At 70.4% G+C, this 57671-nt stretch carries 44 protein-coding genes; 25 read left to right on the top strand and 19 right to left on the bottom strand.

Annotated features, from left to right (window positions below):
• The first annotated feature begins 137 nt into the window (after positions 1-137).
• From G401_RS0107750 to G401_RS0107735, 4 genes are all read left to right on the top strand, one after another.
• A complete protein-coding gene (locus tag G401_RS0107750) occupies positions 138-965 on the top strand; it encodes a hypothetical protein (protein WP_027342056.1) in 828 nt (275 codons plus the stop codon).
• 138 nt (positions 966-1103) lie between these two features.
• On the top strand, positions 1104-2156 hold the full coding sequence (locus G401_RS0107745) for a LacI family DNA-binding transcriptional regulator (RefSeq protein ID WP_034591011.1): 1053 nt from the start codon (positions 1104-1106) through the stop codon (positions 2154-2156).
• 191 nt (positions 2157-2347) lie between these two features.
• Complete coding sequence (locus tag G401_RS44165; protein WP_034591010.1) at positions 2348-4261, top strand: cellulose binding domain-containing protein; 1914 nt, start codon at positions 2348-2350, stop codon at positions 4259-4261.
• 60 nt (positions 4262-4321) lie between these two features.
• Positions 4322-5809 carry a glycoside hydrolase family 43 protein gene (locus G401_RS0107735; protein ID WP_027342054.1) on the top strand — a complete coding sequence of 496 codons (1488 nt, stop codon included), beginning with the start codon at positions 4322-4324 and terminating at the stop codon, positions 5807-5809.
• On the opposite strand, the gene G401_RS0107730 is transcribed toward G401_RS0107735, so the two are convergent.
• The 4 genes from G401_RS0107730 to G401_RS0107715 all read right to left on the bottom strand — a co-directional run bounded on the left by G401_RS0107730 (position 5791) and on the right by G401_RS0107715 (position 9301).
• Positions 5791-7170: a helix-turn-helix transcriptional regulator gene (locus G401_RS0107730; protein ID WP_027342053.1), complete on the bottom strand. Its 1380-nt coding sequence runs from the start codon at positions 7168-7170 to the stop codon at positions 5791-5793. The genes G401_RS0107735 and G401_RS0107730 overlap by 19 nt on opposite strands.
• A gap of 89 nt (positions 7171-7259) precedes the next feature.
• Entirely contained in the window at positions 7260-7757 is a 498-nt protein-coding gene (locus G401_RS0107725) for a hypothetical protein (protein WP_157545428.1), read from the bottom strand.
• Positions 7758-7799: 42 nt separating this feature from the next.
• Complete coding sequence (locus G401_RS0107720; protein WP_027342051.1) at positions 7800-8756, bottom strand: hypothetical protein; 957 nt, start codon at positions 8754-8756, stop codon at positions 7800-7802.
• Positions 8756-9301: a radical SAM family protein gene (locus G401_RS0107715; protein WP_027342050.1), complete on the bottom strand. Its 546-nt coding sequence runs from the start codon at positions 9299-9301 to the stop codon at positions 8756-8758. The genes G401_RS0107720 and G401_RS0107715 overlap by 1 nt, the downstream gene beginning before the upstream one ends.
• A 306-nt stretch (positions 9302-9607) precedes the next feature.
• Here G401_RS0107715 and G401_RS44160 point away from each other — a divergent pair, with 306 nt between their 5' ends.
• Together G401_RS44160 and G401_RS0107705 are read left to right on the top strand one after the other, a co-directional pair.
• Positions 9608-12112, top strand: coding sequence for a hypothetical protein (locus G401_RS44160; RefSeq protein WP_051366342.1), 2505 nt, complete (start codon positions 9608-9610; stop codon positions 12110-12112).
• The gene (locus G401_RS0107705; RefSeq protein WP_027342049.1) at positions 12112-13392 is read left to right on the top strand and encodes a hypothetical protein; all 1281 of its coding nucleotides are present in this window, start codon (positions 12112-12114) and stop codon (positions 13390-13392) included. The genes G401_RS44160 and G401_RS0107705 overlap by 1 nt, the downstream gene beginning before the upstream one ends.
• A gap of 16 nt (positions 13393-13408) precedes the next feature.
• On the opposite strand, the gene G401_RS0107700 is transcribed toward G401_RS0107705, so the two are convergent.
• From G401_RS0107700 to G401_RS0107690, 3 genes are all read right to left on the bottom strand, one after another.
• The gene (locus G401_RS0107700) at positions 13409-14002 is read right to left on the bottom strand and encodes a hypothetical protein (RefSeq protein ID WP_027342048.1); all 594 of its coding nucleotides are present in this window, start codon (positions 14000-14002) and stop codon (positions 13409-13411) included.
• A 142-nt stretch (positions 14003-14144) separates the two neighbouring features.
• The gene (locus G401_RS44155) at positions 14145-14918 is read right to left on the bottom strand and encodes a phosphatase PAP2 family protein (RefSeq protein WP_051366341.1); all 774 of its coding nucleotides are present in this window, start codon (positions 14916-14918) and stop codon (positions 14145-14147) included.
• Between the two features lie 60 nt (positions 14919-14978).
• Complete coding sequence (locus G401_RS0107690; protein ID WP_245601650.1) at positions 14979-15560, bottom strand: GNAT family N-acetyltransferase; 582 nt, start codon at positions 15558-15560, stop codon at positions 14979-14981.
• Between the two features lie 34 nt (positions 15561-15594).
• Here G401_RS0107690 and G401_RS0107685 point away from each other — a divergent pair, with 34 nt between their 5' ends.
• Positions 15595-16155, top strand: coding sequence for a GNAT family N-acetyltransferase (locus tag G401_RS0107685; RefSeq protein WP_027342046.1), 561 nt, complete (start codon positions 15595-15597; stop codon positions 16153-16155).
• A gap of 30 nt (positions 16156-16185) precedes the next feature.
• Here G401_RS0107685 and G401_RS0107680 read toward each other — a convergent pair whose 3' ends face one another.
• Both G401_RS0107680 and G401_RS0107675 read right to left on the bottom strand, forming a co-directional pair.
• Complete coding sequence (locus G401_RS0107680; protein WP_157545426.1) at positions 16186-18024, bottom strand: hypothetical protein; 1839 nt, start codon at positions 18022-18024, stop codon at positions 16186-16188.
• Positions 18009-18776 (bottom strand): ABC transporter ATP-binding protein, encoded by a 768-nt coding sequence (locus tag G401_RS0107675; protein WP_027342044.1) that lies wholly within the window; start codon positions 18774-18776, stop codon positions 18009-18011. The genes G401_RS0107680 and G401_RS0107675 overlap by 16 nt, the downstream gene beginning before the upstream one ends.
• 213 nt (positions 18777-18989) lie before the next feature.
• On the opposite strand from G401_RS0107675, the gene G401_RS0107670 reads away from it, so the two are divergent.
• The 5 genes from G401_RS0107670 to G401_RS0107655 all read left to right on the top strand — a co-directional run bounded on the left by G401_RS0107670 (position 18990) and on the right by G401_RS0107655 (position 22111).
• The gene (locus tag G401_RS0107670) at positions 18990-19433 is read left to right on the top strand and encodes a LysR family transcriptional regulator (RefSeq protein WP_027342043.1); all 444 of its coding nucleotides are present in this window, start codon (positions 18990-18992) and stop codon (positions 19431-19433) included.
• Positions 19337-19639 carry a LysR substrate-binding domain-containing protein gene (locus G401_RS57540; RefSeq protein ID WP_322787723.1) on the top strand — a complete coding sequence of 101 codons (303 nt, stop codon included), beginning with the start codon at positions 19337-19339 and terminating at the stop codon, positions 19637-19639. Before G401_RS0107670 ends, G401_RS57540 begins: the two co-directional genes overlap by 97 nt.
• A 189-nt stretch (positions 19640-19828) precedes the next feature.
• Positions 19829-20509 carry a hypothetical protein gene (locus G401_RS0107665; RefSeq protein WP_027342042.1) on the top strand — a complete coding sequence of 227 codons (681 nt, stop codon included), beginning with the start codon at positions 19829-19831 and terminating at the stop codon, positions 20507-20509.
• A gap of 34 nt (positions 20510-20543) precedes the next feature.
• Complete coding sequence (locus G401_RS0107660) at positions 20544-20972, top strand: ASCH domain-containing protein (RefSeq protein WP_027342041.1); 429 nt, start codon at positions 20544-20546, stop codon at positions 20970-20972.
• A gap of 56 nt (positions 20973-21028) precedes the next feature.
• Complete coding sequence (locus G401_RS0107655) at positions 21029-22111, top strand: PIN domain-containing protein (protein ID WP_027342040.1); 1083 nt, start codon at positions 21029-21031, stop codon at positions 22109-22111.
• Positions 22112-22306: 195 nt separating this feature from the next.
• Here the strand turns inward: G401_RS0107655 and G401_RS44150 are convergent, their stop codons facing one another.
• Positions 22307-23689: an N-acetylmuramoyl-L-alanine amidase gene (locus G401_RS44150; protein ID WP_051366340.1), complete on the bottom strand. Its 1383-nt coding sequence runs from the start codon at positions 23687-23689 to the stop codon at positions 22307-22309.
• Positions 23690-23924: 235 nt separating this feature from the next.
• Between G401_RS44150 and G401_RS52445 the strand changes: the two genes are divergently transcribed.
• The 4 genes from G401_RS52445 (at position 23925) to G401_RS44130 (ending at position 25953) form a co-directional block, all read left to right on the top strand.
• Entirely contained in the window at positions 23925-24320 is a 396-nt protein-coding gene (locus G401_RS52445; protein WP_051366339.1) for a hypothetical protein, read from the top strand.
• Between the two features lie 11 nt (positions 24321-24331).
• Positions 24332-24772, top strand: coding sequence for a hypothetical protein (locus G401_RS44140; protein WP_051366338.1), 441 nt, complete (start codon positions 24332-24334; stop codon positions 24770-24772).
• 97 nt (positions 24773-24869) lie between these two features.
• Entirely contained in the window at positions 24870-25316 is a 447-nt protein-coding gene (locus G401_RS44135) for a hypothetical protein (protein WP_051366337.1), read from the top strand.
• A 118-nt stretch (positions 25317-25434) separates the two neighbouring features.
• A complete protein-coding gene (locus G401_RS44130; RefSeq protein ID WP_051366336.1) occupies positions 25435-25953 on the top strand; it encodes a DUF4097 family beta strand repeat-containing protein in 519 nt (172 codons plus the stop codon).
• 9 nt (positions 25954-25962) lie between these two features.
• Here G401_RS44130 and G401_RS0107625 read toward each other — a convergent pair whose 3' ends face one another.
• From G401_RS0107625 to G401_RS44125, 3 genes are all read right to left on the bottom strand, one after another.
• Entirely contained in the window at positions 25963-29079 is a 3117-nt protein-coding gene (locus G401_RS0107625; RefSeq protein ID WP_027342039.1) for a BTAD domain-containing putative transcriptional regulator, read from the bottom strand.
• 82 nt (positions 29080-29161) lie between these two features.
• Positions 29162-29563: a hypothetical protein gene (locus tag G401_RS0107620; RefSeq protein ID WP_027342038.1), complete on the bottom strand. Its 402-nt coding sequence runs from the start codon at positions 29561-29563 to the stop codon at positions 29162-29164.
• Positions 29563-35766 (bottom strand): RHS repeat-associated core domain-containing protein, encoded by a 6204-nt coding sequence (locus G401_RS44125; RefSeq protein ID WP_084556936.1) that lies wholly within the window; start codon positions 35764-35766, stop codon positions 29563-29565. Before G401_RS44125 ends, G401_RS0107620 begins: the two co-directional genes overlap by 1 nt.
• A gap of 528 nt (positions 35767-36294) precedes the next feature.
• Here G401_RS44125 and G401_RS0107610 point away from each other — a divergent pair.
• The 3 genes from G401_RS0107610 (at position 36295) to G401_RS0107600 (ending at position 42360) form a co-directional block, all read left to right on the top strand.
• Complete coding sequence (locus tag G401_RS0107610) at positions 36295-38286, top strand: alpha-L-fucosidase (RefSeq protein WP_027342037.1); 1992 nt, start codon at positions 36295-36297, stop codon at positions 38284-38286.
• A gap of 172 nt (positions 38287-38458) precedes the next feature.
• Complete coding sequence (locus G401_RS0107605; RefSeq protein WP_027342036.1) at positions 38459-40489, top strand: family 43 glycosylhydrolase; 2031 nt, start codon at positions 38459-38461, stop codon at positions 40487-40489.
• A 32-nt stretch (positions 40490-40521) separates the two neighbouring features.
• Positions 40522-42360, top strand: coding sequence for a family 43 glycosylhydrolase (locus G401_RS0107600; RefSeq protein ID WP_051366333.1), 1839 nt, complete (start codon positions 40522-40524; stop codon positions 42358-42360).
• Between the two features lie 348 nt (positions 42361-42708).
• On the opposite strand, the gene G401_RS0107595 is transcribed toward G401_RS0107600, so the two are convergent.
• Entirely contained in the window at positions 42709-44016 is a 1308-nt protein-coding gene (locus G401_RS0107595) for a cellulose binding domain-containing protein (RefSeq protein ID WP_051366332.1), read from the bottom strand.
• Positions 44017-44286: 270 nt separating this feature from the next.
• On the opposite strand from G401_RS0107595, the gene G401_RS0107590 reads away from it, so the two are divergent.
• The 5 genes from G401_RS0107590 (at position 44287) to G401_RS0107575 (ending at position 50234) form a co-directional block, all read left to right on the top strand.
• The gene (locus G401_RS0107590) at positions 44287-45231 is read left to right on the top strand and encodes a PaaX family transcriptional regulator (RefSeq protein ID WP_027342033.1); all 945 of its coding nucleotides are present in this window, start codon (positions 44287-44289) and stop codon (positions 45229-45231) included.
• A gap of 371 nt (positions 45232-45602) precedes the next feature.
• Positions 45603-47111: an endo-1,4-beta-xylanase gene (locus G401_RS0107585; RefSeq protein ID WP_051366424.1), complete on the top strand. Its 1509-nt coding sequence runs from the start codon at positions 45603-45605 to the stop codon at positions 47109-47111.
• Positions 47112-47461: 350 nt separating this feature from the next.
• A complete protein-coding gene (locus G401_RS58255; protein WP_281174145.1) occupies positions 47462-47584 on the top strand; it encodes a hypothetical protein in 123 nt (40 codons plus the stop codon).
• A gap of 68 nt (positions 47585-47652) precedes the next feature.
• A complete protein-coding gene (locus G401_RS0107580) occupies positions 47653-49116 on the top strand; it encodes a non-reducing end alpha-L-arabinofuranosidase family hydrolase (RefSeq protein ID WP_027342031.1) in 1464 nt (487 codons plus the stop codon).
• A 113-nt stretch (positions 49117-49229) separates the two neighbouring features.
• Positions 49230-50234: a LacI family DNA-binding transcriptional regulator gene (locus tag G401_RS0107575; RefSeq protein ID WP_027342030.1), complete on the top strand. Its 1005-nt coding sequence runs from the start codon at positions 49230-49232 to the stop codon at positions 50232-50234.
• Here G401_RS0107575 and G401_RS0107570 read toward each other — a convergent pair.
• Genes G401_RS0107570 through G401_RS0107555 form a run of 4 tightly spaced genes read right to left on the bottom strand, consistent with a single transcriptional unit; the run spans position 50207 to position 55014 of the window.
• The gene (locus G401_RS0107570) at positions 50207-51931 is read right to left on the bottom strand and encodes an amylo-alpha-1,6-glucosidase (protein ID WP_027342029.1); all 1725 of its coding nucleotides are present in this window, start codon (positions 51929-51931) and stop codon (positions 50207-50209) included. The genes G401_RS0107575 and G401_RS0107570 overlap by 28 nt on opposite strands.
• Before the next feature lie 25 nt (positions 51932-51956).
• Positions 51957-52775: a carbohydrate ABC transporter permease gene (locus tag G401_RS0107565; protein WP_027342028.1), complete on the bottom strand. Its 819-nt coding sequence runs from the start codon at positions 52773-52775 to the stop codon at positions 51957-51959.
• On the bottom strand, positions 52772-53749 hold the full coding sequence (locus G401_RS0107560; RefSeq protein ID WP_027342027.1) for a carbohydrate ABC transporter permease: 978 nt from the start codon (positions 53747-53749) through the stop codon (positions 52772-52774). Before G401_RS0107560 ends, G401_RS0107565 begins: the two co-directional genes overlap by 4 nt.
• 11 nt (positions 53750-53760) lie before the next feature.
• Positions 53761-55014, bottom strand: a complete 1254-nt coding sequence (locus tag G401_RS0107555; RefSeq protein WP_027342026.1) for a sugar ABC transporter substrate-binding protein — start codon at positions 55012-55014, stop codon at positions 53761-53763.
• Positions 55015-55259: 245 nt separating this feature from the next.
• Here G401_RS0107555 and G401_RS0107550 point away from each other — a divergent pair, with 245 nt between their 5' ends.
• A complete protein-coding gene (locus G401_RS0107550; RefSeq protein ID WP_027342025.1) occupies positions 55260-56276 on the top strand; it encodes a LacI family DNA-binding transcriptional regulator in 1017 nt (338 codons plus the stop codon).
• Positions 56277-56318: 42 nt separating this feature from the next.
• Here the strand turns inward: G401_RS0107550 and G401_RS0107545 are convergent.
• The coding region (locus tag G401_RS0107545; RefSeq protein ID WP_027342024.1) for an arabinofuranosidase catalytic domain-containing protein at positions 56319-57671 on the bottom strand (1353 nt) is incomplete at its 5' end.

The raw sequence follows: 57671 nt of genomic DNA, 5'->3' as shown, positions 1-57671 counted from the left end.
CCCCGCACCGGTGCGAGGGGCGAGTCTTCCCCGCTCCCCCTCGCACCGCCCCCGGCCGTCTTCCACGAAGGAAATGCGCTGCGGCGTACAACCCGCGTGCGCCGTCCGCTTGTCTGTCGGGCACGCTATAGTGCGCCGTGGCCGACGACACACTGACCGAATCGGACGCTGCGGCGGACGGCAGCGCGACGCGTACCGAGGTCTACCTTGGACTGCTGTGGCTTGGCATCACCGTCTTCACGGCGTACGCCTCGCTGCACGGCGTACCCGGTGCGCCCGGCCCGGTCAGCTCGGCGGTCTCGGCGCTGCCGGATGTGATCAGCTCCGCGCTCGTCACGGCCGCATCGATCGGTGCGGCGGCGGCCGCCCGGCACTCCAGCGCCTTCCGCCGTCTCCTGGTCGGGCTGGCGGCCGGTGTGGCCTTCGGTGCGGTGACCGCGGTCGGCGTCCGGATCGCGTACGGGCCGACGACTTCCGTCACGATGCTCAGCATCACCGTGGCGGCGGCGTGCGTCCTCGGCGGCGGGTTCGCGATGCTGCCGGGCGGTGTGCTCGACGCTAGCCTGTGGGCGATGACGTGGGTGCTGTTCGCGGGGCTGATCCTGTCGGTCCTCAAGCCGACCCTGCTGACGATGCTCGGCGGCGGCGCGACGGCGGACAGCCGCTTCCTGCTCCTGCAGCCGGCCGTCGCGGGCCTGCTCGCCGCCATGCACTCGGTACGCTGGCAGCGGGCGGAGAATCCGGCGTTGTTCTGGTTCCTGGTCGCGGGCGCCCTGCCCGGTGTGTACCTGCTGGCAACGGAGGCCCTCGGGCACCTCGGCGGGAAGGTCCTCTCGGCGACCCCGGACAGCGTCGCGGGACAGGCGCTGTTCACGAACGCCGCCAAGCTCAAGTACGACGTGATCGTCCTCGCCGTCGGCGGAGTGCTCGCACTGCTCATCGGCGCCCGCCGCCCCCGCTCGTAACCCCGCCCACCGCCGATCGCCGGGGTGGGCGCACCACCGGCAGGCGCACCACGGGTAGCCTGCCGATCACCGTTCCGTCAAGATGGACGGCGGTACGCCGACGGACGGCGGCGCTGTGGTTCGCGGAGAGGCGGGCAGGTGGGCAACGCGTCCGACGAGTCGGCGGAGTCCGGCGAGCACCGGGGCGGCGACCCGACCCGGCCGGTCACAATCGCGTACATCGCCGAGTCCGCCGGGGTGTCGGTGCCCACGGTGTCCAAAGTGCTCAATGGTCGCTCGGGCGTGTCCGCCGACACCCGCGCGCGGGTCGAGGAGCTGGTCAACCGGCACGGCTACCGCAAGCCCTCGGCCGGCAACCGCAACAACATCGTCGAGCTCGTGTTCCGCGAGCTGGAGAGCATGTGGGCGGTGGAGATCATCCGCGGCGTGGAGCGGGTGGCCCGCCGGCACCGGGTCGGCGTCATGGTGTCCGAGTTCGGGCTGCACGACTCGGCCGGGACCGCGCTGTGGGACGACACCGTCGCGCGCCGGCCGCAGTGCGTCCTGTCGGTCGCGCAGCTGTCCGCCGCCGAGCGCGAGGAGTTGCGGGCCAAAGACATCCCGTTCGTGGTGTTCGACCCGACCCTCGACCTGCCCGACGATGTCCCGTTCGTGGGCGCGACGAACTGGGCGGGCGGCCGCGCGGCCGCGCGGCATCTCATCGACCTCGGGCACCGCCGGATCGCGATGATCAACGGCCCGGAGACCGTGCTGTGCTGCCGGGCGCGGTACGACGGCTACAGGTCCACCATGGAGGCGGCCGGCCTGCCGGTCACCGCCGACCTCGTCGTCCGCGCCGACCTGACCCGCGAGGACGGCTACGCGGCCGCGGCCGGCCTGCTGAGCGGCCCGGACCGGCCGACGGCGATCTTCACCGCCAACGACCTGCAGGCACTCGGCGTCTACCAGGCCGCCCGCGAGGCCGGGCTGCGCATCCCGGACGATCTGAGCGTGGTCGGCTTCGACGACCTGCCCGTCGTCGCCTGGGTCGACCCGCCGCTGACCACGGTGCACCAGCCGCTCACCGAAATGGCCGTAGCGGCGACGGAGCTGGCATTGGCGCTGGGGCGCGGTGAACCCGCACCGCAGATAGGGCTGGAGATCGCGACCACGCTGACCGTCCGGTCCAGCACGGCGCCGCCCCGCCGCTGAGTGCCGTCGCGATTCCGGCGTCCTGTCGGCTCGCGCACCGTCCCAGGTGGACGAATTCCGACCGCATTGACGGTGACCGATCACGGTATTAGGCTGCGCCAGAAACTTTCTCGCCCAGCACTTGGAAAGTTTCTATCCGGCGGTCGCGAAGGGTCGCCGGATCCCACGGCTCCCGCCCCCGGAGGTACTCCATGCCTACGTTCCTCGGCCGCCGGTCCGCCCGGCCGGCCGGCTCGCTCGCGGCCGCGACCCTGGCCGCCACGGTGACCGCCGCACTGGCAGTGACCGGCGCCATCGCAGTGTCCGCGCCGCCCGCCGCGGCCGCGTCGGCGGCCACGGTCACGGTCAACGCCGGCCAGACCCGAGCCGCCTTCCCCGCGACCGGTGTCGGCATGAACGTCGCCGTCTACGACGGAAACATGAACCACGCGGCCGTGCCCGGTCTGCTGAGCGCGGCCGGTGTCGGCATGATCCGCTATCCCGGCGGCAGTTACGCCGACGGCTACCACTGGCAGACCAACACCGTCGAGGGCGGCTACGTCGCCCCGAACACCGACTTCGACACCTACATGGGCACCGTACGCGCGACCGGCGCGCAGCCGATCATCATCGCGAACTACGGCTCGGGCACTCCCGACGAGGCGGCCGCCTGGGTGAAGTACGCCAACGTCACCAAGGGCTACGGCGCGAAGTACTGGGAGATCGGCAACGAGGTCTACGGCAACGGCGAGTACGGGGCGACCTGGGAGACCGATCACCACGCGAGCCACAGCGCCACCACGTACGCGACCAATCTGCTGCAGTACGCGACCGCGATGAAGGCCGCCGACCCGACCGTCAAGATCGGCGCGGTGTTGACCACGCCGACGTCGTGGCCGGACGGCATCGTCGGGCCGGGCGACACGATGGACTGGAACCACACCGTCCTGTCCATCGCCGGCACGAAGATCGATTTCGTGGTGGTCCACCACTACCCGAACAGCACCAGCCAGGCCGATCTGCTCACCAAGCCGCAGGCGGAGATCCCCGGCATGGCGAGCACGCTGCGCTCGTTGATCAGCCAGTACGCGGGCGCGAACGCCGCCAACGTCGGGATCGCGGTCACCGAGGCCAACGCGAACGCGTACAAGGACACCTCGCCCAACGGGCTGTTCGCGCCGGACGAGTACCTGACCTGGCTGGAGAACGGGGCGTTCACCCTCGACTGGTGGGACATGCACAACGGCACCGACTGCAGCAAGGTGACCACCGTGGAGGGTGTCAGCGACTACGACGACGGCGGGATGCTGTCCAGCGGGGCGTCCTGCGAACCGGCGCTCAACACTCCGTTCGCGCCCTACTACGGCACGCAGATGATCACCAAACTGGCCAGGCCCGGCGACACCCTCGTCCCGGCGACGAGTTCCACCGCCCTGATCTCGGCGCACGCCGCCAAGAAGGCCAACGGCGACGTGGACCTCATGCTCGTCAACAAGGATCCCGGCAACGACTACACCGTGAACCTGTCCTACAACGGCTTCACCCCGGCGGCGGGCGCGCCGACCGTGTACTCGTACCTCAAGAACGCGGCCACGATCAGCTCGGCGAGCACGGGCAGCGCGACCAGTCAGACCGTGCCGGCGTATTCGATCGTGGTCGTGCAACTGCATCCCGGCACCGGCGGCAGCCCGTCACCGAGCGCGTCCGCCACACGCAGCCCGTCGCCGAGCGCCTCACCGTCACGCAGCACATCACCGAGCCCGAGCGCCTCGAAGAGCCCGTCGCCGAGCCCTTCGGCGACGCCCGGCGGCTCATGCCGGGTCGGCTACAGCAAGAGTGAATGGGCCGGCGGCGTGGTCGCGAACGTGACCGTCACCAACACCGGCAGCACGCCGGTCAACGGCTGGACGCTGGCGTTCGGCTTCCCCGGCGACACGCAGATCGGCAGCGTCTGGAACGCCACGGTGACCCAGACGGGCTCGGCGGTCCGCGCGGTCAACCTGTCCTACAACACCACCATCGCGCCGGGCGGGAACGTGTCGTTCGGCTTCCAGGGCACCTGGACGGGCAACGACGCCAACCCGGCCGCGTACACGCTCAACGGATCGGCCTGCACGCTCGGCTGACCCCACGGCGGCGGTGCCCGCAGCCGGGCACCGCCGCTCACCGCACCTCGAAAGGACTCCGTGACCAGCCTGACCAACCCCGTCATCCCGGGCTTCCACCCCGACCCCACCATCTGCCGCGTCGGCGACGACTACTACCTCGCCTGCTCCAGCTTCGAATACTTCCCCGGCGTACCGGTGTTCCACAGCCGCGACCTCGTGCACTGGACGCAGATCGGCAACGCCCTCGACCGCCCCGGCCAGCTTCGCCTGCCCCCGGGCACGCCGTCCTCCGGCGGCGTCTACGCCCCCACCCTGCGCCATCACGACGGCCGCTTCTGGCTCATCGTCACCAACGTGCAAGGCGACGGGAACCTGCTGGTCACCACCACCGACCCGGCCGGCCCCTGGTCCGATCCCGTTCTCCTGCCCGGCGTACGCGGCATCGACCCCGACCTGGCCTGGGACGCCGACGGGACCTGCTTCTGCACGTACGCGGGCGTCTGGCAGGTACGCATCGACCCGCACACCGGGCGGACGCTGGAGACGCCCCGCCGGATCTGGTCCGGCACGCCCGGTGCGCAGGCACCCGAAGCGCCGCACCTGTACCGGATCGGCGACTACTGGTACCTCCTCATCGCCGAGGGCGGGACCGAGCGCGGACACGCCGTCTCCATCGCCCGCGGCCCTACGCCGAGCGGGCCGTTCGAGCCGTGCCCGGCCAACCCGATCCTCACCCATCGCGGCACGCACCACCCCGTCCAGAACACCGGCCACGGCGACCTCGTCCAGGCCCCCGACGGTTCGTGGCACCTGGTCCTGCTCGGCGTCCGGCCCCAGGGCGGCACCCCCGGCTGGCACGTCCTCGGCCGGGAGACCTTCCTGACCCGCGTACGCTGGGCCGAGGGGTGGCCGGTCGTCGACGAGGTGCCGCTCGACCTGCCCGCACCCGGATGGCCGCTGCAGCCGCCGGCGCCGGTCGCCACGCGGGACGACTTCGACCTCGCCGAGCTGGGTCCGCAATGGATTTCGCTGCGGTGCCGGCCGCCGGAGAGTTCGACGACCACGCACCGGCCCGGTTGGCTCAGCCTGTCGGCGCGGGGCCCGTCGCTCGACGGGCTCGACGCCACCTTCACCGGCCGCCGTCAGCAGCACGTGCGATGCCGCGCACGCGCCCGGGTCGACGCCGCCGACGGCCACGGCGGACTGGCCGTACGCCTCGACGACCGCCATCACTATGCGATCGGCCACGCCGCCGGCCAGGTGAGCGTGTCGGCCCGGATCGGCCCGCTGCGTACCGTGGTGGCCGTGCGGTCCGTGCCACCGGGACCGGTCGTGCTGCGCATCGAGGTCGGCGACGCCGACGGGCCGGCGGACGCGCGTACCGGCCCCGACAGCGTGGCGCTCGGCGTCGAGGAACCGGACGGGACGTTCACCGCGCTGGCCACGCTCGACGGGCGCTATCTGTCCACCGAGGTCGCGGGCGGCTTCACCGGCCGCGTCCTCGGCATGTACGCCCTGACCGGCACCGTCCACTTCGACTGGTTCGACTACGAGCCGGCGGCCTGAGCGCGGGGCTGCGCGAGCGTACCCGTGAGTTCTGCCCGGTTGTGGATCCCGAGCTTGCGGTACGCGTTGCCGAGGTGGAACTCGACGGTCTTGGCGGAGATGCCGAGGAGTTCGGCGGCCTGGGAGTTGCTGAGGCCGCCGGCGACGGTCTGGACGACGCGGGCCTCGGCGGGGGTGAGCGGGGTGGCACGCGGGGCCGGGGCGACGCCGGCGATGCGGTCGAGCTCGGCGGTGACCCGCGCGAGGAGCCCGGCGGCGCCCATGGCCGCGTAGCCGGCGGAAGCGTGCTCCAGTACCCGGATCGCGTCGGCGCGGCGGCCGAGGCGGGCGTGCTGGGCGCCGAGCAGCCAGGCCAGGCGGGCGCGCGACAGGCGCTCGACGGGCCGGTTCAGCCCGGCGAACGCCGCTTCGAGGGTGGCCATCGCGGCGGTGTCGGCGGGGGCGGCGATCCACGCGCGCCAGGCGGGCAGCGCCGGGGCACCGGGCCAGCCGAGCGGCGGATCCGGCATCTGGTCGAGCAGCGCGGCGGCGTCGCCGGGGCGGCCGTGCAGGGCGTAGTGGGTGGCCAGTTCCCAGCGGTGTTCGAAGACGAGCCCGGAGGTGACGCCGACGAAGGTCGCGACGAGGTATTCGAGGGCGCCCGCCCACGCGTCCTGGTCGCCGGAGGCGAGGTGCAGCGCGGCCGCGCATTCGGTGATGTGGAAGGCGACCCAGCTCGATCCGGCCCGGGCGGCCAGATCCCGGGCGCGGGCCAGGCAGTCCGCGGCCGCGTCGAGGTCCCCGCACAGCGCCTCGATCTTGGCCAGCCACGAGGTCGCCTCGGCCTCGATGTCCAGCCGCTGCGCCGCGCGGGCCAGCTCCACGGCGGTACGCAGTCCGGCGCGCCCGCGCAGAAGGTTGCCGCTCCACGCGTCGGCGAGGCCGAGGAGTGCCACCAGCCGCGCCTTGCGGGCGGGATCGCCGTCGAGGTCGGCGATGAACTGGGCGAAGCCCGGCCGGACCAGGTGCGGGCGCATCGCCGTCACGGTGCACATGACGGCGCATTCGAGGTGCAGCGGATCGGAGTGCAGGCGGTGCTGGTCGGCCAGGCGGACGGCGGCGTCGAGGTGCGCGAGCGCGCGCGGCTGCTGCGTACGCGATCCGACCACGCCGGCGACGGTGTGATAGAGCACCTCGACCGCCGGGCGCGGCGGATCGGAGCGCAGGGCGTCGAGCCGCTGTACGAGCGGTGTCAGCGTCGCCGCGTCGGCGGTGCGCGACAGTTCGAGGAATGCCTCGGCGATCAGCCGGGCGGCGGCCACCGGGTCCGTGGTGCTCCGCGCGGCGGCGAGCAGACGGTCGGCCTCGACATCGCGGGACACGCCGCACAGCGTAGAGGCGGCCCGCCACAAGGGTCGCGCGGGGAGGTCCCGGCCTCGCCGGACCGGGACCTCGGTGGTGTTCGGGCCGGTCAGGCGTACCGGGACGGCAGCGCGTAGGGGTGCGCGACCGCGGCGGGCCGGGTGCCGAGGGCGGTGCGGCGTACGAACGCGATGACCTCCCAGCCCTTCGCGGGTACCGAGCCGCGGACCGGGTAGCCGACCTGCCACGCCGTGCCGGTGGCGGCGGCCAGTCCCCGGCGCAGTTCGGCGGCGACCCCGTTGACGAGCACGATTCCGTTGCCCTGCACCGCCCGCAGCACGTCGGCGACGGCGAGGGTGCCGTCGGCGGCGCTCCGGTACGCGCCCACCGGGGCGAGGATGCGGTAGCCGTAGACGACTTCCAGGCCGGGCTTCTCGCAGCCGAGGCCCGCCACGGCGAGGAGCGGTCCGGCGGGAGCGCCGGCGGCGGACTTCACCGCGGCGGCCTTCACTCCGGCCGCCGAGGCCGGTCCGGCCGGCAGGCCGACGACCACGCCGGCCGCGGCGACCGCCGTGGTCAGCAGGGTCCGTCGAGACAGCACATGCACGATGTCCTTCCTTTCACGAGTCTTGCCGCGGAGGTTCCGCGGTCACCGGAGGGTGAGCAGCGCGCGGGCCAGGCTCGCGGCGATGGGATAGTCGAGTTCGAGGTCGAGGAACAGGAACTGGCCGGACGGGTTCACCTCGAAGAAGTGCGGTGTGCCGTCCTCGTCCACGCGCAGGTCGACCGACCCGGTACGCAGCCCGAGGACGCCCATCAGCTCGGCGAGCCGCCGGGCGAGCCGCGGATCGACGGTGGTGCGCGCGTACCCGACGTTGCAGTCGGCCCGCCAGTCGACCAGCCGGTCGGTGTCGCTTTCGACCGTGGCCGCGAACATGTCGCCGTCGACGATCGTGATGCGCAGGTCCCGGCCGCGCTCGACGCATTCCTGCAGGATCACCGGTGCCTGGCGCAGCGCGTCCTGCCGGCCTTCGACCGTGTCGATGACCCGGGTCTCCCCGAGCTGGTGCGACGGCGGGGTCAGCGGTTTGAAGATGGTACGCCGGCCGTCCCGGGCGTTGGCCGCGATGAAGTCGGCCGCCCGGGACGGATCGTTGGTCACCAGCGTCCGCGGGATCGTCAGCCCGACCTGCCGGGCCGCCGCGAGCTGGACGACCTTGAGCCCCGCCCGGTCCTCGGCCGCCGGGTCGTTGACGATCTGCAGCGCCACCGCGCGGAGGTAGCCGTAGAACGCGGCGTCCCACTCGGCGCTGATGAACCGCCGGAACTCCCGGTTGCGGACGTGGTCGGCGGCGACCGCCTTGCGGGGCCGGCGCCACCACACCGAGGTGGCGGCGTCGGCGACCGGTCCGGCCGTCGGCATCGACGGGCCGTCCCCGGAGTCGAGGTCGAAGGCGAGCACCTGGGCGGTGTCGCGCGGATCGGCGATCACGCACGGATACCCGAGCAGGTCCACCTCCCGCTGCACGGCGAGGGCGTGCAGGTCCCCGTCCGACGCGACGATCGTGACCGACTTCGGCTCGGCCGGGCCGCCGGCCGCCCGCATCAGTCGTCCTCCATCCGGATCGGGTCCGAGTCGGACTTGTTCGGGTCGCTGCCACTGGTGGCGCTCGACGCGTACGAGTAGGTCGTGGTCTCGGCGGCCGGCCCGACGGGCACGGGGATGCCGAGCTGGCGCAGCTTCTCCAGGACGTCCTTGAACCGTTCCAGCGTCTTGTCGGTGTAGGCGGCGTGGTCGAGGATCTCCCCGGGAGCGTCGAGGACGAGCGGCGCGATGTCGTCGCGTACCTCGGGCAGGAGCAGCAGGCGGCGGCGGGCCTCGGCGACCGCGGTCGTGCTGACCACGAGCCGGGTCGAACCGACCGCGCCGATGGCCGAATCACCGATGCCCAGTATCGCCTCGACGGGCAGCCGCAGGACGATGCCGCCGGTCAGGATGAAGATCTCGTCGGTGTTGCCGGCCTGCAGGGTGCCGACGAGCTCGATCGTCTCCTGCGGCAGGCCGCCGTCGGGAACCTCCGGCCACACGAACTTCTCGGGTACGCCCTTTTCCACCAGATACTTCTGGACGTCGGTCTGATCCGTCGCCATGAATACGCTCCTCTGCCGTTCGGGCGCCTGATCAACGCCCGGAGTGCCGCCAGGCTAGGAGCGCTTCGGCCGGTGCGACCGGTGCAGTCGGCCTTCCTGCACATCCGGGGGGACCACCCCGGGAGCCTGGGCGGCGGTGAGCAGGCAGGTTGCCGTGGACCCCTGGGCCTTCCCTAGGACGGCGACCTAGGGAAGGCATCCCGCGGCGACCCGAGTACATCGACTAAGGCGAGTATCGGCACGGCGAGGCGCCCGGCTGTGTCAGCCTGAAAGGTGCCGTCGTTTCCGTACGCGAAGGGACGAGCCATGCCCGGCTGGTACGTACACATGCAGGCCGCACAGGACGTGACCGAACGTCTGCGGGCCGGTTCGATCCCGGCGAACCTTCCCGTCACCGCCGTCGAGGCCCAGGATCTGGGCGAGATCTGCCACCGCTGGCGCAACTATCTCGCGATCGGCTCCCTGGGACCGGATCTGTTCTACATGCTGCCCGACTTCGCCAACACGCGCGGCTGCGTCATCCGGCAGGTCGTGCAGTGGGTCCTGGACGTCTGGGCGGAGGTCGACGCGGAGTTCGTCGCCAAATGGGAACGCTGGGTCACGCCGACGAGCACCAACTCGGCGCAGCTCGCCTCGCAGCTGACCGGCGGGCTGTCCAGCCAGCTCGGGCAGATCCTCACCGAACTCAGCTCGGCGATCACCTCGGCGTTCGAGGGGCTGCTGGTCGAGATGGGCGACTGGTTCGGCGTACTGACGTCGGGGCCGCCGCAGGGGTTCAGCGAGGACGCCTTCTACTGGGCCGACATCTTCCACTACCGGCGCACGTACCAGTTCGCGTTCGTGCTGTACCAGCAGGCGGCACAGGCGTACGCGGCCGCCGCCTCCGACGGCGACCGCAGCGACGCCGAGGCGCGGATGGCGTTCGCCGTGGGCTGGATGACCCATTGCGGCACCGATGTCACCGGGCACCCGTTCACCAACGCGAAGTCGGGCGGCCCGTACCGCGACCACTGGCAGCGCCACCATCTCGTCGAGGCGCACATCGACAGCCAGAACTACGTCGCGCGCTACTCCGGCCCCTGCTACGGCGAGCCCGGAACGAGTGCCCTGCACTTCCGGGTGGCGTTCCGGCGCCGGCCGGACGCGCCCTACTCCGGCCGCGACGACGGCCCCGCCTACGACTACTTCACGGGGTTCCCGGCGTACGACACCTCGGACGGGCCGACCCCGGCGGCCGAACGCCAGGCCCTGTTCGACCTGGACTCCGGCGGCCTGCCCGAGCACCTGACCGACGCCCTGCTGGCCGCGATGGCCCTCGTGCATCCGGACGGGCCGAAGATCCTCACCCAGGATCCCCAGTACTCCGGAACCGATCCCGCCGGTACGCCCGACGGCCGCCCCAACGCCGATGCCATGGCCCAGATGTGGGACATCGTGTACGCGTACCTCAAACTGTCCTCTCGCGACGGTCTGAGCCCGCGCCGGCCGCAGCCGCCGGACGTGTTCACCGACCACTCGTTCCCGACGCCGCCGGGAGGCGGTGGCTACGGCGTCGACGACGACCCGGCACGCGGCGCGGACGTGGACGACGACGATTCGTTCTCGTTGCTGGACCTGCTGCTGGCGATCCTCGCCTGGGCGGTCTACATCGCCGAGGTGGTGGTCTGGCTCGTCACCGTCCTGCCGGGACTGATCCTCGACGTGTTCACGTTCCCGGCGCGCGAGGTCTTCTACTACGTGTTCGTCGTGCCGGCCTGGAACCTGTACATGCTCGCCCGCCGGGCCCTGGTCATGTCGGGATTCCTGGTGCCCAAGCCAGAGGAGACCGACCCGGGCCTGACCGTCCTGGGCACCGCGTCGGGCGTCTTCTCGGTCGGCTCGGCGCTCGACGACCCGGCCGGCGCCGGCAGCCCGCAGAACACGATCACCGAGCCGTCCGGCCGGCAGACGTCGACGTCGGCGTTCGGGCTGGATCTGGCGTACCCGCGCAACGTGGTGCGTGATCATCCCGCCGACGTCCACGACGTCGATCTGACCGAGGCGCTGGGCCTCACGGCACCCCTGCGGTACGCCGGCGACGCGGGCAAGGAGTTCAAGGCCAGCGAATGGCTGTCGCCGTGGCGGTATCCGCTGAGGAACCAGGCGGGCGCCTTCGTGGCACAGGAGGGCGCCGCCACGCACGTCGGCCCCTACGTCGCCGGGCAGGACAGCACCGTCCTGCTGAGCACGATGGCGGGCGACGGCGCGGCCCGCTACCGGCTGGAGAAGGCCGCCAGTGCGCAGGAGACGTTCAACGAACTGCAGCAGCTCCTGCCGCAGAACCTGCACCTGGGCGCACCGGTCGACTACGGCACGTATCTCGTGTCGCGGATGCTGGCGGAGAAGGACGACGCGGAGTTCGGCGTACCGGACTTCAACCTGGACGCCGACCGCGGCTACGCCTGGCACTGCTGGGACTGGCAGCGCCACAATCTCGGCCGCGATCCGGCGAACCCGGGCCGGCGGGGCGTGTGGGAGTGCGGGCCTTCGCTGGATCCGACGCCACAGGCCGCGTTCATCTACGCCCAGCCCTGTACGCCGCCGCACTTCTTCCACGCCGACACCGACAACCCGGCGCAGAGTGCCGGCGGGGTGGTCCTCGACAGCCAGTTCTACGACCCGCGCCGCGACCTCAAGGTGCGCTATCTGAAGCGGGCCGTGGCGCCGCCGCCGGAACGCTTCGGCGAGGACCCGTGCGGCCCGGCCGAACCGCCGCACCGCCCCGTCGACGGCGGGGAATGGCCGCACTCCACGTTCGAGGGAGAACGCTGATGGTTCCGGTCACCGACGATCAGCTCGACCGTGGCGACACACCGCCGGACCCGGTCGGCGTCACCCCGCCGCGGCCGCCCGACCCGGACCCCGACCCGGGCTTCCAGCCCGATCCGCAGGCCGCCGACAAGTTACGCGCGAAGATGCGCGCCATCAGCCGGGAACACCGGCCGAAACGCGAGGACGTCCTGCCGTACCTGCTCATCCGGGCCACCTCGCCGGGCGATCGCGGCCGGCGCCCGATCTGGCCGCCGACGGTCTGCTGGGAATCGCCCGACCTGCTGCTCGTCGACGCCGCGTACACGGGGCCGTTCGACCCCGCCCGGCTCGTCGCCGCACCGGTCGCCGGACGCGACTACCGCGTCTTCGTCCGCGTGTGGAATCTCGGCCTGTTCCCCGCCACCGGCGTCCACGTGCGCGCCTGGGCCATCGCGGCGGGCTTCTTCGGCGCGTTCGACGCCGGCGACCCGTACTACGAGCAGCACCAGATCGGCGGCGCCTGGGTGGATCTCAGCGACCGGCGCAGCCCCGACTGCACCCAGGTCGTCGAACTGGACCAGCCCTGGCGCATCGGCACCGGCGACGCCGGGCACTCCTGCCTGCTCGCCTCCGTCACCTGCCCCGCCGACCACTTCGACGGGCCGCTGCTGGCCAACGCGTACCGGCACGTCGCCCAGCGCAACCTCGACATCGCGGCCGCCGCCGCGAACCTCCAGCCGCTCCTGCTCACGCTCGCCAAACTCGTTCCCGAGGGCTTCACCGTCGAACTCACCCACGGCGGCCCGGCGGTCGCGCCGCTGCTGCAGGCCGTCACCGACGGGAGTACGCCGATCGTCGCGCCGGCGCTCGGCGAGATCCGGGCGGGCGTCGACATCGGCGCCTCCCGCCATCTGCTGACCGCCTTCACCGAGAACGGCGTGTCCGTCGTCGTGCCCAGCGACACCCTGCAGAAGGCCGTTGCCCGAACGCGTTTCGCCCGCGTACCGGTCACGGGGACCCGCGTACCGGGGCAGAACCCGCTCGCCCAGCCGGGTGGCGCCCGGCGCCTGCTCGACCAGCTCGGCCGCGACCGCTGGCCCGAACTCGGCCTGGTGACCGAGGAGCCGCTGACAGCCGCGCTGATCACCGGCATCCGGCGGCTGTTCCACGTGGAGGAACTCACCGCCGCCGCGATCGCGAAGACGCTCGGCGGCCCGGACCGGGCGCGGCACCTGCTGCGGCTGACGCTGACCACCCGGGAGGGGGAGCTGGTCGGCGGCTACTCGATCGTCGTCGGCTGAACGGCGCGTGGTGGGATCAGAGCGTACAGCTCAGCATGAAGTCGTCGACGAAGGCGGCGTCGGTGTACGCCGGCGGCAGGAAAGACACGCGCAGCACGACGTTGGTGACGGGCACGGCGAACTGGACGGTGGAGATCTGGCTCCAGGTGTTGGCCACCGGCTGCGCGACCTGGCTGACGGCGATGTAGTTCCACGTCGTGGGGTCGATGACCTCGATGTTGTACCGGTCGTTGCCGTTGGCGCGCACCCATGCGCTGAACCGGCACCACGTCGGGTGCCCGAGCGCCTTCGGCCCGACGGTGATCGTCTGTCCCACCGAGACCCAGGTCGGCTGGTCCCACAAGTGGTTCAGCTTCGCGGCATAGGATCCGCTGTGGGTGCCCACGGAGGTGCCGGCGAGATTCTGGAAGATGCCGTACTCGTTGCCGCCACCCGCCTCGAAGAAGAAGCGGTTCTCGGGCCCGTTGTTGCCGGCCCTGATCTCCATGTTGTCGGAGTACACCCAGCTCGACGCGTACGCGGGACCGGTGACGCCCATGACGACCGCTGCCGCGGCGAAGACGACAGCCGCCGCGATCCCGGCGGCGCGGCGCAGAACGCTCGTAGTCACAGATGTCTCCAGAAGTAGTCGCCGTTGATGCCCGAGGCCCGAAGGCGTCCACAATGCTGCGACACTCCAGCGGAATATGTCGATAGCTCAACAGGAACGCCTCGCCCGCGACATGGCAGTCGCTCCGACCGCCCGGAAACTTTCAAAGACGGTGCCGGTCATCGGAGACCGGACCGCTGAGAGTTCCGGCGACCGGCCGCGCGGCGAGGACGCGGTCGGCGAGCCGGCCCCACAGCGCCGCCGCGGCGATGGAGACGGCCAGCAGCGTCATGCTGCCGACGATGTCGAGCACGTAGTGGTTCGCCGTGCCGAGCACGTCCGCCGCCATGAGCAGCGGGAACGACCACGACACGAGCGCCAGGCGCGGATGCGTCCCCCGGAGCGCGGACCACAGCGCGTACGCGCACCACAGCGCCCAGCCGACGTGCAGGCTGGGCATGGCCGTGTAGTGGCTCGGGTGGGTCCACGCCGCCCGGGAAGCCTGGCCGAGGATGTCGTACCTGGCCACGAGGTCGACGGCGCCCGGCAGGGCGGACCGCGGCGGCGCCATCGGCACCGCCCAGTAGACCGGCAGGACGAGGACCGTCATCGCGACCATCGTCCGCCGGACCCGGCGGTACGCGTCGCGGTGCCGCACGAACACCCACAGCAGTACGCCGGCGACCGCCACGTAGTACAGCCGGTACAGGTACACCGCGAGCCGCCCGAGGACCGGGTTGCCGGCCAGCCACCCGTTCGCGCTCCGCTCGATGTCGATGTGGACGGCGTGTTCCGCGGACTGGAGCGCCAGCGCGTTCGCGTCGGCGGCCGCGGGATCCTTGCCGAGCGCGGCGGCGAGACGCGTGAAGAGCAGGAACCAGAGGAGCAGCAGGACCAGCTCGACGAGCGCACGTCTGCCGGCCGGCGGAGGGCTCACGCGGTCACCCTAACCGACACCCGCGGCCGCTCGGGGACGTCGCCTGACGGCCGCGCGGCTTCAGCGGCCCGGCGCCGGCTCTGCCGACGGCCGCCACTCCCTCCTGAGCAGCCCGTAAACCCACGAGTCGGAGACGTCGCCGTTCACGACGCAGTCCTCACGCAACGTCCCCTCCCGCACGAACCCGAGCTTCTCCAGCACGCGGGCGGACGCCCCGTTGCGGGTGTCGGTCTCCGACTGGACGCGATTGAGGTCCAGCGTCTCGAACGCCCACCCCAGCAGAGCGCGCGCGACCTCCGTCGCGTAGCCGTGGCCCCACGCCGCCTCCGCGTAGCAGTAGCCCAGCGCCGCGCTGCGGTAGTCCGGATTCCACCGGGTCAGACCGCACCAGCCGAGGAACACCCCGTCGGAACCGCGCTCCACCGCCACCCGCGCGCCGCTGCCGTCCTCCGCCATCCGCCGGCACGCTGCGATGAACCGATCCGCGCGTACGCGTTCGCTCCACGGCGGCGCGTCCCAGTAGCGCAGCACATGGGCATCGCTGTGCATCGCGAAGAGGTCGTCGCCGTCCGGATCGTCGAAGGGACGCAGGGTCAGGCGGGCAGTGTGCAGCGTGGGCGTGGACAGCGACATGGGCGACATGTTCCCTCCTGCGATGGGCCTCTATCCTGCCAAGATGATCACCAGTTCCGCACTGCCCGGCGGGATCGTCCTGCGCCCGCTCCGCGACGGCGACGCGCCCGCGCTGCTCGACGCGTACCTGCGCAATCGCGAGCACCTGCGGCCCTGGGACCCGGAACGGCCTGACTCCTTCTGGACCCTCGACGGCCAGCGTACGAAACTCGATTCGGTGCTCCACCAGCAGGCGGACGGCACGCTGCTGTCCTGCGCGATCCAGCGCGACGAACTGGTGGTGGGCTGCGTGACGCTCAACACGATCGTGCGCGGCCCGCTGTGCAGCGCCAACCTGGGCTACTGGGTGGATGTCGCCGAAGTCGGACGGGGACTCGCCAGCGCCGCGGTCGACGCGATCTGCCGCATCGCGGACCAGGATCTCGGCCTGCACCGGATCCAGGCGAGCACGAATCCGGCGAACGTCGCCTCGCAGCGGGTGCTGGCGAAGAACGGCTTCGAGCAGTTCGGAACGGCACGCAACTACCTGCACATCAACGGCAGGTGGCAGGACAGCCACTTCTACCAGCGCATCCTCAACGATCGGCCGCCGTCGCCCCGGTGAGCCCGCGTACCATCCGCGCCATGCGATCGGTCAGGGGCGTCCGGATATGGGGGCTTTGCGGGCGAGGACGAGTCCGCCGGTGGCGAGCGTCAGGCCCAACACGATCATGCCGGTGATGACGGGCCACTGGTACGGCGGCGGGAGGTGCAGCGGGAGGAACCAGGAGGGCGCGACGTTGTCGGTCAGCAGCATGACAGCAGGCACGATGCCTTGCGGAAACAGGGGGATCCAGCAGATCGTCAGCAGGAGCGTCGCGGCGGCTCGCATGGTCCCGATCTTGAACTCGGGGATCGGCCGGCCGGCGGCGGGCGGCCGGAATCCCCGTATCGGCTCGGCGGCCGGGCGAGCGGGTCCGGACCGCATGAGCTGCAGCAATTCCGGTCCGCGGGCGTCGAGGCGGCGTCGGGCGAGCTCGCCGAGCAGCCAGAACAGTCCGATGCCGGTGGCGAGTCCGGTCGCCACGCCGGCCCAGCTGCTCTGCTGAGCGAGCAGGACGGTGGGCAGCGCGGCGACGGACAGCAGAGCCAGGCAGAGCAGCACTTGGGTGAAGTCCGTCGGGTTCTCGATCATGTTGCCGCTGCGCTTGTGCGGATCAGGGATCGGGACGAGCCGCATCAGCGATGCCAGCACGATCAGCCCGGCGGCCGCGCCGAGCACTGCGGGCAGCAGGGCCAGCAGGAGCGGCCACAGCTCGCGATGACCGGTGACGGCGGTGAGCCCGGCTGTGAGTGCCACGGTGGGTGGCGCCACCACGGCGAGCCAGGCGAGTTGGCGGCCGCGTACGTCCGGGGCGCTGGCTGCGGGGGTGAGCAGTGTGAGCCACAGCCCTGTGCCGTCCTCACCGTAGAGCCCGGAGGACATCGCCGCCGCCGTGGCCGCGAAGAGCAATCCGGTCCACGGCAGGAAGTCGGTCGATCCGGCGGCGAGCGGAAGCCCGCAGAAGAAGACCGAGTACAGCAGGGCGAACGCGTAGAAGTGGAAACGCCGCAGATCGCGCAGCCATGTACGCAACTCCTTGACAAGTACGGCGGTCAGCGGCCCGCGTGCGGTCACCGGCATCGCAGGGGAAACCTGGCCGCCGCCTTCGGACGGGCGCGTGGTCATGCGTCGCATCAGGAGCGACGTCCAGCCGAGCAGCAGCAGTCCACACAGGACGACCAGTCCGGCCAGCGCCGCGAGCGCCCGCAGCCAGTCCGACCGGCCCGCCGCCTCGATCGCGGCCAGGCCCCAGCCGGTCGGCGAAAGCCGGAGCCCCGCCGACAAGTGGGCAGGGAAACCGGTCTGCAGAGCCGATCCGGCCGCAGGCGACAACGCCCAGCCTGAACCGGCCAACGCCATGATGGCTGCGCTGGCCGCGGCGCTCACGGCGGCTCCGGTGCGTGTCCGCATGACCTGGTTGAGAGAGGCCGTCGTCACCCGAGACAGCAAGATCACTAGCACTAGCTGAAGCACCGCCGCCGGGACCGCGACGACGACCGCGGCGGCGCCCCACCGTGCGGCGAGCACGACGAGCCCGCTGAACGCCACGAGCGAGATCAGTGGAGCGATCCCGACGAACGACGCGCCGAGCAGGCCCGCAGCCAGCCGCCGAGGATCGAGCGGGAGCAGCGCGAAGATCTCCGGCGGCAGCGCCTCCTTGCCCCCGCCGAACATCGCGGGCCCGACCATCCAGCCCAGTGCCCAGACGGCCGACGCCAGGGCCATGACATCGAATGCGGCGCTCGTCCGGTCGGGCCGTGTGACCAGGTAGAGGGTGGCGGCGGCCAGAAACAGGCCGATCATTGCGCCGCCGGCCAACTCCTCGGATCGTTTCCCGCCGAGGCCGTTACGCAGGACGGCCAGCTTCATGCGGATCAGGAGGCCAGCCACGACAGCCCTCCCGCCGCGATCTCGGGCGCCCCGATGAGGCTCATGAAGCGTTCTTCCAGGCCGATACCGCCGGTCACCGCGCTGACAGGACCGGCCGCGACGACTCGGCCCGAGCTGATCACGGCCACTCGATCGCAGAGCTGTTCCACAACCGCCATCACGTGGCTGGAGAAGATGACGGTGCCGCCGCTCGCGACGAAGCGCCGCAGGATGGTCTTGACCGTGGCGGCCGAGATCGGGTCGACCGCTTCGAGCGGCTCGTCGAGCACGACGAGCTTGGGCGCATGCAGCAGCGCCGCGGCAAGCGCGATCTTCTTGCGCATGCCGGTCGAGTATTCGATGACCAGCGTGCGCTCGGCGCCGTCCAGTTCGAGCAGGGCGAGCAACTCGGCCGCCCGGTCGGCCACCACCCGCGCATCCAGCCCGCGTAGCAGACCGAGGTAGGTCAGCATCTCCCGGCCGGTCAGCCGCTCCGGCAGCGCGACGCCGTCGGGAAGCACGCCGAGCAGGCTCTTGGCGCGCCGCGGTTCCCGCCACATGTCATGGCCGAAGATCTTCGCCGTGCCCGCGTCGGGGCGCAGCAAGCCGACCGCCATCGACAGCGCGGTCGTCTTGCCCGCCCCGTTCGGGCCGACCAGGCCGAAGAAGGAACCTTCGGGGACGCTGAGGTCGATGTGATCGACCGCGGCCTTCTTGCCGAACGACTTGTACAGACCGGAGATCGTCAATGCGTTCACGAGCCGGCGCTCCATTCCAGGGCCATGGCCGGCCGGCGGCCCGCCTGGACGATGGCTACGACGTGCGCGATGGACACGAGACCTCTCCCTACCTGTCTGGCCGGTACGCGTTCGCCCTGCGACCGGCCGGGCGCCTGCCTCACCAGCCTCGCGGCACCGCCAGCGAAGATCAACGTAGACTTCACGGCCGTACTGATAACCGCTGAGTTATCGGAGGGAGGGCGGGGCGTGGAGCTGCGGGACATCGAGATCTTTCTGACGCTGGCCGAGGAACTGCATTTCGGTCGCACCGCGGCACGGCTGCACATCTCGCAGGCGAGAGTCAGCCAGGCGATCACGGTCACCGAGTTCCACTTCAGCGATCCGTTCACGGCCCTACGCGGAGGTCAGGTCGACATCCAGCTGATGTGGCTCCCGATCCGCGAGCCCGACCTGACCCACGGGCCGTGTCTGCTCACCGAAGGGCGCGTACTCGCCGTGCCGTCCACGTCGCCGCCGGCCCGTCGCGGATCCGTGTCGATGGAAGACCTCGGTGACCACGTGGTCTTCGATGCCAGGCCGGAGATACCCGGTTACTGGTTCGAGGCGATGCTGCCCGGCACACCCCGAAGGGACGCCCGATCAGGCGTGGGCCTGCCGGCCGGACCTTTCACGAAGTCCTCGGTCTGGTAGCCGCCGGCAAGATCGTCACTCCGCTCAACGCACACGTCGCCTGGTACTACACCCACCCAGGCGTCACCTTCGTGCCCATCCAGGACGCGCCGCTCACCGAATGGGCCCTTGTCTGGCCGACCGCGACGAGCAACGACCCAGCGGTGCGCGCCTTCACCGAAGCCGCACACCAGCGCGGTTGCCGCACCATCACCGGCGGCGCATAGGCGCAGCGCCGCAGCCATCTCAGATCGCTCGCCACCGCCAGTAGCGGTACGCCCACTGCCGTGACCGGCGAGCGGCGGTGGTTCCCCGGCTCCGGACGACCTTCACGTTCGGGTGACGGGCGTGCGTTGACCGGGGCGTCGATAGTGGAATCCAGAGCGACCGGTGGATGCGGCGATGGAGGACACGAGATGAGCGACGAGCCACCCGGCGGCGCGACCGCTGACGACGCCGCTGCCGCACCGCCCGCACCGCCGACGGCACCTCCGCGGCAGCGTTCGACGTCGCGGATGTGGGAGGCGATCGTCGGCGTGTCGACCGCGGCGGGAGTGGTCGTCGCGCTGGTGGTGGGCCTGCCCAACCTCCTCCACCATGATCCGCCCGCTGCGGGTACGCCCACGCCCGCCGTCGCGAGCGCCTCCGCCACTCCGTCCGCGGTCGCGCCGTCCATCGAGGTGTTGTCGCCCGGGTACGCGCAGCGTGTCACCGTGACCTGTGTCGGGACCGCCTGCGCGATCGAGGTACGCGGACGTACGCACTCGGCGACGCCGGGCCTGCACGCGTACGTGCTCATCGCGCGCGAATGCTGCCTCGACGCCGCGCCCGCGTTCTACGTGCAGTGGGATTCGACGAACGCCGGACCGGACGGCGACTGGACGGCGCGCGCGTACGTGGCCAGGCCGGACGTGGAGGCCGTGTTCCGGGTGAAGGCGGTACTGACGACACAGGCGGTACGCCCGGCCGGCGGCGCCGATGACCTGATCGTGTGGTCCGACTCCATGGCGCGGAAGTTCGGGCAGGTGGCGCAGTCCGATTCCGTGACGGTGACGGTCGCCAGGGTCGTGTCGGCCTCGGCGTTCTGCACGTGCTGATCCTCTCCCCCGGCGCGGTCGTACGCTCTACGGCATGAATCTCGACGATCTTCCGCCGGCCCAGTTCGGGTTTCCCGGGCCGCTGCGGGACCAGTTGGTGGCGGCGATCCTGTCCGGTGCGAAGACCACGACGTCCGCCCTGGCGGTCGGATACGAGTACGACGACGAGCCGCTGCCCACCGCCGGCGAGCGCATGGCGGTCCTCGATTCGCAGGACCGGCGGGTCGCCGCGATCGAACTGACCGAGGTACGCGTGGTCCGGCTCGCCGACGTGGACCTGCGGCACGCCGTCGACGAGGGTGAGGGTGACGAGTCGGTGGCGCAGTGGCGGGCCGGGCACGAGCAGTTCTGGCACGGCCCCGAGGTCCGCGCGGAACTCGGCGCGGATTTCACCGTGGACGACGACACCCTCGTCGTGGCCCAGCGCTTCCGGCTGCTGGACCTCGGCCCGGACGAGCACTGACCGCGTCCCCCGCCGGGTTGCCCTGGCCGGCGGGGCGAGGGGCGTAGGCTGAGGGCGTGGATCAAGAGGATCGGATCGCCCTCTTCCTGGACTACGAGAATCTCGCGATCGGCGCGCGGGAGCATCTCGGCGGGATGACGTTCGACCTGCGGCCGATCGCGGACGCGCTCGCCGAACGGGGCCGGGTGATCGTGCGGCGCGCGTACGCGGACTGGTCGTATTTCGACGAGGACCGCCGGCTGCTGACCCGGTCGCATGTGGAGTTGATCGACATTCCGCAGCGCATGGGTGCTTCGCGGAAGAACTCGGCCGACATCAAGATGGCCGTCGACGCGCTGGAGCTGGCGTTCGAGCGGGACTACATCTCGACGTTCGTGTTCGGCACGGGCGACAGCGACTTCACCCCGCTGGTCCACAAGCTGCGCGAGCTCAACAAGCGGGTGATCGGCTTCGGCGTGGAGCGGACGACGTCGGCCATGCTGCCGCCGGCCTGCGACGAATTCCTCTACTACGACCGGCTGGAGGGCGTCGAGATCCCCCCGGCGCGTACGCGTACCACCCGGCCGGCCCGGGCGGCGGAACCGGCGGCGCCGGCACCCGCGGCGGAGCCTGAGGTCGAGGTCCACGCCGAGGAGGACACCAACGCCCGCGACATCGACTCGCTCGCCGTGAGCGTGGCGCAGACGGTCGCCGGCATGCAGGGCAGTTCCGGCGGCCCGGTCAGCGCCTCGACCCTCAAGCGAACGCTGCTGCGCAAGGACCCGACGTTCAACGAGGCGGACTACGGCTTCCGGGCGTTCGGGGAGCTGCTGCGCTATCTCGCCGAGCACAACATCGTCGAGCTGGTGTCGGGCTCAGCCCAGGGCGATCCCCAGGTCTCGCTGCCCGAGCACGGCGACCGGGAGGCGGCCTTCGGGCTGCTGCGGACGGTCGTGACGGAGCTGACGCGGACCGGGCCGGTAGCCCTGTCGGGCTTGAAGAACCAGTTGCGCCGCACGGAACCCGACTTCAGCGAGAAGAAGCTCGGCTACCGCAGTTTCCTGCAGTTCTGCAAGGCGGCGGCGACCAGCGGGACGGTCGACCTGCGGTGGGACGCCGGCGCCGACGACTACCTGCTGACCATCCCCGTACGCGCCTGACCGCGGCCAGGTCGGTTGCGCTTCCACGGAGAGGCACTCCTCGACACTTCGAGCAGCGCGAAATTGCGCGACCGCGCCATCGACCCTCCCCATCGTCACATATCAATCATTGAGGGCAGCCTACAACGCATCGACGCCGGACACAGGCGTGGAAGCCGTCCGGGGGGACGGCTTCCACGAGGTCTGCGGTGATGCTCAGCAGCGCGGGACTCCCGGGATGAAGCCGTCGCTGCCGGTGAGGACGTACGCGTCGGCCACGTACTTGTTGGTGCCGATGCGGTCCCAGATGTTGCTGGTGCCGTAGGTCCCGGTGACCGTGGTTCCGGTCGCCTGGCAGTAGACCGAGACACCCGCGCCGTTGGCCAGCGAACCGGCGACGGCGTACCCGGTGCCGGGGCCCGAGCGGATGTTGAGGGAGCCGCTGACGTTCACCGTGCCGGTACCGATGCCGGTGACGCCGTTGACCAGCTGCATGTAGTACGTCCAGTTCCAGTACTGGCCCGGGTCGGTGTGCGTCGCGCTGGGCACCTCGATGTGCCCGATGATGTGCGACCGGTCGCGCGGGATGGCGTACTTGGTGGTGAGGCTGCGGGTGAGGGCGGCCGAGGAGCGGTACATCGCGTCGGTGAACCAGCTCGGGTCGTCGATGTAGCCCTCGTGCTCGATGCCGATCGCCTGGGTGTTGTAGGTCCAGTTCCCGGCGTGCCAGGCGATGTCCTTCTCGCGGACGGACTGGGTGATCGCGCCGTCCGACGAGCGGACGACGTAGTGGGCGCTCACCTGCGCGGCCGGGTTCTGGAACCAGCTGATCGAGCCGGCGTACGAGCCCTGGGTCACGTGGATGACGATGTAGTTGATGTTGTAGTCGGTCTCCCGGTTCGCCACGGTGTAGTTGCTGGTGCTCGCGGGCGCCCAGGCCGCCGGGCCGTAGTCGGCGCTGTCCAGCGACGCGCGCGCCGTCGCCAGGGTTCCCCGCTGCGGTGCGACCGCGCGGGCGGTCACGCTCACGCCCTTCGCCGGTACGCCGAATCCCGTGGCCAGCAGGTCGTACACCGTGTCGGCGTACAGGCGGGCGACGCTGGGATCGGTGGCGCCGCCGTATCTGGCGACGGCCGCGTACCAGTTGTCGACACTGTCGCGCTGGGCGGTCTTGAGGTCGGCGGCGTAGGAGCGCAGGACCGCGGCGGCGCCGAGGATGTTGGCCGCCTGGTTGTTCTCCAATGTGGATGCCTTCAGGCCGGTCAGGCGGCTCGCCTCGGCGAGGGTGTGCACCGCCGGGTTGCCGGTCAGGTTCATCACGCCGTAGCCGCCGGCGGCGCTGGGCGTACCGGCGTGGCCGTCGAGGTGGGTCTCGGCGTACCCGATCGCGATCAGGAGGTCGCGCGGTACGCCGTAGCGCGTGGCGGCCGCGTCGAAGGCGGCGGTCAGCGAACCGGTCGACGCCGGCGTGCTGGCGACCGTCAGCGCGTCCGGGGCGACCGGCGCGGCGGCGGCGCTCGCGGGTGGCGCGGCGACGCCGGCGGCCAGGATCAGGGCGCCGAGCATGAAGGTGGCGCGGCGGGTGGGCGGCACGGTCACGGCGGTTCTCCCATCTTATCGAATGATCTCAATTGACAATGTGCGCCGAACTGTACAACCGAGCATCATCGATGTCGAGAGCCGGAGCGCATTAACATGCGGCCGTGAAACCGTTACGCCGCAATGTTAATAACGACAGCGACGCTGATTCGGCGCCACCTCCGGTTGACCTTTGCGGATCTTGTGTGCAGAATGCCACCCAAGATCGATCGAACGTCCAGATTGGAGTGATCCGTTGAAGCGATCCCTGAGGGGCGGCCTGCTCGCCGCGACCGCCGCGCTCGGCTCGGCGCTGCTGATGCCCGCGACCGCGCAGGCGGCGGGCACCCCCGACACCACCATCTACATCACCAACAGCTTCACCAACGTGGCCTCGATGGGCTTCCACGACGACGGCGACAAGTTCACGGTGTGCGACCTGTACGCCGACGGCCACGGCGTACGCGGATACCTGTACTACGCCGGTGACCTGGTGTCGTCGCTGTACAACGGCTCGGGTTCGGGCAGCTGCAAGAGCTTCACCTACGACGTCAAGGCCGCGGCCGGCGGGTACGACATGTGGGTGTGCCTGGTGGACGGTTCCGGCGACACGACCGGCAGCGACTGCTCGTACAAGCAGATCTCCGAGTAGGCGGGACCCGGATGCGCAACCGACGCACGGCGTACGCCGTCCTGGCCGTGCTCCTGACCGTCACCCCGTTCGTCGCGCCCGCCGCGGCGTCGGCGGCCGTGACGCCGGAGAAGGACTACGCCGTCGCGGGCAGCCCGCCGGCCGGTCTGCCCTGCCACACCATCGCCGGTGCCACCGCCTGCTACGAGCTCTCCGGCGACAAGTGGTGGGTCCGCGACAACGAGAACGACGGCGCGTCCGCGGTCGCCGACTGGCTGAACTACCAGAACGGCAACCTCTACCGGTCGGGCCAGTGCATCAACGCGCTGGGCCACGGCAAGTGGGGCGTCTGCAACAAGAACTACTACGAGTCCAGCCGGGTCGTGGCGCGTACGTGCGTCGTCGACTATTCCGCCGGCGGCGCCGACTGCTCGGACGCCTGGGTCGCCCAGGCCGGCTCGATCGAGGCCTGAGTCCTCCGCGCGTGGGGCCGCGGGTGCGGCCGCCCCCACGCGTCCGGCCGATCCCCCTCCGGTCCCTGGTGGACCCGACCGCAACGAAGGAGAACCCATGTTCCACCGACGCACGGCGTACGCCGCCGTGGCGATGCTCGTCGCCCTGCTGGGCCTGATCGTCGCGCCCGCACCGGCCATGGCCGCGCCGACCCCCGAGATCGACTACGCCGTCGACGTCCCGCTGGACGCCGCGGTCTACTGCTACGCCATCACCGGCGCCAAGGTGTGCTACGAGCTCGCCGGCGACAAGTGGTGGGTCCAGGACACCGCCAACGACAGCGCGTCGGCCGTCGCCGACTGGCGCAACTACATCGGCGGCACCCTGTACCGGCAGGGCAAGTGCATCAACTCGCTCGGCCACGGCAAGTGGGGCCTGTGCAACAAGAACTACTACGAGACGAGCGGGCTGACCGTGCGCGCCTGTGTCATCGACTACTCGGCGGGCGACTACACCGTCTGCTCGAACTTCGTCGAGGTGCAGACCCCCGTCGGCGAGGCGTAGACCCCGGGTGAGACAGGTGGCGGGCCCGCCCGTCACCTGCGTGCGTGACAGCCCCGGGAAAGGTCGGCGACAGCGGGCCCGGACATCCTCCGGGCAATGACTTCCCAGGAGGACCGCCATGCCGGCATTCGCCACCCCGACGCCGATCTCCGCGACGGTCGACCTCATGCTCGGCGACGTCCGCTTCGTCGCCGGCCCGCGCGCCGACACCGTCGTCGAGATCCACCCCGTCGATCCGTCACGCACGCTCGACGTCGAGGCCGCCGCGCACACCACCGTCGAGTACGCCGACGGCCGCCTGTCGGTCCGCCAGCCGCGCCTGCGCACGATGTTCGCCCGCCGCTACGGCTCGGTACGCGTACTCGTCGACCTGCCGGCCGGGTCGGACGTGTCGGCGAAGACCGCCGAGGGCGAGTGCGTCGTGCAGGGCACGGTCGGCTCGTGCCGGCTCAGCACCGCCATCGGGGACATCCGCGTGGCCCAGGCGGCCGACGTGCTGCTGCGGACCGCCGGCGGCCGGGTGATCGTCGACCACGTGACGGGACCGGCCGACATCCGCGGGAACGGCGAGATCCGCGTACGCCGCATCGACGGGGACGCGGTCATCCGCAACATCGGCGCGGGCGGCATCCGGTAGCGGCGGGGTTCACCCGGCCAGGGTGAGGTCGGCCAGCTCGTTCCAGTCCCGCTGCCGCCCCTCGCGGACGGCCGCCTCGTACGCGGTCTCGCCGAGGCGGTCGCGGGCCGTGGCGGCGATCCGGCGGGCGTCGGGCTGCGACCGGTCGGCCGTGCCGCGTACGGCGTCGCCGGCCGCGAGCAGGCGGACGGCCTGCTCGTCCTGGCCCTGCCGCTGGGCGACGTCCGCGATGCCGATGAGCACCTGCGCGATCATCGGCCGGTGTCCCAGTTGGACGGACACGGCCAGCGCCTCCGCCCGGCAGGCGCGGGCCTCGTCGAGGTCGGCGGTCAGGTAGCCGCGCAGGTCCAGGAGCGTGACGTCGATGCCGGTCCGGCTGCCGTCGCGGCTGGCGGGGATGGTCGCTAGGTACGCGTTCGCCCGGTCCGGCTCGCCGCGCCAGTAGGCCAGGTGCGCCTTCGCGAAGGCCAGTTCGGCGACCGTGGCCGGCCAGGCGAGGCCGTCGGCGTACCGGTCGGCCTCGGCCATCGCGGCGGCGCTCGCCGGTTCGTCGCCGAGCAGCCAGTACAGCTGCGCCTGCCGCGCGCGTACGCCGACGACCTCCTCGGTGGAGCCCAGCTCGGTCAGCGCCGCGACGGCCGTGTCGCCGAGTTCGCAGGCCCGGGCGAATTCGCCGCGCATGGCGAGCCGCTCGCCGAGCAGCAGTACCGCCGAGGAGATCCCCCAGCGGTCGCCGAGGGCCCGGAAGTCGGCGAGGGCGACCTCGATATCTGCGTCCACATCGGACTCGCCGCCGACGGCCAGCCGCAGCCGGCCGCGCGCCAGCCGGGCCTGGGCGCGTACCCAGGCGTCGTCGTCGTCGACCAGCGGATCGAAGGCGGACAGGAAATCCGCCGGATCGCTCAGCATCCGCTCCAGCGGCCGGACGAAGCCGAGCAGCGGGTGGCGGTACCCGCCGTGCTCGGCGTACCGGTGCGCGTCGCGGATCCACTGCTGTGCCTGGTACTGGTCGCCGCCGTAGCCGGAGGTCAGGAACATCGACACCATCGTGTACGCGAGCGCGCGGGTCTCGTCGGCCGCCTCGCCGGGCAGCGCGGCGGCCGCGATGCTCAGCTCGGTCCCCTCGGCCCGGTGACCGCTGAGGTACCAGTACCAGCCGGCCGCCGCGGCGAGCCGCATCGCGTCCTGGGCCGCCCCGGCGCTGATCGCCCCGCGCAGGGCCGCGACGATGTTGTCGTGCTCGGCTTCCAGGGTGGCCAGCCATTCCAGCTGCTCGGCCCGGCGCAGGTGCGGATCGGCCCGCTCGGCCAGCTCGGTCGCGTACGCGAGATGCGCCCGAGCGGCGGACTCCGCTTCGCCGGCTTCGGACAGGCGCTGCGACGCGTACTCCTGGATGGTGTTGAGCATGCGGAAGCGCGGCGCGCGATCGCCGTAGGTGAGCAGGAGGGACTTCTCCATCAGGGCGGTCAGCAGGTCGAGGGCGTGCTCGCCGGGCGGGCACACCGACTGCGCGGCCTCGATGCTCGCGCCGCCGGTGAAGACCGACAGGCGGCGCAGCAGCGTGCGTTCGGGCTCGCTGAGCAGGTCCCAGCTCCAGTCGACGACGGCGCGCAGGGTGCGGTGGCGGGCCAGTGCGGTGCGGCTGCCGCCGGTGAGCAGCTGGAAGCGGTCGTCGAGCCGGTCGGCCAGCTGGTCGACGGACATCGTGCGCAGGCGCGCGGCGGCGAGTTCGATGGCCAGCGGCATGCCGTCGAGGGCCCGGCAGATGCGTGCCATGGTCGCCAGCGCGTGCTCGTCGGAGCCGATGTTGCGGCGCACGGCGTCGGCGCGGTCGCGCAGCAGCCGGACAGCCGGCGACGAGCCGATCTCGGCTGGGGCGGCATTGAGGGCCGGCAGGCCGAGGGGTTCGACCTGCCACAGCGCCTCGCCGGTGATGCCGAGCGGTTCGCGGCTGGTCGCCAGGATCCGCAGCCGGCGGCACTCCCCCAGCAGCCGGTCGGCGTACGCGGAGACCTCCTCGATCATGTGCTCGCAGTTGTCGAGGACGAGCAGCATGACGCGGTCGCGGACGGCGGCGATGAACTTGCCGGCCGCGTCGCCGCCGGTGGCGCCGGGCGACTGGTCGCGCAGGCCGATCGCGGTCAGCGTGGCCTGGGCGAGGTCCGCGCCCTCGGGCAGCGGCGCGAGCTCCACCAGCCAGGCGCCGTCGGGCAGGTCGGCGAGCATCGCGCGGGCGGTCTCGGTGGCCAGCCGGGTCTTGCCGGAACCGCCCGCTCCGGTGAGGGTGACCAGCCGGTGCCGGGTGGCCAGCTCGGCGACCGCGGCGACGTCGTCCTCCTTGCCGACGAAGGTGGTCAGCTCGGCGCGCAGGTTCGTCCGGCGGTTCTCGGCCCGGCCGCCGATCTCGCCGCGCAGGACGGCCGTGTGCAGCGCCGACAGCTCGGCCGAGGGGTCGGCGCCGAGCTCGTCGGCCAGCCGCTGCGACAGCTGCTGGTAGGCGGTCATCGCCTCGGCACCCCGGCCGCCCTCGGCGAAGGCGCGCATCAGGGCCGCGACGAATCCTTCGCGCAGCGGATACCGGGCCACGAGATCGGTCAGCTCGGTGACGAGACCGGCGGCGCGGCCGAGGCGTACCTCGGCGTCGACCCGGTCGCCGAGCACCGCCAGGTGACGCTCGTCCAGGGCGACGACGACCGCGTCGAACGCGTCGCTGCCCTGCAGGCCGATGTTCTCCAGCGGCGTACCGCGCCAGAGGTTCAGGGCTTCGCGGAGCAGGTCCACGCGAACGGGGTCCTCGGCGGTACGCGCCTGCGCGACGAGGGTCTCGAACCGGCTGACGTCCACGGCGTCGGGGTCGACGGCGAGCCGGTAGCCGCCGGACTTCGCTTCGAGCGCTCCCTCGGGCAGGGCCTTGCGCAGCCGGGAGACGAGCACCTGCAGGGCGTTGGCCGCGTCGGCGGGCGGCTCCTCGCCCCAGATCCAGTCGACCAGTTTCGCCCGCTGGACGATCCGGTCGGGTTCCAGCGCGAGCGCGGCGACCAGGGCACGGGAGCGGGCGCCCGGGATGTCGACGGCGGTGCCGTCGTCGAGGCGGACGTCGAAGGGGCCGAGCAAACCGATGCGCACGGGGTGATCTTGCCGTATCCGGGGCGGATCCTCCAGAACGGGCGGCCGGGGTCGCCACCTTGGCAGACCCCGGCCCTCTTCCCTAACGCCGGCCGCGCCGGCGCATGTAGTCCTCGCCCATCCGGATCAGCCGTCCTTCGAGCCCGCCGATCGTTGCCGCCGCGGGCGGGAGTTCACCGATCCGCTCGGCGGTGAAGGCGGCCTGCTCGTCGATGGTGAGGTATTCCACCTCCGTGTCGTCGAGGTGCGCGATCCACACCCCGGGGACGATCCAGGCGCTCATCGGATCGACCTGCAACTGGATCACCCAGTGGCCGCGGTCGGCGGTGATGCGTACGCGTATGCCGGTCCCACCGACCGTGCCGGCGAAGATCTGTTCCAGGCCGCCCATGCCGCCGGCGTACTCGGACTCCAGCCGGAAGCGGAGCTCGCCGAGCCGGACCCGGAGGTCTTCGACGGCTTGTGGTGTGCCGACGTCACTCATCAGTCCCTCACCGGCTTGTTGTGCCACGGCGGGCTCATGAAGCCGGACTGGACCTCGTAGCCCCGCGACTCCATGTGCGCTACCTCTCGCAGGAAGAAGCTGCCCGCATGAGCGGGATCGGTCGGATTGTTGGACAGCCGTACGAAGCTGTTGCGCGCGATGGCCTGGTCGAGGAACCTGCTGTTCCTGATCCAGATTTCGCTGCCCATGCCGTCGCCACCGAAACGATCGGTCCGCGCCGACATCACCCGGTAGGGATCGTCGCCGACATTGAAGGTACGCGAGCCGGTCTGCTGTGCCACCCGCAAGTAGTCGGCATGGCGACCGATCGTCACCGAGTTGCTGTTGCCGACTGTGTCGGTGACCGTGCCGTGCGGGTCCACGACGAAGCGCGCTGCCTGCCGGTCCGCGACGTAGCCGTCGCTGCCCACGACGAACCGGGCGTTGTCGCCCGGCCCGGGGTGGGCCGCTCCGCCGCCGGCCGGGTCGCCCGAGCCGCCCCCGGACGATCCCCCGCCGCGCCGGGCGGGCGTCCGCGCCCCGGCCGGTCCCGACGGGGTGTCGCCCTGCTCGTAGCCGCTGACCAGCTTGCCGCCCACGTAGAGCGTGCTGGCCACGACGCCGCTGCCCATCGCGACGCCGGCCGCGGCCCCTGCCTCGGCGGCCGCCGCGGCGAGTCCCGCCGTGGCCGCCATGGTGGCGCCGCCGCCGATCGCCCCCGCGCTCGCGGAGGCCGCCGCCTGCATCATGACCGGGATCGCGGCCGGTACCGCGATGGCCACGGCGATGACCGCCACCACCGCGACCGTCACCGCGGCGACCTTGAGGATCTTTCCCCAGTTCCACTTGGTGCCCGCGGGATCCGACAGGGTGATCGGGTTGTTGTTGCTATAGGTGTACGCGTTGAGCTGCTGCGGATCGCTCGACGCGAATTCGGGGTCGACCGAGATGAACCGGCCGGTCGCCGGGTCGTACTCGCGGGCACCGAGATGGGTGAGCCCGGTGTTGTCGTTCGTGCCGCCGACGAACCCCTTGTCCATGCTCGACGGCCAGGTCCCGCTGCCGGTACGCGTGCCGCCGAACGGGTTCTCGCGCCGGACCGCGACCGCCTGCGTGACGGCGTTGACCGAGATCTCGGCGGTGCCGTGGTGGTCACCGGACAGCCAGGTCAGCCCGGCCGCGGAGCGTACGCCGATCTGCTCGCCGGCGTGCGTGTAGTACCGGGTCGCGGTCTTCACGCCGCCGCTGTCGCGCAGTTCCTGGCCCGGCAGGTACAGCGTGGTCCCCGCCGGGTCGGTACGCGTCAGCCGCGCCTCGTCCGCGTCGTACACGTACGAGGTGAGGCCGGCCACCTCGGACACCGAGTCCAGGTGGCCGTCGTTGTCCCAGGTCAGCGTCTGTCCGGCCCGGGTCTTGGTGTTGCCGGCCGCGTCGTAGGTCCAGGCGGCCGTGGTCGTGCCGGTGCTGTCGGTCGTCGACCGGGACGCCAGTTTGTGCGTACCGGGGGCGATCGTGTAGCTGGTGGTCCGGTCACCGGCCGGCGTGGCGTGCTCGATCAGCGACGTGCGGTCGCCGATCAGGTCGTAGCCGTACGACTGCCAGTACGGCGCCGGTCCGCCGAGGCCGCCGGCGGTGGGTGCCGCCGCGCAGTCCCCGGCGGCCGGGGTCCAGGCGTCCGTCATCCGGCGCAGGTAGTCGGCCCGGAAGCACTGGGTGTCCCCGGAGACGACGTCGGCGACCTTCGTGACGTTGCCCGCGTCGTCGTAGGAGTAGCGGACGTCGGCCACCGACGTCGGGGACGTCTGCTTCGCGGTCCAGATCTGCGACAGCCGCCGGGTGTCGGTCTCGTAGGTGCGGGTGACCCCGACGACGTTGCCGTTGTTGTTGCGCAGCGTGTAGCTGCCCAGCTCGCCGAACGAGGTGTACGCGGTCGTGGTGACCAGGTCGGTCTCGGCCGTGGTGCCGTAGCCGGACCGCAGCGTCGCCGCCCGCCCGAGCGCGTCGTAGCCGTACTTGAGCGTCTCCTGCTTGAGGTCGCCGGCGGCCGGAATCCGCAGCGTGGCCGGCGAACCGTCCTGGTTGTAGGTGTAGGCGTAGGTGTACGTCCCGCCGACGGTGGTGCCCGGGATCGTGTACTGGACGCTGGTCGGCTGGTAGTCGGTGGTGAGCCCCAGCGTCTCGGTCACGTACGCGTCGGTGCCCTTGTACCGGGTGGTGGAGGTGAGCTGCCCCAGGGCGAGAGTGTCGTAGGTCCACTCGGCCCGTTTCGGCCCGGTCGCGGAACCGTCCCGCACGCTCGTCTTGCGGCCCAGGGTGTCGTAGGTGTACGCGAGCGTCACGTTCCGGGCGTCGGTGGCGGTCAGCTGGTCGCCGAACACGTCGAACGTCGCGGTACTGCCGCCCTTGTCCGGATCCGATGTGGACAGGACGTTGTTGAACAGGTCGTACGTGTAGTCCCAGTGGTTCCCGGCCGGATCGGTGACCCGGGCGAGCTTGTCCTTGGCGGTGTACGCGTACGTCGTCAGGTCGTAGCCGGCCCGGTCGGCCGAACCGGCGGCCACACCCGGGTGGTACTGGCGCAGTTCGGCCGTACGCCCGTGCGCGTCGATCACCTTCGAGGTGGCCGTCTCCCCCGCGGGCGGGGTCGTGTCGATCCGGTCGCCGCCGAAGCCGGTGGTCGTACGCCACCGCTCGGTGCCGCCCGGACTGCCGCCCGGTGGGACGTTGAGCTTGCGGACCGACACCAGAACGCGCGCCGCCCCGTCGTACACGGACTCGGTGGCGACCGGGATCACGTCGGTGGAGGTGATCAGGCCGGTGCCCACCGGCAGCGTCGACAGGTACGGCTCGGACACCCGCCACACCCGCCCGGCCGTGTCGTACCAGGAGTCGACGAGGACCGCGTTCGGGCCGCCGGAGCCGTCCGCGTTCTGCGTCTGGCGCAGCCGCAGCAGGCCGTCGTACAGGCTCTGCGAGACCGCGTACCCGCCCGACGGGGTGAGCGTGCGCGTCGTCACCGCCGTCGGCGCGGTACCGGTGACCAGGTAGGAGTAGCTGAGGCTGGCCGACTGGCCGCCGGAGCGGTCCCGCCCCGGCTTCCACACCGCGGTGGTACGCCCGAGACCGTCATAGGCCCACTCGGTCCGGCGCAGGTTCTGGTCGGTCTCGACCAGGGTCGAACCCCACGCCGGGGCGACCGTCTTCGACGTCTTCCAGCCCAGCGGCAGGGTGGTGTCGACCTGCGTCACCGGTCCGCCCGCCACCGGGGTGTACGCCGTCGTCGTGACGTTCCCGCGCACGTCGGTGTCGGTGAGCACCCGCCCGTACGCGTCGTACGTACGCGTCTCGGCCAGGTACGCGGGGCTGCCGCCGTTGTACGCCTTCAGCGTCTCCAGCCGGGTCACGTTCCCGGTGACCGGCGCGGCCGCGTACGCCTGCCCGTCGTAGGAGCTGCGCGCGTCGGAGACGACGTCGGCGTCGGTGAGACCGCCCGCGTCGACCCGTGCGCAACTGGTCGCGAAGGTGCGGATCCGCTGCGGCGAGGCGACGATCCACGCCGTGGTGTTGCGGGCGTAGTCGGTGAGGACGCACTGCTCGTCCCCGGTGACCGCGTCGTCGCCGCGGTCCTCGGCCCGGGTCGGCGCCCCGTACGCGTCGAACACGGTCGTCTCGCTCGTGGTCCGGTTGCCCCGCCCGCCGTCCAGCGCGGTACGCGTATACGTGCCGGCGACGCCGACGTGGCGCGCGTACACGGTGGTGCCGTTGATCGTGCGGGTGGCCGTCGGGCCGGACTGCCACGGCGCGTACGACTCCGCCGACACCTCGGCCCCGCCGGGACCGTTGTAGGTGATCTTCTCCCGGGGCATGCCCGCGTACGCGTCCTCGTCGGTGACCGCCGGTGCCGCCCCGGCCGCCGCGAGCTGGCCGCCCATGCCGCGGAAGTACCGGTTCTCGGCCGAGGTCTGCGCGCCCGGATCGCCCTTGGTCTCGCGGACGGCGGCGTACCCGCGCCAGACCGACCAGGTCTTGTAGTCGGTGCCGACGATGCCGTCGTCGTCGGTGTAGTGCCAGGCGGGATCGCCGAGGTAGTCGTACTTCGTGATCGTGCGCGGCGAACCCGCGGTGGTCAGGTCGGTCTCGGTGACCACGCGGACCACGTACTTGTGGAAGTAGTCGAGGATCGGCGCGGTCTTGCCGTCCGGGATCCACTTCACCGGGTAGCACAGCAGGTGGTTGCCCGCGAGGTTGTTCGCGTCGGGCATCCGGCTGCCCGCGACGCAGTCCGGGTCGGAGTAGGTGACCTCGATCCGGGCGCCGAACTCGGTGTTGATGTCCTTGACCCGCCACCAGTTCATCGCGGTGTAGCCGTCGGTCGTGGTGTCGACCCGGTTGTTGAGCTGGACACCGGTGAACGTGGTGTCGGGCAGGCCCGCCGCGGTCCCGACGAGGCCGGAGTGCGAGATCCGGTCGAGCCAGAGTCCGGCGCGCGTACCGTCGCCGGGGTTCGGGAACGACTGCGACAGCGTCCACGACTCGACGTCCGCGCCACCCGTCCGCGTGGTCACCTTCGCCAGCCGCTTCGTCGTCCAGAAGGTCGGCGTGTAGTGCTGGCACGGGCTGGCCGTGCACTCCTGGTCCCACGGGACGTCCGGCCAGTGCGTACCGTCGTGGGTCGAGCAGCCCGCGAGGCAGCGGTCGGCGGTGTCGAAGACGACCTGCATCGGTGCGGTCTCGGTGCGGTCGGTACGCGTACCGTAGTCGATCCTGTTCAGGTACGCGCCGCGGTCGTAGGTCACCACGTCGGTGTCCTTGAGGTTGCGGGCGTACTTGTTGGTCTCCTTGGTGTAGACGTAACTCATCGAGTTGCCGCGGGTGTCCACGACGTGGTCGAGATTCCACCGGTACGCCTGCGTGCAGAACGAGTTCGCGAACGCGCTCGCGTGGCACGGCTCGCCCGCCTGGTTGCCCGCGACCGTGACGGTCAGCGCGGTCGCGGCGTTGTCGCCGAACCAGTACTGCGTCCCGTCCGTGGTGGTCGCCACCCAGTACTCGCCGTTGCGGGCACCGTTGGCGGCACCGGTCTTCCGCTCGATCCGCGTCCCGTCGTCGGTACGCAGATGCCAGCTGCCCGACCCGTCGACCAGCAGATCACCGGCGTGCCCGGACATCGCCAGGGTGGCGTTGTCGGTCGCCCAGCACAGGTCGCCGGTCTTCGTGGAGTTGTTGCCCCCGCTCATGTCGTCCACGCAGGCCCGGTACTTGCGCTCGATGTAACCGCTGTCCAGGTCGAACCCCTCGCCGACCCAGCTCGGCTGGTTGTTCGAGGCGGCCATCTGCCCGTCCACACTGGAGGACGAGTAGCTCAGCGCGACCGACGGCGCCGGGCCGCCCAGCGCGGGCGGCGAGCGCATCGGGTAGCTCCACGAGAAGTCGCCCGCGTTGCCGCCCGCCGTCCAGGTCCCCGACGACGACAGCGCCGTCGCGGAGTAGTCCCCGGAGCTGCCGGCGGCCCCGGCGGACAGCGCCATCAGCGCCGTCTGCTTCGTCGAGGTGAGGCCGACGGTCGCCGAGACCGTCCGGCTGCCCGCATCGTTGTCCGACCCGACCGGCCGCCCGTGGCACGCCGCGAGCTGCGGCGTCGTCAACGCGCACTCGGGCAGCTCGGTCAACCGCAGCCGCTGCGCCCAGTCCCCTCCGTACGCCCACTGGAACGCCGAGTAGTCGACGCTCACCGTGGCCGCGCCCGGCGAGGACAGGTTCGCGACCCGGAACAGCAGCGCGTCCGCCCCCGCCTTCGCCGCGGTGGCATGGTCGAACACCTGCACGCGTACGCGCGCCGCGGCGTCGGCGGTGCGGGAACCCGTTGGCGTGGCCCGCCGGATCAAGACCGGCGAACTGCCGGCACCGGCCCGGGTCGCCGACAGGCTGGTCGCGGTCAGGTCGACGTCCGCGGTCGACGCCGCCGGCCATACCGGGGCGGCACCGCGGAACGGCGTACCGGTCGCCTTCCACTCGGACCTGCGCGCCGGACCGCGTACTCCCGGGACGGGCTTCTCCTGCTGTACGCCGTGCGGCCGGAACGGCGCGGCGGCAGCGGGCGGCGCGCCCATCATCGCCGCGAGAAGTGAGGTGGAAAGGGTCGTGATCAAAGCAGCGGTCCAGCGTCTACGCCGCAGCGGACGCCCGGACACGACGACAGCCATAGATGAACAGCCTCCCAGGCACACGGGTCACATGTCGCTCGGAAGCTAGGTCGAAGCGCTTGACGGGCGCTGCAATCGCGCTGTCACGGCAGGTAGGGCGATCGCATCCAGCCATGGGCAAGCCTTGCCGCTCCACGGGGTCGAAGGGGACGGCCGGGCCCCGATCGACGCCGATCCCGCAGGTCTTCGGCGGCCCACAAGATGCCAGAGATAAGTGTTATGCGAGCCCGCCGTTGTTTGCTGCATGCAGGGCGAAGGTGCTGAGCTGGCCCGCCACGAAAGCGACTACGGCATTCCTTTTCCGCCATGCCGCGTACGCTCGGTCACGTCTTGATAGCCATCCGACATTCTGGCAGTCTCGTCCACTGTCGATGGAACATTCCACCTCCCGTCCAATTCTTTTGACGAAGCGCGGACGACGGGATGTGAACGTTCACACCGCCCACGTCGACCCGCCGTCGGTACGCCCACCGCCCCCGGCTTCCTGACGACGCGCTCTCGCATCCACCGTGGACCGGAGGTCTGTCCATGCCCGCCCAGCCGTACAGCCGACGTACCTTCCTGACCGCCCTCGGCCTTTCCGGGACGGCCCTCACCGGCGTGTCCGCCCTGCGACTCGCGGCCGCGGCCGCGGCGATTCCCGGCCCCGCGTCGTACAACGCGACCTGGTCGTCGGTCGACCAGCACCCGGCGGCGCCGGAATGGTTCCAGGACGCCAAGTTCGGGATCTACTACCACTGGGGCGCGTTCAGCGTCCCCGCGTTCGGAAACGAGTGGTACCCCCGCAACCTGTACATCGCCGGCTCCAACGAGAACAACCACCACAAGAGCGTCTACGGCGATCCCTCGGTATGGCCGTACCACAACTTCATCAACGGAGCCAACGACAAGGCCGGCAACTTCGTGCAGTTCGCACCGAAGCTCGTCTCGGCGGGCGGGCGGTTCGACCCCGGCGACTGGGCGCAGCTGTTCGTCGACGCCGGTGCGAAGTTCGCCGGCCCGGTCGCCGAACACCACGACGGCTTCTCGATGTGGAACAGCACCGTCAACGAATGGAACTCCGTGGCCCGAGGGCCGCGCCTGGACCTGCTGCGCCTGCACGCCGACGCGATCCGGGGCAAGGGCCTCAAGCTGCTCGTGGCGATGCATCACGCGTACAACTTCAACGGCTACTACGACCACGTCCCCGCCCAGTCGACGACCAGCCTGAAGAAGCTGTACGGCCAGCTGGACACGACGTCGGAGAACCAGCTGTGGTACGACAAGCTGCGCGAGGTCGTCGACGGCTACCAGCCCGACATCCTGTGGGAGGACTTCGACCTCACCCGGGTCACCGAGGCGCAGCGGCTGAACTTCCTGTCCTACTACTACAACCGGGCCGTGTCCTGGAACAAGGAAGTCGTCGCCAGCTACAAGGACGGCTACGACAACGCGGGCGAGGTGTTCGACTACGAGCGCGGCGGTCCCGCCGGGCTGCAGACCCCGTACTGGCTGACGGACGACAGCATTTCCAGCTCCAGCTGGTGCTACACCGTCGGCATCGGCTACTACCCGCTCAACGCGATGGTGCATTCGCTGATCGACCGCGTCAGCAAGAACGGCAACATGCTGCTCAACATCGCCCCGATGGCCGACGGCACCATCCCCTCCGGGCAGCGCAGCGTCCTGCTCGGCATCGGGGATCACCTCAAGCGGTTCGGTGAATCGATCTACGCCACCCGGGCCTGGACCTCGTTCGGCGAAGGCCCGACGCAGATGGGCGGCGGCTCGTTCACCACACCCCGGGCGGGTACCAGTGCCGACATCCGGTTCACCCGCGACAAGGCCAACACGGTCCTGTACGCCACGGTGCTCGGCTGGCCGGGCAGCACCTTGACCGTCACGACACTCGCCGGCGGCCGGATCGACCTGTCCAGCCTGACGCGCGTCCAGTTGCTCGGCTCGACGGCCGGCAGCTACATCGATCTGCCCACGCGGTCGCAGGACGGCTCCGGGCTGCATATCGGCATGCCCTCGGCCAACGCGCCGTTCACGGCCCTCGCGTACGTGGTCAAGCTGACGTTCTCCGGCCAGATTCCCACTCTGACCAGCGGCGGCCGGCTCCCCACCGGCTGGGTACGCCTCATGAACGTCACCAACGGTCTTGCCCTCGACAGCGGCGGCAGCGTCGCGTCGGGGTCGGCGGTCAAGGAGTGGACCTGGGACGGCAGCACCAACCTGCAATGGCAGCTCGTCGATGCCGGTGGCGGCTTCTACCGGGTGCTCAACCGCACCAACGGCATGGTCCTCGACAGCTGGGGTGCCACCGGCAACGGCGTCAACGTGCGGCAGGCCGCCTGGAACGGCGGCGTCAACCAGCAATGGCAGCTCAACAGCATGGGCAACGGCCGGTATCAGCTCGTCAACCGGGGCACCGGCACCGCCCTCGACGGCCGCGGAGCGCAGCCCTCGGGAACCGCGGTCGGCCTGTGGACACCCGACTCGAGCACCAATCTGCAGTGGACTCTCATCGCACTGTGAGCCGTACCGGTCTTCCGGTGCCTGCCGCCCGGCGAGGACCGCCGGGCCGCCGAAGCCCCCCGTCCCGGTCCGTCACCGAGCGCCCGCTCGGCGACAACCGCCGAAAAGTCAATGTTCGCAAGCTTCATGAGGAGACGACATGAGGTCAGGCCGTCCCAGGTCGCCTTGGGCAGTGGTGGCGACGGTCGCCCTGCTCGCGGCCGCCTGCCTGGCAAGCACGACCACCGCGGCCGCGGCTGCGGCCGGCTGTCGGGCCACGTACACCGTCACCAGCTCGTGGCCCGGCGGCTTCGGCGCCACCGTCGACATCACCAACCTCGGCGACCCGATCAACGGTTGGACCCTGACCTGGTCCTACAGCGCCGGGCAGACCATCACCCAACTCTGGAACGGCACCTACACGCAAAGCGGAGCCCAGGTCGCGGTCAAGAACGTCGACTACAACGCCACACTGGCCACCGCGGCGACCACCACGGTCGGCTTCAACGGAGCCTTCACCACCGGCAACCCGCCGCCGACCAACCTCGCCGTCAACGGCGTCCTCTGCACCGGCGCCACCGCCAGCCCCAGCGCGGGCCCGAGCAGCACCGCCAGTCCCAGCAGCAGCCCCAGCCCGAGCGGCGGCGCCAGTCCGAGCACCAGCCCGAGCGCCAGCCCGAGTACGAGCACGAGTCCGACTGCCGGACCATGGCCGCCGTCGTCCACGTTCGGCAATCCCGTGCTGTGGGAGGACCTCGCCGACGCCGACGTCTTCCGGGTCGGCGACACCTACTACTACACCGCGTCCACGATGCACTACTCACCCGGTGCGCCGATCCTGCGCTCCTACGATCTCGTGCACTGGGAGTACGCCGGGCACGCCGTGCCGAACCTCGACTTCGGCTCGTCGGCGTACAACCTGAGCGGCGGACGGGCGTACGTCAAGGGCATCTGGGCGTCGGCCATGAACTACCGCAGGAGCAACGGCACCTACTACTGGATCGGGTGCGTGGAGTTCAACCGTACCTACGTCTACACGGCGACCGCCGTGGACGGCACGTGGCAGAAACGTGCCCAGATCAACAACTGCTACTACGACGCCGGTCTGCTCGTCGACGACAACGACACGATGTACGTGGCGTACGGCAACACGACCATCAACGTCGCCCAGCTGTCGGCCGACGGCCTGTCGCAGGTGCGAAGCCAGGCGGTGTTCACGTCACCGTCCAGTGTGGGCACGATCGAGGGTTCGAGGTTCTACAAGCGCAACGGCGCTTACTACATCCTGGTCACCCGGCCGGCCAACGCCGAGTACGTCCTGAAGTCGACCAGCGGCCCGTTCGGGCCGTACACGATGCAGCCGCTGCTGAACAACATCGGCTCACCGATCGCGGGCGGCGGGGTACCGCACCAGGGCGGCCTCGTGCAGACCGCGGCCGGCGACTGGTACTACATGGCTTTCGTCGACTCCTACCCCGGCGGGCGCGTACCGGTGCTGGCCCCGGTCACCTGGTCGGCCGACGGCTGGCCGCAGCTGCAGACCGTCAACGGAGCATGGGGCTCCGCGTACGCCTATCCGAATGTGCCGCGACCACCGCGGGAGGTGCGCGGCCCCACGGGCGTCGACACCTTCGCGAGCGCGGCGCTGGGCCCGGAGTGGGAGTGGAACCACAACCCGGACAACACGAAATGGAGCGCGGGCGGCGGGCTGACCCTGCAGGCCGCGACCGTGACCTCCGACCTGTACGCCGCCCGTAACACGCTCACGCACCGGATTCTCGGACCGACCTCGACCGCGACGATCCAGCTGGACTACTCGGCGATGAAGGACGGCGATCGGGCGGGCCTCGCGATGCTGCGCGACCAGTCCGCGTGGATCGGAATCAAACGGGACAACGGTTCCACCCGCCTGGTGCTGCAGAACAACATCACCATGGACGGCAACTGGAACACCACCAACACCGGCAGCGAGGCAGCCGGCCAGAACGTCGCCGGCGGGCGGATCTGGCTACGGGTGAGCGCCGACATCCACCCCGGCAGCGGCAGGCTCGCCCGGTTCTCCTACAGCACCGACGGCGTGACCTTCACGAGCTTCGGCCCCTCGTTCGCGATGAACAACGCCTGGCAGTTCTTCATGGGCTACCGCTTCGCCATCTTCGACTACGCCACCCAGTCGCTCGGCGGATCGGTGAAGGTCGCGAGCTTCGCCCTGACCACGCCGTGAGCCGCCGACCGTCCCTCAGGAAAGGAATCTTCATGCGACCGCTGCTCGTCTGCGTACGCGCCGCCGCCCCACGCCGACTGCTCTTGTCCGTGGTGGTACTGGTGTGCGCCCTGGCCGGGCTGCCCGGAGCGGCCAGGGCGGACAACCCGATCATTCAGACGATCTACACCGCCGACCCCGCTCCGCTCGTCTACAACGGACGGGTCTACCTGTACACCGGGCACGACGAGGACAACTCGACCTACTTCACCATGAAGGAGTGGCGGGTCTGGTCGTCCGCCGACATGGTGAACTGGACCGACCACGGCTCGCCGCTGAACCTGGCCAGCTTCTCCTGGGCCAGTGCCAACGCGTGGGCCGGGCAGACGATCTACCGCAACGGAAAGTTCTACTGGTATGTGCCGATGACCGTGCGGGCGACCGGCCAGATGGGCATCGGGGTGGCGGTGTCCACCAGCCCCACCGGTCCGTTCACGGACGCGATCGGGCATCCGCTGGTCAGCAACGGCCAGATCGACCCGACGGTGTTCATCGACGACGACGGGCAGGCGTACCTGTACTGGGGCAATCCGGACCTGTGGTATGTGAAGCTGAACTCCGACATGACCTCCTACTCGGGCAGCCCCACGAAGATCCCGCTCACCACCGCCGGTTTCGGTACGCGCAGCGGCAACGCGAGCCGGCCGACGCTGTTCGAGGAGGGGCCCTGGGTCTACAAGCGCAACGGTCTGTACTACATCGTCTTCGCCGCCGCGTGCTGCTCGGAGTTCATCGGCTACTCCACGGCCACCGGCCCGACGGGGCCCTGGACCTACCGCGGCACGGTCATGCCCACGCAGGGCTCCAGCTTCACCAACCACCCGGGTCTCGTCGACTTCGCCGGCGGATCGTACTTCTTCTACCACAACGGCGCGCTGCCCGGCGGCGGCGGTTACACCCGGTCCGTGGCGGTGGAGAAGTTCGCCTACAACGCCGACGGCAGCATCCCGGCCATCTCCATGACCAGCACAGGTGCGCCGCAGGTCGGTGTCCTCAACCCGTACACGCGGCAGGAGGCCGAGACCATCGCGTGGGAGTCCGGGGTCGAGACGGAGCCGTCCGGCGAGGGCGGGATGGACGTCGGCTGGATCGAGAACGGCGACTACATCAAGATCAAGGGTGCCGGGTTCGGCTCCGGGGCGTCGTCGTTCACCGCCCGGGTGGCGTCGGCGAACAGCGGCGGCCGCATCGAACTGCACCTGGACAGCGCGACCGGCCCGACCGTGGGGACCTGCACTGTCGCGGGAACCGGCGGCTGGCAGACCTGGGCCTCCGTCACCTGCCCCGTCAGCGGGGCCACCGGAACCCACGATCTGTACCTGCGGTTCACCGGCGGCAGCGGATACCTCTTCAACCTCAACTGGTGGCAGTTCTCGGGCGCCACGGGCGGCGGGAACCTCATCACCAACGGCGACATGGAGAACGGCACCACCGGCTGGGCACCGTTCGGCAGCGGCACGTTGTCGTCCGACACTGCCGGCCCGCACGGCGGTTCCCGTTCGCTGACCATCACCGGGCGCACCGGCTCGTGGAACGGACCGGGTCAGGACGTCACGACGAAGCTGACCAACGGCAAGTCCTACAGCACCAGCGTCTGGGTGCGTACGCAGTCCGGCACTCCCAGCGCCAAGGCGACGCTGGCGCTGACCGCCGGAGGCACCACCACCTATGTCGCGCTCACGCCGGCGACGGCCGTCGGCTCCGCCGGCTGGACGCAGCTGTCCGGGACCGCGACCGTGTCGTGGAGCGGAACGCTTTCGGGCGCCACGGTCTACGTCGAGACCGCGGCGGGTACCGACGGCCTGTCCATTGACGACGTGAGTATGCAGTGACCCGTCCCGTGGCGGGAGCCGTCCGCGGTGACGGCGGGCGTTAGCGCCTTCGACGGCGGGGTGGTGTTCCGGCCGGCAGCCGGAGTGTCACCCCGTCCTGGCGCGCCATCGTCAGCGGGTCGACTCTCCTCGGCGCCGAACACGGCGGCTCGGTGTCGCGGCGGCTGGTGCCGACGCGAGCGCGTCCAGGCCCCTGCCCGGCCGCAGACGCGCTCGCGCCGACGGTGCGCCGGCCGTTCCACCGGCGCCTTTCGCGGACACTGCCGCGAATCCGCCGCGGACGTCGACGGGAAGCGTGCCGTCGTCCGCGGCGGAGTTCTTCAGGCTGTGCTCGACGCGCTGGACCGCTCAGGAGCCGGCGCAGGTGAGCGACGGCGTCGACGGGCTGCCGTCGGCCAGGAAGCCGAAGGTGGTCGAGGTGTTGGCGCCGAGCGAGCCGTTGTAGGAGACGTTGCGCATCGTGATGGTCGAACCGCTGGCCGACGGCGTCGCGCTCCAGACCTGGGTGATCGTCTGGCCACCGCTGAGCGTCCACTGCACGCTCCAGCCGGTGATCGGCGCGGTGCCGGTGCTGACCGTCACCTCGCCCTGGAATCCGCCGGGCCACGCGTTGACCGTCCGGTACGCCGCGGTGCACGCCCCGGCCGGAACCGAGCCGCTGGGCGACGGACTGATAGGCGGCGAACTGGTGGGAGAGGGGCTACTGGACGGTGAACTGCTGGGAGAGGGACTGGTGGACGGTGAGCTGCTGGCCGGAGGGCTGCTCGTGAACTGGGCCAGGAACGTGTTCACCTCCGCCGAGGTCCAGGTCCGCGATCCGCTGGTGGCGGTGCTGCCGTCCACGGGGCTGGGCGTGTGGTCGCCGTCGAACGCGGCCCATTGGACCGGATACCCCGATCGGCATCCTGAATAGGCGGTGGTGATGTGGGACAGGCTTCCCTGCGACGGTTCGCGGGGGCTCTGCGCGGTGCAGCCGTTGTCGCGAACGAAGGTGTCGCGCAGGGAGCGTCCGTTGGAGATGTTCAGGACGCTGTCGTGGATGCCGTGGATGCCGAAGTAGGCGACCGGTTGCGTGCCCCCGTTGCACCCGCTGAGGTTGGCGCCGGAGTAGACGACGACCGCGCGGAAGACCGCCGGCCGCGCGCAGGCCAGCGCGTAGCTCATCGCTCCGCCGTAGCTCCACCCCATCGCGAAGACCTGGCTGGTCTCCACGCACAGGTCGCCTTCGACGAGCTTGAGGAGGTCGTCCACCAGCGTGATGTCGCGGCCGTTGGTGTTGGCCCAGCCGTTGTCTATGCCCTGTGGCGCGATGAAGATCGTGCTGTTGTTCGACAGCTGCTTCTGGCCGTAGAAGGCCCACACCGATCCGTCGGCTCCGCCGGTGGCGACGTCGTTGGCCGTGCCGTTGAGCCAGTGCAGGCCGAAGATGAGCCGATAAGGGTGGGCGTTGCTGTAGTTGCCGGGAATGCTCAGGATGTAGCTGCGGTTCTGGCCACCGCTCTGGATCGAGTGGGTTCCGTTGGTCAGCGTCGGTGTCCTGCCACAGCCGGCCGTCGGTCCGGCCTCGGCCAGCCGGGGTACCAGCAGGACGGCGCCGGCCAGCGCGAGGGCCAGCAGACTGCCCAGCACCCGTTGGGGCCGGCCGGGCTTGATCATTCGTTTCATGTCTTCCTCGATGGCAGCAGTTGCGGGTCGTTTGTGTCCGGCCTGGCCTGCCTGCCGACCGGATCCCGTTCGCGTACGCCGGCGGGCTCCTCGACGGCGTATGTCAGGTAGTCTGACCGCCGGACCGAAAAGTGTCAATCGACGTCTCCGGATGCAGCTGGCCGCATGTCCCTCGGTGGGCTGCCGGTACGCGGCGTACTCGCGCATATCATGGGCGCGACCCCGGGCAGTGGGTCGGTCCCTCGCAGCGCGGGAGTCGGCGTGGTCAGTCCGTTCGAGATCGAGGAGATCTTCCCCGACGTGGCAGCGGGGTCGCGCCTGCCGCGCCGGCAGCAAGGCGCGTCGGCGCAAGGGCTGGCGGTGACGCTCGTCGCCGACTACACCCTGCCGGTACGGGCCTGGCTGCCGTCGGCGGCCCTCGTGGCGCTACTGGTCGAATCCGGCGTGAGCAGCGGCGCGGCGCGCACCGCCATCAGCCGCCTGGCCCGCCGGGGCGTCCTGGAGAGCAGCCGCGACGGCCGGCACAGCTCCTACCGGCTGACCTCCGACGCCGCCGACGAGCTGTCGGCCGGAGGTGCCTGGATCGCCCGGTTCGGTGAGCAGGCCCGGGTGTGGGACGGATGCTGGACGCTCGTCGCCTTCTCGCTGCCCGAGGAGCAGAGGGTTCAACGACGGTCGCTGCGCGCGCAGCTGCGATGGCTGGGTTTCGCGCCGCTCTACGACGGTCTCTGGGTGTCGCCGGACAGCTGGAATACGATGGTCGAGGGCCGCCTGTCCGCCGTCGCCTTCGGGTCGATGACCGTCTTCCGGGCCGGCCATGTGGACCTGGCGGCCGCGGGCGGCCGCAGCCCGGTCGACGCGTGGGACGTCGTTGCCATCGCCGGGCACTACGAGGACTTCGAACGGCAATGGCGGCCCCTGCTGACGCGCGTACGCCGCCGGCAGGTCACCGGGGCCGCCGCGGTCCGGGCCCGTACGCAGATCATGGACTCCTACCGGCGGATACCGTTGCTCGATCCGCAGTTGCCCACCGAGCTGCTGCCGGCCGGCTGGCCGCGCGCACGGGCCCGGGAGCTGTTCATCGCCGTCTACGACGGGTTGGCCGAGCCGGCCGAGAAGCACGTCCGGGCGACGGTAGCGCAGGCTGCCTCGGAAACGGCGGCCGGGATCCGCGCACAATCCGTGGCAGCCTTGGCGGCTCGCTGAGTTCCGGTCGGCCATGGCAGCCGTAAGCCCGAACTGCGTTCCGATATTGCTCCGAAACTTCCGGTGGATCCTGTGAGGATCCGATCTGGCCGGCGGTGACCGGACGGCTTGGCGTAGGCAATCTCCCTCCCTGCCAGCTCCACGACCTTTGACCTGAGCTGGAGCTTCGTCCGGCGCACCTCGACGCTTTGCCCCGACTTCACCATCGACCGCACCGACCCTCCTGGAAGTATTTCCGGAAGAAGTTCGGAAGATGTCATTGCGGAGTCGCCCCGGAGCATGGCAGCATGCCTCGGTATCGATGCCCGCCCATGCGGCGCCGCGCGGTCGATCCGTCGAGCCGTGGCGCCGGATATCGAAAGGAGCCCATGATGACAGCGCGTCCCCCTGCGCATCGTGGCGAAGACCGAGCGACCCGCAGACCGCTGCGCACGGCCTTGCTCATCGGTGCCACCACCGCAGTCGCGGCCCTGACGGCCATGTTCGTCATCCCGGACGCGAACGCCGCGGCGAGCACCCTCGGCGCCGCCGCCGCCCAGTCGGGCAGGTACTTCGGCACCGCCATCGCCGCCGGCAAGCTCGGCGACTCGGCGTACACCACGATCGCCGCCCGCGAGTTCAACATGGTGACGCCCGAGAACGAGATGAAGATCGACGCCACCGAACCTCAGCGGGGCCAGTTCAGCTTCGGCAACGCCGACCAGATCTACAACTGGGCCACCCAGCGCGGCATGAAGGTCCGCGGCCACACCCTCGCCTGGCACTCCCAGCAGCCCGGCTGGATGCAGAGCCTCAGCGGCAGCACGCTGCGCCAGGCGATGATCGACCACATCAACGGCGTCATGGCCCACTACAAGGGCAAGCTCGCCTACTGGGACGTCGTGAACGAAGCGTTCAACGAGGACGGCAGCCGCCGGCAGTCCAATCTCCAGGGCACCGGCAACGACTGGATCGAGGTCGCCTTCCGCACCGCCCGCGCGGCCGACCCGTCGGTCAAGCTCTGCTACAACGACTACAACATCGAGAACTGGAGCTACGCCAAGACCCAGGGCGTCTACAACATGATCCGCGACTTCAAGTCGCGCGGCGTCCCGATCGACTGCGTGGGCCTGCAGACGCACTTCACCGGCGGCAGCTCGCTGCCGGGCAACTTCCAGACGACGCTGTCGAGCTTCGCCGCCCTCGGCGTCGACGTCGCGCTCACCGAGGTCGACGTCACCAACGCCTCCACCAGCCAGTACGCCGGCCTCACCCAGGCCTGCATGAACGTCTCGCGCTGCGTGGGCATCACGGTGTGGGGCGTACGCGACAGCGACTCCTGGCGGTCGAGCGAGAGCCCGCTGCTGTTCAACGGCAGCGGCCAGGCGAAGGCCGCCTACTCCTCGGTCCTCAACGCGCTCAACGCCGCCGGGCCGGGCCCCTCCCCCAGCGCGTCCAGCTCCTCGCCCGCACCGTCCACCTCGTCCTCGCCGTCCGCCTCGCCCACACCGTCGACCGGCGGCGCGAGCAAGATCGTGGGTTCGCAGTCGGGCCGGTGCATCGACGTACCCAACTCGTCTCACAACAACGGGACGCGGGTGCAGCTCTACGACTGCCACGGGCTGACCAACCAGCAGTGGACCTACACCGCCAGCCGCCAGCTGCAGGTGTACGGCTCGATGTGCCTGGACGCGGCCGGCTCGGGCAACGGCTCCGCCGTTCAGATCTACAGCTGCAACGGCCAGACCAACCAGCAGTGGAACGTCAACTCCAACGGCACGATCACCGGGGTCCAGTCCGGACGCTGCATCGACGTCTGGAGCACCGCCAACGGCGCCCAGGTCCAGATCTACGACTGCAGCGGCCAGGCCAACCAGCAGTTCCGGCTCGCCGCTCTGTAAGAACTCGGCGCGATCCGGCAGCCGGTCGGCTGCCGCCGCACGCGAAGAGGGCCGCCTGCTGGTCATGACGGTCCTCTTCGCGAATCGCGGTCGGGCCGCACGATCCACGGATCGCCGGCAGCCAACGCCAATTGTTAACGATAACAATTGGCGCGCCCGTCGCTGCCACCCCAGTGGCACGATCAGAAGCCTGGTCCGAATGCGCCCCGGGCGGCGAGATGGTGTCCGGCTTGCCTTTGCGGCTTGCGATGAGCGGCCGGCATAACAGTTTTCCGTACAAGACATCCGCAGCATTCCATCGTTGCGCATTCAATTCCGAGCAGTTATGTTAACGTTCACATTTGACGATCATGGCGAATGTCTCACCGGTACGCCTGGCGTACCTGGCCACTGACCGGGGCCGCACTGCCTGGGAAGCCACCGGTTCGTGGACGCACGACGGCAGGCGGCTCGTCCCCGCCCCGTGGAGTTGAACCCGCCCCTCTCGTCCGGGGCCTGTCGCCGCCGACAGGCCCGCCCGTCCCCACGAAGGAGTTCGACAATGAACACCAGAAAGATCGTCAGAGTCGGGGTCGCCCTCGCCCTGACGCTGGCCTCGCTCGGCGCGGTGTCGGCCGCCACCTCCCCCGCCGTCGCCGCCAGCGGCAATCTGCTGACCAACGCGGACATGGAGAGCGGCACCACCGGCTGGTCGTCGTTCGGCGCCGGCACCGCCGCCTCGAACACGAGCACTGTCCACGGTGGTACGCACTCCCTGGCGTACACCGGCCGCACCGCATCGTGGAACGGGCCGGGTCAGGGCGTGACGTCGGTACTGGCCAACGGCGCCAGCTTCACCGCGGCCGCCTGGGTACGCACCCAGAGCGGCACCCCCACGGCCAAGTTGACCCTGCAGGTGACGGCCAACGGCACGACGAACTACATCAGCCTCGCCCAGGCCGCGGTGAACACGTCGGCGTGGACCCAGCTGACCGGCACGGCCACGGTGTCGTGGACCGGAACGCTGTCCTCCGCGACCCTCTACATCGAAACCGCGGCCGGCACCGACAGCCTCTACGTCGACGACGCCTCACTGGTCAACAACACCGGCAGCGGAACCTGCACACTCCCGTCGACCTACCGATGGACGTCGACCGGCGCGCTGGCGACCCCCAAGTCGGGATGGGCGTCGCTCAAAGACTTCACCAACGTCGTCTACAACGGCAAGCACCTCGTGTACGCCACCACCCACGACAACGGATCGACCTGGGGCTCGATGAACTTCAGCCTCTTCACCAACTGGTCGGACATGGCCTCGGCGACCCAGACCGGCATGTCGTCGTCGACGGTCGCGCCGACGCTGTTCTACTTCGCGCCGAAGAACACCTGGGTGCTCGCGTACCAGTGGGGTGCGACCGCGTTCGTCTACCGCACGGCCAGCGACCCCACCAACGCCAACGGCTGGTCGTCGCCCAGCGCGCTGTTCTCCGGAAGCATCTCCGGCTCCGGCACCGGCCCCATCGACCAGACCCTGATCGGCGACAGCTCGAACATGTACCTGTTCTTCGCCGGCGACAACGGAAAGATCTACCGGGCCAGCCAGCCCATCGGCAACTTCCCCGGCAACTTCGGCACCGCCTCGACCGTGGTCCTCAGCGACAGCACCAACAACCTCTTCGAGGCCGTCCAGGTCTACAAGGTCCAGAACCAGAACCTGTACCTCATGATCGTCGAGGCGATCGGCGCCAACGGCCGCTACTTCCGCTCCTTCACCGCCACCAGCCTCAGCGGATCCTGGACCGCGCAGGCCGCCACCGAGGGCAACCCCTTCGCCGGCAAGGCCAACAGCGGCGCCACCTGGACCAACGACATCAGCCACGGCGACCTCGTCCGTAACAACCCCGACCAGACCATGACCATCGACCCCTGCAACCTCCAACTGCTCTACCAGGGCCGCAGCCCCAGCTCCGGCGGCGACTACGGTCTGCTCCCCTACCGTCCCGGCGTACTGACCCTTCAGCGGTAGCCGGGCGCTTGACGGGGCCGCATCCGCCTCCCGGCCCCGTCAAGCACTCCCCGTTCGAGCCCGACATGCGACCGCAGGAGGACGCGTTGGCCAAGGCGAGCGGCGAGCCGGCGATGACGGACGTGGCCAGGCTCGCCGGGGTCTCCCATCAGACGGTCTCGCGGGTGCTCAACGGGTATCCCTACGTCTCCCAGCGCACCCGGTCGAGGGTCCTCGAAGCCGTCACGGAACTGGGCTACCGTCCCAACAAGGCCGCCCGTGCCCTGGTCACGGGCAGATCCAACGTCGTGGGCGTGATCTCGCAGAGCGCCACGCTCCACGGACCGGCCGCCGCTCTGGCCGCGTTCACCCGGGCCGCAGTCGGCGCCGGGTACGCCGTCAGCGTGGAGCACGTGGCGGGACTCGACCCCGTCCGGCTGCAGGAAGCGGTCAACCGGCACCTGGATCAGCGCGTGGTCGGCCTGGTCGTGATCGCGCCCTTCCGGCGGGCCACGGAACTCCTGATCAAGTTCTCGTACCAGATCCCTCTGGTATGCATCGACGGTGATCATCGCTTCAGCGGTGCCGTCGTCGCCGTCGATCAGGAGGACGGCGGATACACCGCCACCAACCACCTGCTCGACGCCGGGCACCCCACCGTCTGGCACGTCGCCGGTCCGCCGGACTGGCTCGACAGCCGCGGCCGCATCGCCGGCTGGCGACGGGCCCTCACCGAGGCCGGCGCCGAGATCCCGCCCGTCATCTCCGCGGACTGGTCGGCCGCCGCCGGCTACCGGGCCGGCCAGCTCCTGGCCCGGCTCGATGAAGTCACAGCCGTCTTCGCCGCCAACGACCACCTCGCCCTCGGCGTCCTGCGGGCACTGCACGAACGCGGACGCACCGTGCCGCACGATGTCAGCCTCGTCGGCTTCGACGACGTACCCGAGGCCGGGTACTACATTCCGCCGCTGACCACGATGCGGCCCGATTTCGACGCCGTCGCCGCAACGGCCCTGGAACTACTGCTCGACCAGGTACGCGCCGGCACACGCCCCAGCCGCCGGGAGACCATCCCGCCCCGGCTCGTGACCCGCGCCAGCGTCGCCGCTCGTCAGGACACTGCGCGGCGAGACGTCTGACGCGCCGCGGCAAGGATCAGATAGCAGCTGGCGGTCCAGGTGTACGCACGGTCGCGCAGACCGGCTCCGGTGTGGGCGTCGAAGTTCTCAGCGAACCCGGACTTCTCACAGAGCGATCGGAACCGGGCACTGATCTTGTCAGCCAAGGCGCTGTACCCGGCCCGGCGTAGTCCGTCCTCGATCAGAACCGTCGCGGGCGCCCAGATCGGCCCGCGCCAGTAGCCGTCGGACTGGTAGTGCTGCGATGACGGCAGTTCGGTCGCCAGCCCGTACTCGGATAGGTGTGTTTCGACGCGTGCGGCGAGCCCGGCGGCGACGTCGGCGGGCAGGTCGGCGCCGAGCACGATGGGCATGAGGTCCAGCAGGCTGTCACTGGTCCATACCTCGGCGGTGGCGGGGCTGCGGGCGGCGAACCGGTCGACGGCCCACAGTTCGTCGAGCATCGCCTGGCGGATCTGCTCCGCGGTCCGCGTCCACAGGTCGGCCTCGTCCGGCCGCGCCAACTCCTCGGCGAGCACGGCCAGCTCCCGCAGTTGCAGGACGAGAAGCGCCGCGAGGTCGGCGGTCTGGACGACGCGCCGGCGGTCGAAGGTCGTCGCGTTGTCCCAGCCGCTGTCGTTGCCGTGCTGGTAGTGCGGCAGCAATTGGCCTGGCGCCCGGCGGAAGTCGAGCCAGAACCGGGTCCATGCGCGCAGGCGCCGGTAGATCTCCGCCGGCTCCCACGGCGCCGTCGCGGGCAGCCGGCGGCGCAGGTGGCCGAGGGCCCACCCGTGGACCGGGGGCTTGACGAAGTTGTAGAGGATCTCCGAGTGCGTCACCGAGTCGGGCAGCGCCCCGCCGGCGTCCTGGTGATCGAACGGCAGCATGAACTGGTCGCCGGCCAGCTGCGGGTGGCCGTCGGCGAGGGCGATGGCGTTGAAGCAGTGGTCCCAGCTCCAGACTTTGTCCATCCAGTGCTTGGACATGAGGACCGCGGGCCGGCCGAGAAAGCCCGCTGGGCGTACCGTCGCCGACCAGAGCACGTAGGCCGCCAGTTCGGCCGCCGGCGTTTCCGCCGAACGCCACGGCGCCACCTGATCGGCGAACCGCAGGAACGACGCGCGGGTGGCACTGCGCGCCTGGGCGAAGGACGTGTCGTCGGTGAACGGCGGCCGGGCGCCTTCGTACTCCTCGATCGCGATCTCCCAGCCCTCGCCGGCGGGCAGGGCCAGGCACCGTTCGGCGGCTCCGAGCGACTGCTCGCCCAGGACGAGTGGTGTTCCCGCCAGGACGGTGATCCTGTAGCGCCGCCCGGTCTCGTAGACGGTGAACACGTATGCCCCGTCGGCCGGGTCGCGGTAGAGGTAGGTGCCGCTGAACGGGGTCAGGGTGGCGGCGGCCGCCTCGATGCGCAGGCCGAGCCCCTGGCTGCGTACGCGGATCGTCTCGGCGTCCTGGTAGACCAGTTCCACGGTTCCGGTTGCCGCTGTCCAGGCCAGCAGGTCCGGAGTGGCTGAGATCGCCGCGTCGACGCGGGTGCGGCCGTCGGTCGCAACGAAGCGCAGGATCGGGTGCAGTCCGGTCTGGTGGGAGACCAGGTGCAGGTCCTCGGCGTACGCGTGGTGTCCGATCACGGGTGAGACGTCGAACCACGATCCGAAGTAGCTGAACGGGATCTCGCGTACCGAGAAGGTGGGATCCTGCGGCGGGGCGGTCATGTGGTGCTCTCCTTCCGAGCCGGTGTCAGTCCTTGACCGCACCGGAGATCACCCCGGCGGCGACATAGCGTTGAGCGATGATCAGTAGGACGGTGGCCGGCAGGGATGCGACGACCGCGGTGGCCATGACGGCGTTCCATTCCTGGTTGTTGTTGCCGATGTAGTGGTAGATGCCCAGGGTGATCGGGCGTGCGGCCCCGCCGCTGTCCAGCGTGCTGGCGTAGACGAAGTCCGACCAGGCCCACAGGAATGCGAAGAGGGACACGGTGACGACGGCGTTGCGGCTGACCGGCATGACGACGGACCAGAAGATCCGCAGTACGCCCGCGCCGTCGGTCTTGGCGGCTTGGAGGAGCTCGTCGGGGATGGCGCGCATGAACGCGGTGAAGATCAGAACCGCGAAGGGTACGGCGATGGTCGAGTCCGCCACGATCAGACCGCCGACGGTGTTGAGCAGTCCGAGCTCCAGATAGCCGGCGTAAAAGCCCATCGCCATGATGATCCCGGGAATCATCTGAGCCATGAGCAGCAGGAAGCTGAGCACGCCGCCGCCGCGCGGAGCGAGTTTCGCCAGGGCGTACGCCGCCGGCGCCGAGATCGCCACGGTGAGCGCGACGGTCCCGAGCCCCACCGCCAAGCTGGTGCCGAGGTAGGGCAGCTGGTCGTGCAGAACGGACCGGTACCCGTCCAGGGTTCCGCCGATCGGGAGCCAGTTCGGCGGCGCTTTGCGCATGTCTCGTGGGCGGGTGAACGATACGTTGACCATCCAGTAGACCGGGAACAGCATGATCCCGGTGAGTACGAGCGCGATCAGGGTCTTGAGCAGGCTGCGTCGCGGGGTCATGGCTGGTACTGCCGCTTCTGGACGCGGATGTAGACCAGGCCCGCCGCCGACGCCATGAGGATCAGCAGGTTGCCGACCGCCGCGCCGGGGCCGAACGCCGGCAGCAGGTTGCCGAAGCTGAGCTGGTAGGACCAGGTGGCGAGGGTCGCCGACGAGCCGGTCGGTCCACCCCTGGTCATGATCCAGATGATGTCGAAGACCTTCAGCGTGTACACCAGGCCGAGGAGCAGGGTGATCGCGGAGACCGGGCGCAGCAGGGGGAAGGTGATGCGCCAGAACTGCTGCCAGCCGCCGGCACCGTCGATCTGGGCGGCCTCGTAGAGCTGGCCGGGGATCGACTGCAGTCCGCTGTGGAGCACCACCAGGTTGAACGGGATGCCGATCCAGATGTTGGCGATGATCACTGAGACGAGCGACCAGGTGGGCGACGTCAGCCAGGTGACCGGCGGGATGCCGATCTGCTGCAGGACCGCGTTGGCGACGCCCGAGTCCGTGTTCAGCACCCATGACCACGTCGACGCGGACACGATCAGCGGCAGCAGCCAGGGCACCAGGAACAGCGCGCGCAGCGTCGCCGACAGGGGGAACGCCCGGGCGAAGAAGACCGCGAGCGCCAGGCCGATGGTGAACTGGAACGCCAGCGACACAAGCGTGAACACGATCGTGTGGGTCAGCGCCGGCACGAAGGCCGGATCCTTCAGGATCTTCGCGTAGTTGCCGAGGCCGGTGAACTTCGCGCCGCCGTGCACGAACGAGCGGACGGTGTAGTCACGCAGGCTGAGCTCCACGTTGCGGTAAAGCGGGTAGGCGAAGAACGCCAGCAGGTAGACCGCGACCGGGACGAGGAACGCCCACGCCGCCCACTGCTCGGAGCGTGCCCGGCGGACGGGCCGTGGCCTGGGCGAGAACGCGCCCGCGTTCTCGCCCGGACGGCGAACAGACGGCCGGTCGGCGGCCCGTGTCCGTTGGCTCATGAAACGCACGATCACTTCGTGGCGGCGGCCGCCGCGGCCTGCGCGGTGGACAACGCGGCCGCGGGATTCGCCGATCCACTGAGCGCGGCCTGCACCGCCGTCCACAACGGCTGGGAGATCTTGGGGTACTTGGTGCCGAGGTTGTCGCCGGTGCGGCCCTTGGCCGCCTTCACCGCGCTCACCCACACCGCGAGATCCGGGGCGGCGGCCACCTGCTTTGCCTGTACCGCCGCCGTCGGGGCGATGTAGGACAACGTCGTCGTCGTGGCCAGCGAGTTGTCGGTGTCGGTGAGGCAGGCGACCAGTTTCTGCGAGATCGCGTACCGGGCGGTGGTCTTCTGTACCGGGACGGTGACGAACTCTCCGCCGGTGGGCGCAGCGGCGGTGCCGCCGTCGCGGGCGGGTACCGCGATGATGCCGTACCCGAAACCGGCCTTCGCAGCGTTGGCCCGCTGCCACGTCCCGTTCTCGGCGAAGGCGAACTGACCGGTGGCGAACTCCTGCCAGCTGGTGGTCTGGGTGTTGTTGATGACGGAGTTCGGGGCGTAGCCCTGCTTGAGCCAGTCCGTCCACAGGGACAGCGCGCTGACGGCCTCGGGCGAGTCGAGCTTGGTGAGGTCGGCGCCCGAGCCCCAGAACCAGGGCAGGAACTGGAAGCTTCCCTCCTCGGTGCCGATCGCCGAGAAGGTGATGCCCTTCTTGCCGGCGGCCTTCACCTTGGCGAGGGCGGCCGTCAGCGACGCCCAGTCCTTCACGGAGGTGATGTCGACGCCCGCGGCCGCCAGGACGCTCTTGTTGTAGTAGAGGGCCAGCGTGTTGGCGCCGATCGGGATCCCGTAGGCCTTGCCCGCGATCTGCCCGGCGCCGAGGAGGTTCGGGTCGATCGCCGAGGTGTCGAGCCGGATCTCGTCGCTGCTGGTGAGTACGCCGGCTTCGGCGAGCGTGGAGACCACGGGGTTGTCGACGATGAGTACGTCGGGTGCGTTGCCCTGCTGGGCTGCCAGCAGGGTCTTGCTGGTCAGATCCGTGGTGTCGAACGCCGTGCGCTTGACCACGACGCCGGCTTTCGTGCCGCAGTCGCCCAGCAGCTTGACCCAGGCCGAGGAGTCGTCGAACTGGGGGTACGGGTCCCAGATCACGTAGGTGCCGCCGGCCGCGTCGCCGGTCTTGGCGTCTGACGACGAGCAGGCGGCCAGCGCGCCGGCCGTGACAAGGGCGACCAGCGCGATACCGATCGCGCGCCGTCGCGTTGCCGATGGGTTCACAGTGCATCCCTTCAGAAACCGTTGAGCTGGGCTGTCGATGTGCCGCGGCGGGATGGCGGGCCGGTGCCGCGAGGCGTCGAATCGATTCGCGGAATCGATTCGATCGAACATAGGCCTGTTTCGCTCCCTCGTCAACGGTTCCATCCTGGACTCGGCCGCCGTCAGGCGGATAGCCTTGCGGAACCGGTTCGACGATCGCTCACCCCGCGACAGGACGGGCAGGCACGGTCCGAGGGAGAAAAGCCATGAACATCGGGGAGATCGCCCGGCGGGCAGGCGTGTCGCGCAGCACCGTGTCCTACACGCTGAGCGGCAAGCGGCCGGTCTCGGAGACGACGCGCCGCCGCATCCTGGACGTCATCGACGAACTGGACTACCAGCCCAACGCCAACGCCCGGGCCCTCAAAGAGGGGCGTACGCGCACGCTGGGACTCGTCATTCCGCCGGCCAGCAGCCGCCTGACCGACATGCAACTCGACTTCGTCGCCAGCGTCGTCGACGCCGCCGCCCGGGCCGACCTCGACGTGCTTCTGTCACCGTCGGGCGGCGACCACGACCGCTCGTTCGAACGCGTCATCACCGGCCGGCGGGTCGACGGCGTGATACTCATGGAGATTCGTCTCGAGGACGCCCGGGTCACGCGCCTGCAGCAGGCGGGCCTGCCGTTCGTCGGCATCGGGCGTACCGCGCGCTCGGACGGCATGTGGTGGGTGGACGTCGACTACGCGACGCTGATCGCTCGCTGCGTGCACCATCTGGCCGATCTCGGGCACCGCGACGTCGCTCTGATCAACCGCTCCGCCGAACTGGTCGCGGCCGGATACGGGCCGGGCCACCGTGCCCTCGCCGGTTTCGCCGAGGCCGTCGCCGAACGGGGGCTCACCGGTGTGGACTACTGCTGTGCCGACGACACCCTTGCCGGCGAGGCGTGCATACGCGCGATCCTGCGCGAGCATCCCGAAGTGACGGCGGTGGCGACGATCAACGAGGCCGCGCTGCCGGGCATCCAGCGCGCCTTGGAGACCGCGGGGCTGGCCATTCCGCGCGACTTCTCCGTGACCGGAGTCGCCGCGTCGCATTGGGCCGAGAACTTCCGGCCGCCGTTGACCGCCGCCGACGTTCCGGCGATCGAGATGGGCGCGCAGGCCGTACAGCTTCTCGCCACGAGCATCGCCACGCCGGAGGCACCGCCGCGGCAACTGCTGCTGGCCCCGGCCGTCTCCCTACGGTCGAGCACCGGCCCCGTTCGCGTACGGCGATGATTTCGCAGGGCCCCGGATCGGCGATCCGGGGCCCCGTGCCGATCAGCTGCGCAGGCTCCATTGCTGGTTGGATCCGCCGTTGCAGGCCCAAACGATGATCTTCGTGCCGTTCGCGGTCGCGGCGCCGTTGGCGTCGAGACACAGGCCGGACTGTACGCCGGTGACGGTGCCGTTGGAGTTGACGTTCCACTGCTGGTTGGTCTGGCCGTTGCAGTCCCAGATGATGACTGCCGTGCCGTTGGCGGTGCCCTGGCCGGAAACGTCCAGGCACTTGTTGCCGAACACGGTCAGCTGCTTGCCGCTGGTGTAGGTCCAGCGCTGCATGGTGCCGCCCCAGCAGTCGTACAGCTGCGCCTGGGTGCCGTTCGTCGTCGATCCGTTCGGCACGTCCACGCAGCGGCCCGACTGTCCACCCACGATCTCCTGGTCCTGCGTGCCGCCCCCGCCGGACGCCGCGTACCCGGCGGCGACGATGTTGGCTTGGACGGCGTTTTCGGTGGTGTCGGTGGGGTAGCCGGAGGTCATGACGCCTTCGTAGAAGGTGCCGGTGGCGCCGTGGCTGTTGTCGCCGCCGATGCCGAGGATGATGGCGCCTTCCTTCTTCATCGGGTTGTAGCCCGAGACGTTGGGGCGGGCGCCGTTGTAGAAGGTGGACAGGTTGCCGGACTGGGAGTTGCCGCCGCGGATCGACCAGTGGTTGGCTTCGCCTTTGACGATCGCGGTGGTGTAGCGGTAGTTGACGGTCGGGTCGTTGGCGTTGTAGCCGGCGTTGACGCCGGAGTAGAGGCCGTTTTCCAGGTCGGCCATGATCCATGGGCCGTTGCCGGTGCCGTAGCCCCAGACTTTGATGTTGCCGAAGTAGATGGCTTCCATGGTGCCGTTGCCGTTGTCGCGGCTGTTGGTCTCGGCGTTGCCGTAGTCGAAGCAGCAGCCGCCGTTGTAGTGGGTGCCGTCGAAGATGGCGTACATGCCTTCGGGCTGGTCGCCTTTGGCGATGCCGTTGGTGTTGTTGTTGCGGTAGCCGGTGCCGGCCGCGACGTAGACGCCGTACGCCTTCTGGCCGTTGAGGGTGGTGGGTGCGGCGGTGGCGTTGGCGAGGTTGTCGTAGCCGCCTGCGGCCGGGCCGCTGAACCCGCCCGGCGGGGCCTGGGTGAGGTGGTTGCCCCGGCCGGACTGGTCGTAGATGATCGTGATCAGGCACGTCGTGTTCGCGCAGAACGAGTCCTGCGCGGCGGCGTTGGCCACCCCGCCGGTGCTCAGTACGCCGATGTCGCGCGTGGTGTTGTCCGACGACCGGCGTATCTGGTACAGGGCACCGCCGTAGGCGGCGTACAACGCCCGGGTCGTGCTGTGCGCGGCCACGCACGGCGTACCACCGGCGGCGTAGATGTCGCA

The sequence above is a fragment of the Hamadaea tsunoensis DSM 44101 genome, from assembly GCF_000428945.1.
GTDB lineage: Bacteria > Actinomycetota > Actinomycetes > Mycobacteriales > Micromonosporaceae > Hamadaea > Hamadaea tsunoensis.
This window is presented reverse-complemented; position numbering and strand designations above follow the sequence as displayed.

What these genes read in the sequence shown, in the direction of transcription:
- G401_RS44165 (WP_034591010.1), top strand. Translation starts at nt 2,348, where the DNA reads ATGCCTACGTTCCTCGGCCGCCGGTCCGCCCGGCCGGCCGGCTCGCTC.
- G401_RS0107720 (WP_027342051.1), bottom strand. Translation starts at nt 8,756, where the DNA reads ATGCGGGCGGCCGGCGGCCCGGCCGAGCCGAAGTCGGTCACGATCGTC.
- G401_RS0107715 (WP_027342050.1), bottom strand. Translation starts at nt 9,301, where the DNA reads ATGGCGACGGATCAGACCGACGTCCAGAAGTATCTGGTGGAAAAGGGC.
- G401_RS44160 (WP_051366342.1), top strand. Translation starts at nt 9,608, where the DNA reads ATGCCCGGCTGGTACGTACACATGCAGGCCGCACAGGACGTGACCGAA.
- G401_RS0107705 (WP_027342049.1), top strand. Translation starts at nt 12,112, where the DNA reads ATGGTTCCGGTCACCGACGATCAGCTCGACCGTGGCGACACACCGCCG.
- G401_RS0107690 (WP_245601650.1), bottom strand. Translation starts at nt 15,560, where the DNA reads ATGTCGCCCATGTCGCTGTCCACGCCCACGCTGCACACTGCCCGCCTG.
- G401_RS0107685 (WP_027342046.1), top strand. Translation starts at nt 15,595, where the DNA reads ATGATCACCAGTTCCGCACTGCCCGGCGGGATCGTCCTGCGCCCGCTC.
- G401_RS0107675 (WP_027342044.1), bottom strand. Translation starts at nt 18,776, where the DNA reads ATGGAGCGCCGGCTCGTGAACGCATTGACGATCTCCGGTCTGTACAAG.
- G401_RS0107665 (WP_027342042.1), top strand. Translation starts at nt 19,829, where the DNA reads ATGAGCGACGAGCCACCCGGCGGCGCGACCGCTGACGACGCCGCTGCC.
- G401_RS0107660 (WP_027342041.1), top strand. Translation starts at nt 20,544, where the DNA reads ATGAATCTCGACGATCTTCCGCCGGCCCAGTTCGGGTTTCCCGGGCCG.
- G401_RS44140 (WP_051366338.1), top strand. Translation starts at nt 24,332, where the DNA reads ATGCGCAACCGACGCACGGCGTACGCCGTCCTGGCCGTGCTCCTGACC.
- G401_RS44135 (WP_051366337.1), top strand. Translation starts at nt 24,870, where the DNA reads ATGTTCCACCGACGCACGGCGTACGCCGCCGTGGCGATGCTCGTCGCC.
- G401_RS44130 (WP_051366336.1), top strand. Translation starts at nt 25,435, where the DNA reads ATGCCGGCATTCGCCACCCCGACGCCGATCTCCGCGACGGTCGACCTC.
- G401_RS0107620 (WP_027342038.1), bottom strand. Translation starts at nt 29,563, where the DNA reads ATGAGTGACGTCGGCACACCACAAGCCGTCGAAGACCTCCGGGTCCGG.
- G401_RS44125 (WP_084556936.1), bottom strand. Translation starts at nt 35,766, where the DNA reads ATGGCTGTCGTCGTGTCCGGGCGTCCGCTGCGGCGTAGACGCTGGACC.
- G401_RS0107610 (WP_027342037.1), top strand. Translation starts at nt 36,295, where the DNA reads ATGCCCGCCCAGCCGTACAGCCGACGTACCTTCCTGACCGCCCTCGGC.
- G401_RS0107600 (WP_051366333.1), top strand. Translation starts at nt 40,522, where the DNA reads ATGCGACCGCTGCTCGTCTGCGTACGCGCCGCCGCCCCACGCCGACTG.
- G401_RS0107595 (WP_051366332.1), bottom strand. Translation starts at nt 44,016, where the DNA reads ATGATCAAGCCCGGCCGGCCCCAACGGGTGCTGGGCAGTCTGCTGGCC.
- G401_RS0107585 (WP_051366424.1), top strand. Translation starts at nt 45,603, where the DNA reads ATGACAGCGCGTCCCCCTGCGCATCGTGGCGAAGACCGAGCGACCCGC.
- G401_RS58255 (WP_281174145.1), top strand. Translation starts at nt 47,462, where the DNA reads ATGGCGAATGTCTCACCGGTACGCCTGGCGTACCTGGCCACTGACCGG.
- G401_RS0107580 (WP_027342031.1), top strand. Translation starts at nt 47,653, where the DNA reads ATGAACACCAGAAAGATCGTCAGAGTCGGGGTCGCCCTCGCCCTGACG.
- G401_RS0107575 (WP_027342030.1), top strand. Translation starts at nt 49,230, where the DNA reads ATGACGGACGTGGCCAGGCTCGCCGGGGTCTCCCATCAGACGGTCTCG.
- G401_RS0107570 (WP_027342029.1), bottom strand. Translation starts at nt 51,931, where the DNA reads ATGACCGCCCCGCCGCAGGATCCCACCTTCTCGGTACGCGAGATCCCG.
- G401_RS0107565 (WP_027342028.1), bottom strand. Translation starts at nt 52,775, where the DNA reads ATGACCCCGCGACGCAGCCTGCTCAAGACCCTGATCGCGCTCGTACTC.
- G401_RS0107560 (WP_027342027.1), bottom strand. Translation starts at nt 53,749, where the DNA reads ATGAGCCAACGGACACGGGCCGCCGACCGGCCGTCTGTTCGCCGTCCG.
- G401_RS0107550 (WP_027342025.1), top strand. Translation starts at nt 55,260, where the DNA reads ATGAACATCGGGGAGATCGCCCGGCGGGCAGGCGTGTCGCGCAGCACC.